This window comes from Neorhizobium sp. 05N33, from assembly GCF_056397445.1.
Genome location: NZ_JBFTNK010000006.1, coordinates 1 through 54662 on the forward strand (window position 1 = coordinate 1; position 54662 = coordinate 54662).

At 62.5% G+C, this 54662-nt stretch carries 57 protein-coding genes (1 of these 57 running past the window's edge); 28 read left to right on the plus strand and 29 right to left on the minus strand.

Going from position 1 to position 54662, the window contains the following annotated elements:
• Positions 1-486: 486 nt before the first annotated feature.
• A complete protein-coding gene (locus tag AC1DLT_RS16640; protein ID WP_477487457.1) occupies positions 487-927 on the minus strand; it encodes a DUF3828 domain-containing protein in 441 nt (146 codons plus the stop codon).
• A 178-nt stretch (positions 928-1105) separates the two neighbouring features.
• On the opposite strand from AC1DLT_RS16640, the gene AC1DLT_RS16645 reads away from it, so the two are divergent.
• Positions 1106-2581 (plus strand): hypothetical protein, encoded by a 1476-nt coding sequence (locus tag AC1DLT_RS16645; RefSeq protein ID WP_477487458.1) that lies wholly within the window; start codon positions 1106-1108, stop codon positions 2579-2581.
• 141 nt (positions 2582-2722) lie between these two features.
• On the opposite strand, the gene uvrB is transcribed toward AC1DLT_RS16645, so the two are convergent.
• Together uvrB and AC1DLT_RS16655 are read right to left on the minus strand one after the other, a co-directional pair.
• Positions 2723-5779 (minus strand): excinuclease ABC subunit UvrB, encoded by a 3057-nt coding sequence (uvrB, locus tag AC1DLT_RS16650; protein ID WP_477487459.1) that lies wholly within the window; start codon positions 5777-5779, stop codon positions 2723-2725.
• A 94-nt stretch (positions 5780-5873) separates the two neighbouring features.
• Positions 5874-7868 carry a putative bifunctional diguanylate cyclase/phosphodiesterase gene (locus AC1DLT_RS16655; protein WP_477487460.1) on the minus strand — a complete coding sequence of 665 codons (1995 nt, stop codon included), beginning with the start codon at positions 7866-7868 and terminating at the stop codon, positions 5874-5876.
• Positions 7869-8198: 330 nt separating this feature from the next.
• Here AC1DLT_RS16655 and AC1DLT_RS16660 point away from each other — a divergent pair, with 330 nt between their 5' ends.
• Positions 8199-9671 (plus strand): DUF1800 domain-containing protein, encoded by a 1473-nt coding sequence (locus tag AC1DLT_RS16660; protein ID WP_477487461.1) that lies wholly within the window; start codon positions 8199-8201, stop codon positions 9669-9671.
• Between the two features lie 3 nt (positions 9672-9674).
• Positions 9675-10853: a DUF1501 domain-containing protein gene (locus tag AC1DLT_RS16665; RefSeq protein ID WP_477487462.1), complete on the plus strand. Its 1179-nt coding sequence runs from the start codon at positions 9675-9677 to the stop codon at positions 10851-10853.
• A gap of 15 nt (positions 10854-10868) precedes the next feature.
• Here the strand turns inward: AC1DLT_RS16665 and AC1DLT_RS16670 are convergent, their stop codons facing one another.
• Both AC1DLT_RS16670 and AC1DLT_RS16675 read right to left on the minus strand, forming a co-directional pair.
• Entirely contained in the window at positions 10869-11456 is a 588-nt protein-coding gene (locus AC1DLT_RS16670) for a hypothetical protein (RefSeq protein ID WP_477487463.1), read from the minus strand.
• 14 nt (positions 11457-11470) lie between these two features.
• Positions 11471-11860 (minus strand): acyl-CoA thioesterase, encoded by a 390-nt coding sequence (locus AC1DLT_RS16675; RefSeq protein ID WP_038542698.1) that lies wholly within the window; start codon positions 11858-11860, stop codon positions 11471-11473.
• Between the two features lie 209 nt (positions 11861-12069).
• Here AC1DLT_RS16675 and AC1DLT_RS16680 point away from each other — a divergent pair, with 209 nt between their 5' ends.
• The 5 genes from AC1DLT_RS16680 (at position 12070) to AC1DLT_RS16700 (ending at position 18286) form a co-directional block, all read left to right on the plus strand.
• Complete coding sequence (locus tag AC1DLT_RS16680) at positions 12070-13908, plus strand: methyl-accepting chemotaxis protein (protein WP_477487464.1); 1839 nt, start codon at positions 12070-12072, stop codon at positions 13906-13908.
• Positions 13909-14157: 249 nt separating this feature from the next.
• A complete protein-coding gene (locus AC1DLT_RS16685) occupies positions 14158-15612 on the plus strand; it encodes an extensin-like domain-containing protein (RefSeq protein ID WP_477487465.1) in 1455 nt (484 codons plus the stop codon).
• A 9-nt stretch (positions 15613-15621) separates the two neighbouring features.
• Entirely contained in the window at positions 15622-15945 is a 324-nt protein-coding gene (locus AC1DLT_RS16690; RefSeq protein ID WP_038542704.1) for an MmcQ/YjbR family DNA-binding protein, read from the plus strand.
• Positions 15946-16601: 656 nt separating this feature from the next.
• The gene (locus AC1DLT_RS16695; RefSeq protein ID WP_477487466.1) at positions 16602-17528 is read left to right on the plus strand and encodes an ABC transporter ATP-binding protein; all 927 of its coding nucleotides are present in this window, start codon (positions 16602-16604) and stop codon (positions 17526-17528) included.
• Complete coding sequence (locus tag AC1DLT_RS16700; protein ID WP_038542707.1) at positions 17525-18286, plus strand: ABC transporter permease; 762 nt, start codon at positions 17525-17527, stop codon at positions 18284-18286. The genes AC1DLT_RS16695 and AC1DLT_RS16700 overlap by 4 nt, the downstream gene beginning before the upstream one ends.
• A 29-nt stretch (positions 18287-18315) precedes the next feature.
• Here the strand turns inward: AC1DLT_RS16700 and AC1DLT_RS16705 are convergent, their stop codons facing one another.
• Positions 18316-19539 (minus strand): MFS transporter, encoded by a 1224-nt coding sequence (locus AC1DLT_RS16705; RefSeq protein ID WP_477487467.1) that lies wholly within the window; start codon positions 19537-19539, stop codon positions 18316-18318.
• Between the two features lie 100 nt (positions 19540-19639).
• Between AC1DLT_RS16705 and AC1DLT_RS16710 the strand changes: the two genes are divergently transcribed.
• On the plus strand, positions 19640-20617 hold the full coding sequence (locus AC1DLT_RS16710) for an AraC family transcriptional regulator (RefSeq protein WP_477487468.1): 978 nt from the start codon (positions 19640-19642) through the stop codon (positions 20615-20617).
• 2 nt (positions 20618-20619) lie between these two features.
• Here AC1DLT_RS16710 and AC1DLT_RS16715 read toward each other — a convergent pair whose 3' ends face one another.
• From AC1DLT_RS16715 to AC1DLT_RS16725, 3 genes are read right to left on the minus strand one after another with little or no spacing between them, the layout of a single operon-like run.
• Positions 20620-21324, minus strand: a complete 705-nt coding sequence (locus tag AC1DLT_RS16715; protein ID WP_477487469.1) for a TIGR02281 family clan AA aspartic protease — start codon at positions 21322-21324, stop codon at positions 20620-20622.
• The gene (locus AC1DLT_RS16720) at positions 21321-21542 is read right to left on the minus strand and encodes a DUF1289 domain-containing protein (protein ID WP_038586489.1); all 222 of its coding nucleotides are present in this window, start codon (positions 21540-21542) and stop codon (positions 21321-21323) included. Before AC1DLT_RS16720 ends, AC1DLT_RS16715 begins: the two co-directional genes overlap by 4 nt.
• A gap of 19 nt (positions 21543-21561) precedes the next feature.
• Entirely contained in the window at positions 21562-22338 is a 777-nt protein-coding gene (locus tag AC1DLT_RS16725) for an adenosylcobinamide-GDP ribazoletransferase (protein ID WP_477487695.1), read from the minus strand.
• Between the two features lie 110 nt (positions 22339-22448).
• Between AC1DLT_RS16725 and cobT the strand changes: the two genes are divergently transcribed.
• Both cobT and AC1DLT_RS16735 read left to right on the plus strand, forming a co-directional pair.
• Complete coding sequence (cobT, locus tag AC1DLT_RS16730; protein WP_477487470.1) at positions 22449-23468, plus strand: nicotinate-nucleotide--dimethylbenzimidazole phosphoribosyltransferase; 1020 nt, start codon at positions 22449-22451, stop codon at positions 23466-23468.
• Between the two features lie 7 nt (positions 23469-23475).
• On the plus strand, positions 23476-23868 hold the full coding sequence (locus AC1DLT_RS16735) for a diacylglycerol kinase (protein WP_477487471.1): 393 nt from the start codon (positions 23476-23478) through the stop codon (positions 23866-23868).
• Between the two features lie 7 nt (positions 23869-23875).
• On the opposite strand, the gene AC1DLT_RS16740 is transcribed toward AC1DLT_RS16735, so the two are convergent.
• From AC1DLT_RS16740 to AC1DLT_RS16750, 3 genes are read right to left on the minus strand one after another with little or no spacing between them, the layout of a single operon-like run.
• Entirely contained in the window at positions 23876-24169 is a 294-nt protein-coding gene (locus tag AC1DLT_RS16740) for a type II toxin-antitoxin system RelE/ParE family toxin (RefSeq protein WP_477487472.1), read from the minus strand.
• Positions 24166-24393: a hypothetical protein gene (locus AC1DLT_RS16745; RefSeq protein WP_477487473.1), complete on the minus strand. Its 228-nt coding sequence runs from the start codon at positions 24391-24393 to the stop codon at positions 24166-24168. Before AC1DLT_RS16745 ends, AC1DLT_RS16740 begins: the two co-directional genes overlap by 4 nt.
• Positions 24394-24441: 48 nt before the next feature.
• On the minus strand, positions 24442-25977 hold the full coding sequence (locus AC1DLT_RS16750; RefSeq protein ID WP_038586504.1) for a sensor histidine kinase: 1536 nt from the start codon (positions 25975-25977) through the stop codon (positions 24442-24444).
• A 162-nt stretch (positions 25978-26139) separates the two neighbouring features.
• Here AC1DLT_RS16750 and AC1DLT_RS16755 point away from each other — a divergent pair, with 162 nt between their 5' ends.
• From AC1DLT_RS16755 to AC1DLT_RS16775, 5 genes are all read left to right on the plus strand, one after another.
• Entirely contained in the window at positions 26140-26664 is a 525-nt protein-coding gene (locus AC1DLT_RS16755) for a thermonuclease family protein (RefSeq protein ID WP_477487474.1), read from the plus strand.
• Positions 26665-26666: 2 nt separating this feature from the next.
• On the plus strand, positions 26667-27326 hold the full coding sequence (locus AC1DLT_RS16760) for a uracil-DNA glycosylase family protein (protein ID WP_477487475.1): 660 nt from the start codon (positions 26667-26669) through the stop codon (positions 27324-27326).
• Positions 27327-27374: 48 nt separating this feature from the next.
• The gene (locus AC1DLT_RS16765) at positions 27375-27863 is read left to right on the plus strand and encodes an Lrp/AsnC family transcriptional regulator (RefSeq protein WP_046637655.1); all 489 of its coding nucleotides are present in this window, start codon (positions 27375-27377) and stop codon (positions 27861-27863) included.
• Between the two features lie 102 nt (positions 27864-27965).
• A complete protein-coding gene (locus AC1DLT_RS16770; protein WP_477482518.1) occupies positions 27966-28382 on the plus strand; it encodes an ester cyclase in 417 nt (138 codons plus the stop codon).
• A 15-nt stretch (positions 28383-28397) separates the two neighbouring features.
• Positions 28398-29150, plus strand: a complete 753-nt coding sequence (locus tag AC1DLT_RS16775) for a helix-turn-helix domain-containing protein (RefSeq protein WP_477482517.1) — start codon at positions 28398-28400, stop codon at positions 29148-29150.
• Here AC1DLT_RS16775 and AC1DLT_RS16780 read toward each other — a convergent pair.
• The 5 genes from AC1DLT_RS16780 to AC1DLT_RS16800 all read right to left on the minus strand — a co-directional run bounded on the left by AC1DLT_RS16780 (position 29147) and on the right by AC1DLT_RS16800 (position 32782).
• Positions 29147-29836, minus strand: a complete 690-nt coding sequence (locus AC1DLT_RS16780) for a DNA alkylation repair protein (RefSeq protein WP_477482516.1) — start codon at positions 29834-29836, stop codon at positions 29147-29149. The genes AC1DLT_RS16775 and AC1DLT_RS16780 overlap by 4 nt on opposite strands.
• Positions 29837-29843: 7 nt before the next feature.
• Positions 29844-30749, minus strand: coding sequence for an NAD(P)-dependent oxidoreductase (locus AC1DLT_RS16785; protein ID WP_477487696.1), 906 nt, complete (start codon positions 30747-30749; stop codon positions 29844-29846).
• A 108-nt stretch (positions 30750-30857) separates the two neighbouring features.
• The gene (locus tag AC1DLT_RS16790) at positions 30858-31268 is read right to left on the minus strand and encodes a CopD family protein (RefSeq protein WP_247138506.1); all 411 of its coding nucleotides are present in this window, start codon (positions 31266-31268) and stop codon (positions 30858-30860) included.
• 2 nt (positions 31269-31270) lie between these two features.
• Positions 31271-31825 carry a DinB family protein gene (locus AC1DLT_RS16795; RefSeq protein ID WP_477487476.1) on the minus strand — a complete coding sequence of 185 codons (555 nt, stop codon included), beginning with the start codon at positions 31823-31825 and terminating at the stop codon, positions 31271-31273.
• A 135-nt stretch (positions 31826-31960) separates the two neighbouring features.
• Complete coding sequence (locus tag AC1DLT_RS16800) at positions 31961-32782, minus strand: class I SAM-dependent methyltransferase (RefSeq protein WP_477487477.1); 822 nt, start codon at positions 32780-32782, stop codon at positions 31961-31963.
• A gap of 135 nt (positions 32783-32917) precedes the next feature.
• Here AC1DLT_RS16800 and AC1DLT_RS16805 point away from each other — a divergent pair, with 135 nt between their 5' ends.
• Entirely contained in the window at positions 32918-33640 is a 723-nt protein-coding gene (locus tag AC1DLT_RS16805; RefSeq protein WP_477487478.1) for a DUF2270 domain-containing protein, read from the plus strand.
• A gap of 19 nt (positions 33641-33659) precedes the next feature.
• Here AC1DLT_RS16805 and AC1DLT_RS16810 read toward each other — a convergent pair whose 3' ends face one another.
• The 4 genes from AC1DLT_RS16810 to AC1DLT_RS16825 form a co-directional block, all read right to left on the minus strand.
• Positions 33660-33923, minus strand: a complete 264-nt coding sequence (locus AC1DLT_RS16810; RefSeq protein ID WP_105401308.1) for an usg protein — start codon at positions 33921-33923, stop codon at positions 33660-33662.
• A gap of 151 nt (positions 33924-34074) precedes the next feature.
• A complete protein-coding gene (locus tag AC1DLT_RS16815; protein WP_477487479.1) occupies positions 34075-34905 on the minus strand; it encodes an ABC transporter permease in 831 nt (276 codons plus the stop codon).
• The gene (locus AC1DLT_RS16820) at positions 34902-35684 is read right to left on the minus strand and encodes an ABC transporter permease (RefSeq protein ID WP_477487480.1); all 783 of its coding nucleotides are present in this window, start codon (positions 35682-35684) and stop codon (positions 34902-34904) included. The genes AC1DLT_RS16815 and AC1DLT_RS16820 overlap by 4 nt, the downstream gene beginning before the upstream one ends.
• Positions 35685-35804: 120 nt before the next feature.
• On the minus strand, positions 35805-36584 hold the full coding sequence (locus AC1DLT_RS16825; protein ID WP_038542752.1) for an ABC transporter substrate-binding protein: 780 nt from the start codon (positions 36582-36584) through the stop codon (positions 35805-35807).
• On the opposite strand from AC1DLT_RS16825, the gene AC1DLT_RS16830 reads away from it, so the two are divergent.
• The 4 genes from AC1DLT_RS16830 (at position 36583) to AC1DLT_RS16845 (ending at position 40114) form a co-directional block, all read left to right on the plus strand.
• Positions 36583-36816 carry a hypothetical protein gene (locus tag AC1DLT_RS16830; RefSeq protein WP_477487481.1) on the plus strand — a complete coding sequence of 78 codons (234 nt, stop codon included), beginning with the start codon at positions 36583-36585 and terminating at the stop codon, positions 36814-36816. The genes AC1DLT_RS16825 and AC1DLT_RS16830 overlap by 2 nt on opposite strands.
• Before the next feature lie 78 nt (positions 36817-36894).
• A complete protein-coding gene (locus tag AC1DLT_RS16835; protein ID WP_477487482.1) occupies positions 36895-39327 on the plus strand; it encodes an OmpA family protein in 2433 nt (810 codons plus the stop codon).
• A 108-nt stretch (positions 39328-39435) separates the two neighbouring features.
• Complete coding sequence (locus AC1DLT_RS16840) at positions 39436-39666, plus strand: DUF4160 domain-containing protein (RefSeq protein ID WP_477487483.1); 231 nt, start codon at positions 39436-39438, stop codon at positions 39664-39666.
• Positions 39656-40114 carry a DUF2442 domain-containing protein gene (locus AC1DLT_RS16845; protein ID WP_477487484.1) on the plus strand — a complete coding sequence of 153 codons (459 nt, stop codon included), beginning with the start codon at positions 39656-39658 and terminating at the stop codon, positions 40112-40114. The genes AC1DLT_RS16840 and AC1DLT_RS16845 overlap by 11 nt, the downstream gene beginning before the upstream one ends.
• Here AC1DLT_RS16845 and mobB read toward each other — a convergent pair.
• Genes mobB through AC1DLT_RS16865 form a run of 4 tightly spaced genes read right to left on the minus strand, consistent with a single transcriptional unit; the run spans position 40111 to position 43440 of the window.
• On the minus strand, positions 40111-40623 hold the full coding sequence (gene mobB, locus AC1DLT_RS16850) for a molybdopterin-guanine dinucleotide biosynthesis protein B (protein WP_038542760.1): 513 nt from the start codon (positions 40621-40623) through the stop codon (positions 40111-40113). The genes AC1DLT_RS16845 and mobB overlap by 4 nt on opposite strands.
• A complete protein-coding gene (gene mobA, locus AC1DLT_RS16855; protein WP_477487485.1) occupies positions 40620-41258 on the minus strand; it encodes a molybdenum cofactor guanylyltransferase MobA in 639 nt (212 codons plus the stop codon). Before mobA ends, mobB begins: the two co-directional genes overlap by 4 nt.
• Positions 41258-42484 carry a multidrug effflux MFS transporter gene (locus AC1DLT_RS16860; protein ID WP_477487697.1) on the minus strand — a complete coding sequence of 409 codons (1227 nt, stop codon included), beginning with the start codon at positions 42482-42484 and terminating at the stop codon, positions 41258-41260. Before AC1DLT_RS16860 ends, mobA begins: the two co-directional genes overlap by 1 nt.
• 50 nt (positions 42485-42534) lie before the next feature.
• Entirely contained in the window at positions 42535-43440 is a 906-nt protein-coding gene (locus AC1DLT_RS16865; RefSeq protein ID WP_477487486.1) for a DMT family transporter, read from the minus strand.
• 277 nt (positions 43441-43717) lie between these two features.
• On the opposite strand from AC1DLT_RS16865, the gene AC1DLT_RS16870 reads away from it, so the two are divergent.
• On the plus strand, positions 43718-46279 hold the full coding sequence (locus AC1DLT_RS16870) for a methyl-accepting chemotaxis protein (RefSeq protein ID WP_477487487.1): 2562 nt from the start codon (positions 43718-43720) through the stop codon (positions 46277-46279).
• 11 nt (positions 46280-46290) lie between these two features.
• On the opposite strand, the gene AC1DLT_RS16875 is transcribed toward AC1DLT_RS16870, so the two are convergent.
• Positions 46291-47169 carry a LysR family transcriptional regulator gene (locus AC1DLT_RS16875; protein WP_477487488.1) on the minus strand — a complete coding sequence of 293 codons (879 nt, stop codon included), beginning with the start codon at positions 47167-47169 and terminating at the stop codon, positions 46291-46293.
• A 129-nt stretch (positions 47170-47298) separates the two neighbouring features.
• On the opposite strand from AC1DLT_RS16875, the gene AC1DLT_RS16880 reads away from it, so the two are divergent.
• On the plus strand, positions 47299-48645 hold the full coding sequence (locus tag AC1DLT_RS16880) for a lactonase family protein (RefSeq protein ID WP_477487489.1): 1347 nt from the start codon (positions 47299-47301) through the stop codon (positions 48643-48645).
• Positions 48646-48708: 63 nt separating this feature from the next.
• Here AC1DLT_RS16880 and moaA read toward each other — a convergent pair whose 3' ends face one another.
• Positions 48709-49698 carry a GTP 3',8-cyclase MoaA gene (gene moaA, locus AC1DLT_RS16885; protein ID WP_477487698.1) on the minus strand — a complete coding sequence of 330 codons (990 nt, stop codon included), beginning with the start codon at positions 49696-49698 and terminating at the stop codon, positions 48709-48711.
• Between the two features lie 220 nt (positions 49699-49918).
• Between moaA and AC1DLT_RS16890 the strand changes: the two genes are divergently transcribed.
• Positions 49919-50293 (plus strand): gamma-butyrobetaine hydroxylase family protein, encoded by a 375-nt coding sequence (locus AC1DLT_RS16890; protein WP_038549149.1) that lies wholly within the window; start codon positions 49919-49921, stop codon positions 50291-50293.
• Here AC1DLT_RS16890 and AC1DLT_RS16895 read toward each other — a convergent pair whose 3' ends face one another.
• Entirely contained in the window at positions 50294-50773 is a 480-nt protein-coding gene (locus tag AC1DLT_RS16895) for a MarR family winged helix-turn-helix transcriptional regulator (RefSeq protein ID WP_247038430.1), read from the minus strand.
• 47 nt (positions 50774-50820) lie between these two features.
• Here AC1DLT_RS16895 and AC1DLT_RS16900 point away from each other — a divergent pair, with 47 nt between their 5' ends.
• The 4 genes from AC1DLT_RS16900 to AC1DLT_RS16915 all read left to right on the plus strand — a co-directional run bounded on the left by AC1DLT_RS16900 (position 50821) and on the right by AC1DLT_RS16915 (position 53743).
• The gene (locus AC1DLT_RS16900; protein WP_477487490.1) at positions 50821-51762 is read left to right on the plus strand and encodes an alpha/beta hydrolase; all 942 of its coding nucleotides are present in this window, start codon (positions 50821-50823) and stop codon (positions 51760-51762) included.
• Positions 51763-51832: 70 nt separating this feature from the next.
• Positions 51833-52441: a pyridoxamine 5'-phosphate oxidase family protein gene (locus tag AC1DLT_RS16905; protein WP_477487491.1), complete on the plus strand. Its 609-nt coding sequence runs from the start codon at positions 51833-51835 to the stop codon at positions 52439-52441.
• A 122-nt stretch (positions 52442-52563) separates the two neighbouring features.
• Entirely contained in the window at positions 52564-52953 is a 390-nt protein-coding gene (locus AC1DLT_RS16910; protein WP_038542779.1) for a hypothetical protein, read from the plus strand.
• Positions 52937-53743, plus strand: coding sequence for a M15 family metallopeptidase (locus AC1DLT_RS16915; RefSeq protein WP_477487492.1), 807 nt, complete (start codon positions 52937-52939; stop codon positions 53741-53743). Before AC1DLT_RS16910 ends, AC1DLT_RS16915 begins: the two co-directional genes overlap by 17 nt.
• A 7-nt stretch (positions 53744-53750) precedes the next feature.
• On the opposite strand, the gene AC1DLT_RS16920 is transcribed toward AC1DLT_RS16915, so the two are convergent.
• Positions 53751-54662 carry the 3' portion of a GGDEF domain-containing protein gene (locus AC1DLT_RS16920; RefSeq protein ID WP_038542783.1) on the minus strand. It continues 159 nt past the right edge of the window, so only the last 912 of its 1071 coding nucleotides appear in the window; its start codon lies off the right edge, out of view — the gene reads right to left on this strand; the stop codon is at positions 53751-53753.

A 54662-nucleotide genomic window follows, 5' to 3' on the forward strand; every position in this document is an offset into this window, starting at 1 on the left:
GTCGGTCCGACAGTCGGTCCGACAGCTTCTCATCCGTCCCGCGTCGCCGGAGGGAGACCATTTTCCGCGAACCCGAACGCCAAGGTTTTGCGTCTTGCCCTTGACGTCCGCGCCGGTCCCGCCTCGCCGGCACGCCTGCCGGTGTATCCGCGACGGAACGGAGGGATTTTAGGCATGGGCCGGGAGGGCGGGGATGAGAGAGGATGTGGATGGAGTTAAAGTGCTGAAAAGGTTGGAGGAGATGTTCGGCAGCATCCCCGTATCGGACAAGGCGAAATGCCAGCTCTCCTCCTCATCCCTGTGCTTGTCACAGGGATCCAGCCGCCGTGCGTCTGCACGGCGAGAGGATATTTTTCGGGTCGAGGGCGAGGGAAGTAGAGTCTTACGCGCCGCCGACGCGGCGCTGCTGGATTCCTGTGACAGGCACGGGAATGAGGGAGGAAAGGTACCGCCGAAAGGCCGCGGGGGAGAAGTCCGGGCCGGCCCCTACTGCCCCAAAAGGTCGCGAAGGCTCCAGGGGTCGTCGCCGGACTGGTCGGCGATGTCGTCCACCTTCCAGCCGCCGTTTTCGCGCACCAGCGTGTAGAAGAGCGTCGCCGAGCGCTTGCCGTTGCGGAAGGACACTTCCAGCTCGGCCGTGTTGCCGAGGACGATCGGCGGGGAAAGCTGGACATTGCTGGCGACGCCATCCTGTCCGGCAAGGATCGGATCGAAATCCACCGCCTCGCCATTCGCCGTCAGGCTCTCGTTGAGCGCCTCGGAGAAATAGGCGGAATAGGGCGAGGGCGCGTCGTCCTCGGCCGGGTCGATCGTGTCGGCATAAAGGGATTTGATCAGCGCCTGCGGCGACTTGTAGACCCGCGCCTCGGCGCCGGCCGCAGCCAGCAGGGAAAACAGCAGTCCGAAAACGATGGCCGGCATGCGCATGGATGAGTCGTTCCCCGTTTGGATGTGAGGAGATGTTTAGGGGAGGGAGGGGTGGAAGGATAGTGAGAACGTCCATGAGAGATGGCCTCAGAGCAGGGAAATCGTCGGAGCAGAAAATTTGGAAACAACTCAGAGGAGAATATAGTACGAGCAATCGTCATTTGATTCGGAGGTAGTGATGGCAAAGGGAGAGTTTTTCGTATCTTTTTTTGAAGATATGGAAAGAGGTTTTGGGTTCTCGTTTTCTGATAAAAACGACTTCAATGAGGCAGATTTTGATAACGGTGTACTTATTGAAAGTATAGGAAAAGAGATTGAGAACACGAAAACCGGGGAAACGTCGAAAATGGCGACCCGTTTTGTGGATTTTGCAGATACCATGAAGGGATATATTGAGTTTTTAAGATTTTTTGCGGGGCTTGGGTCACTTGTATCAGAAAATATTGGCAGGGAAGCATTAGGAGATTTTCTCAATAAAAATGGCGCTGTCGTTGAGGAGAGGCCGAATATTAAAATCTACCTTCTTCCAAACAATAAAAAGAATGAGCTACTAAAGATAAGGGATTTGCTGAAGTCCTCAAAGATTGTCGGTAGAGAAATACCGCAGATGCTGCTGATGGGGCTTGTAAGCAGCTATGAACATCAAATGTCTCTGCTTGCGAGGATAATAATCGAGATCAATCCAAAAATCATAGTTTCAAAAGATAAAACTGTATCTATCCTAGATATACTTGAAGCGGACTCTATAGATTCGATTAAGCAGAAATATATTGACAAGGAAGTCGAAAATATATTCAGGGAGGGGGTCGATAAACAGATTGAATGGTTCGAGAATAAGGTGAATATATCTGATATAAAATCCAATCATAAGAATATCGATAAATTTATGGAATTGTTTGAGCGGAGAAATTTATTCGCTCACAATAACGGGATAGTTAACGATATATACTTATCAAAGGTTTCAAAAAAGTACACCTCAGACAACAAGATATCAAAAGGTGACTATTTAAGAGCTGATCCGAGGTATTTCTATGAGTCTCTTGATTTGATTATCGAGTTCGGAGTTAAATTAATCCAAGTGTGTTGGAGAAAGTTGGTTCCGGCCGAATCTGAAATTGCTGATTCACTATTACTAAACCTTTGCTTTGAGCTGATCATGAGCGGGGAGTATCGCTTGGCAAAGTATCTTCTGGAGTTCGCGCGGGGGCTTCGCGGTGACCGATCAGAGATGATGACCAGAATGTTTATCGTAAATCACGCTAATTCCTGCAAGCTTCTTAAGGAAGAAAAAGAGGCTTTAACCATTTTGGATTCCGTAGATTGGTCTGCATCGTCAAACAATTTTCAATGTTGTGTAGCTGCTGTAAGAGGGGATGTGGGGGAGACAGTAAAATATATGCGGAAATTAGGAAAAAATGGGGAAATTTCAACTTTGGAGTACCAAAGTTGGCCCGTATTTTACCATGTCAGAGATGTTGATAGTTTTAAATCTGCTTTCAAGGCGTTGTTTGGTGTGGACTATATACCAACCCCTATCAGAAGGGGTGGGGTCGTAAACGCCCTTGGAGGACTGGCGTTTGGGATTTTGGGGGAGGATACGGGTGTCGCTAGATTACCAAAAGCTAGAAAGATATCTCTACGTAGCGTAAATTAGAATAAACAGGCGTTATGCTATGAGGTGTCACTAAATATAGTGATGACTGTACGGTTTTTGCGCGCTTAAGCTTCTCTTTATATCGGCCCTGCGTATGGGTACTTCGGCTCAACCTCGATCGAGATTTAACTGGGTCAGCGCTCACCGCCCCGGTCGCCCCGTCTTCCCCTTCGTCCGGCTCTTCCGCTTCTGCTCGCCAGCATCCTCATAACTTCCCGCGCCGACCTTGCCGCGCACGAGGGGGCGGGGGTCGTCGGTGGGTCCTCGGGTCAGGCCCGAGGATGACGACGGAGAGGTTGAGGTTGAGGTTGAGGATGACGGTTTCGGCGGCAGCTTGCCGGTGACCGGTTTTTCGGTGCGGCCGACGGTCATTTCGTCGAGGTCGTTCTTGCGGAACAGCGATGGCTTGGCGGGTTCGGCGATGTCGCGGCCCATGTCGTCGAGGCCGGGTTTGGCGAAGAGGGAGGTCGAGGGTGTGGAAGCACCCCCCTCTGTCCTGCCGGTTTGGGTCGAGCCACGGGTCTCGACCCGTCCTTCGGACCCCGCCTCAAGGGGGGAGATCGACTCGCGGCGGGGTTTTGCTCCGCCTTTGCCGTTTCCAGCCTTGCCGTTTGCCTTGCCATTGCCGCCTTCGACGGCGCGGGCTTCGTCGCGGGCGATCGGGTCGTCCATGACGGCGAGTTCGGCGGCCTTGAGGCGTTTGATTTCGTCGCGCAGGCGGGCGGCCTTTTCGAAGTCGAGGTCGGCGGCGGCGTCGCGCATCGATTTTTCGAGCGCGTTGAGATGGGCCTGCAGGTTGTTGCCGACCAGATGGCCGCCATCCGCAAAACCCTTGCCGGAGGTGCCGGAAATGTCGGCGCGGACGTGGTCGCGCTCGTAGACCGAGTCGAGGATGTCGGAAATGCGGGCTTTCACCGATTCCGGCGTGATGCCGTTGGCGGTGTTGTATTCCATCTGCTTTTCGCGGCGGCGGGCGGTTTCATCCATGGCGCGCTGCATCGAGCCGGTGATCTTGTCGGCATAAAGGATGACCTTGCCGTCGACGTTTCTGGCGGCTCGCCCGATGGTCTGGATCAGCGACGTTTCCGAGCGCAAAAAACCTTCCTTGTCGGCGTCGAGGATGGCGACGAAGGCGCATTCGGGAATGTCGAGGCCTTCGCGCAGGAGGTTGATGCCGACCAGCACGTCGAAAGCGCCAAGGCGCAGGTCGCGGATGATCTCGATACGCTCCAGCGTGTCGATGTCCGAGTGCATGTAGCGGACGCGCACACCCTGTTCGTGCAGGTATTCGGTCAAATCTTCGGCCATGCGCTTGGTGAGCACCGTACACAGCGTGCGATAACCCTTGGCGGCGGTCTCGCGGATTTCGCCGAGCACGTCGTCGACCTGGGAGCGGGCGGAACGGACTTCCACCGGCGGGTCGATCAGGCCGGTGGGGCGGATCACCTGTTCGGCGAACACGCCGCCGGACTGTTCCATCTCCCAGTTGCCGGGCGTCGCCGAGACGGCAACGGTGAGCGGGCGCATCGCATCCCATTCCTCGAAACGCAGGGGCCGGTTGTCCATGCAGGAGGGCAGGCGAAAGCCGTATTCGGCGAGCGTCGCTTTTCGGCGGAAGTCGCCCCGGTACATGCCGCCGATCTGGCTGACCGAGACATGGCTTTCGTCGATGAACAGCAGGGCGTTGTCGGGAATGTATTCGAACAGGGTCGGCGGCGGCTCGCCGGGATTGCGGCCGGTGAGGTAACGCGAATAGTTCTCGATGCCGGCGCAGGAGCCGGTCGCCTCCAGCATCTCGATATCGTAGCGGGTGCGCTGCTCCAGCCGCTGCGCTTCGAGCAGGCGGCCGCCCTTTTCGAGCTCGGCGAGCCGGTGCTTCAGCTCCTCCTTGATCGCCTTGATGGCGCCGTTGAGGGTGGGGCGCGGGGTGACGTAATGCGAATTGGCGTAGATCTTGACCGATTTCAGGTCGCCGACCTTGTGGCCGGTCAGCGGATCGAACTCGGTGATCGCGTCGATCTCGTCGCCGAACATCGAGATACGCCAGGCGGCATCTTCCAAGTGGGCCGGGAAGATTTCAATGGTGTCGCCGCGCACGCGAAACGAGCCGCGCACGAAATTGATGTCCTGGCGCTTGTATTGCTGGGCCACCAGGTCGGCCAGTAATTGACGTTGATCCAATCGGTCGCCGACCGACATCTGGAAGGTCATCGCCGTATAGGTCTCGACCGAGCCGATACCGTAGATGCAGGAGACCGAGGCGACGATGATGCAGTCGTCGCGCTCCAGCAGCGAGCGGGTGGCCGAGTGGCGCATCCGGTCGATCTGTTCGTTGATCGAGCTCTCCTTCTCGATGAACGTGTCGGAGCGCGGCACATAGGCTTCCGGCTGGTAATAGTCGTAATAGGAGACGAAATATTCGACCGCGTTGTCGGGGAAGAAGTTCTTGAACTCGGAATAGAGCTGCGCCGCCAGCGTCTTGTTGGGGGCGAGGATCACCGCCGGGCGCTGGGTCGCCTCGATCACCTTGGCCATGGTGAAGGTTTTGCCCGAACCGGTGACGCCGAGCAGGACCTGGGAACGCTCGTTGTCGTTGATGCCCGCCACGAGGTCGCGGATGGCGGTCGGCTGGTCGCCGGCCGGCTCGTAGTCGGACGACATGCGGATGGTGACGCCGCCCTCGGATTTTTCCGGCCGGGCGGGGCGGTGCGGCGTCCACAGCTTGCCGTCCTTGAACAGCGGATTGCCGCTCTCGATCAGCGCCGACAGTGCTTCGACGGTGGCGGTGACCGCGCCGGCGGCGAGGTTCTCGGCGTCCTCCAACGACGTATCCATGCCGGCGACCGGGTTGAGGCCGGCGCGGGCGCGCGTCTTCGGATCCGACGAGGCGCCGATCGACACGCCGCGGGCGGTCTTCGAGGCGGTGGTATTCTTGGCCGTGGTCGGGGCCGACTTGGCGGCCTTGATGGCTTCCTCGCGCGCCGCGATCTCTATTCTCTTGCGATGCTTGCCCGCCTTCGAAGCAATCTCACGCTGCGTCTCGACGCCCGACGCTTCCGCCTCGGCCTCGAGCTGCTTCACCCAGTCGGATACGCTGCCTTGCAGAGGCGCACCCTCGAACGACGATTGCGGGGCTTCCCCGAAACCGTCGTGATTGTCCGGGTTCGAGGCGGGCGATTTTTTCGGTGATCTGGCCATGCCGCGAATATGGAGAGACTCGTCGCGAAAGTGAAGAGGGGCAGGTCACAAAACGAGTACAAAAGGGAAACGGATTTTGGGGGGAGGCGGTGGGCTACGCCACCTGGCGCTCGGTGACGGCGCGGCGGCTTTCGATCCAGCCGGGGATGCGTTCGGCCGGCATCGGGCGGCCGAAGAAATAGCCCTGGGCGAACTGGCAGCCGAGCGCTTTCAGGGCGTTGGCCTCCTCGTCGCTCTCGACGCCTTCGACCACCACTTCCATCGACAGCGCCCGTCCGAGGCCGGCCATGGCGCCGACGATTTCCTGGTTCTGGCGGCTTTGATGCACGTTGGTGATAAAACGGCGGTCGAGCTTCAGCCGGTCGACCTTGAGCGCCACGAGATAGGCGAGCGAGGAATGGCCGGCGCCGAAATCGTCGACGGCGAGCTTGTAGCCGGATCGCTCGATGCGCTTCAGCTGCTCGCCGGCGACCAGCGTGTCGAGGATCGCCTCCTCGGTGATCTCGATCTCGAACAGCGCCGGATCGATGCAATGGGCCGAGGTGATGCAATCGAGCACGTCGGTGACCGAATAGAGGTCGAACTCGCGCGGCGAGACGTTAATGGCAACCGTCGCCCGCGGCAGGCCGAGCGAGGGCAGGCGGGTGAGCAGCCGACAGGCGGCTTCGGCAACCGTCGCGGTCAGCCGGTCGGCAAGGTTGGCTGCCTGTGCGGCGGCGACGATTTCCGGCGGCGCGATCGGCCCGAGATAGGGGTGGTGCCAGCGCACCAGCGCCTCGAAACCGGTGATCTGCTGGGAGGCGAGGTCGACCTGCGGCTGGAACCACGCTTCGAGGTCGCCGGCATCGAGCGCATCGGCGAGTTCGTGCTCGATCTGGTTCTGGCGGTCGGCCTGGGAGCGGAAGGCCGGCTCGAATTCGCGCCACTGGCGGCGCCCGCCGTCCTTGGCCCTGTAGAGGGCCATATCGGCGCTGATGAACAGATCCTCGGCCGTATCCGCATGCAGCGGGAAGAGCGCCAGGCCGATCGAGGTGCCGACCACGGTCGGCTGGCCCTCGAGCATGACCGGCTGCCGGCTGTGCTCGAGGATGCGCTTCGCCAGACCCCGGGCGGTTTCGGCGGCATCCGAGCCGCCGAGGATGATCGCGAACTCGTCGCCGCCGAGCCGGGCGATGACGCCGTTGCCGTCGACCGCCGAACGCAGCCGGTCGCTGACCTCGACGAGCAGCGCGTCGCCGGCGCTGTGGCCGAGCGTGTCGTTGACCGTCTTGAAGCGGTCGAGATCGAGGATGAGGAGGGCGAGTTGTTCCTCCTCCAGCCTTGCGGCGGAAATTCCCGTATCAAGGGCGTTATTGAAGGCGGTACGGTTGGCAAGCCCGGTCAGCGGATCGCAATTGGCGAGCACTTCCAGCCGGTAGTTGGCGCGCAGGATGTTCGAATTGGCACTGGAGAGAGAATCGGCAAGCGCCGTCGCCTTGAGTTTGCCGAGCACGTTGCCGACGAAGGTCGCCTCGCTGGTACGGCTGCTGCGGATCAGCACCATCGTCAGCGCTACGACGTCGATGGTGAGGAGCCAGCCGCTGGCGCTGCCGGTGACGGCAAGCGACACCATCACGGAAATGTTGGGCGGTATGGCGAAGGCGAGCGAAACCGGGTTGTGCCCGACACCCATCAGGACCGCGCCGGTCGCCATGCCACACATGATCAAATAGAGGCCGCTGTCTCCGTCGAGCGCGTTGAAATCGGGCACGGTCAGCGGAAGGGCCGCCCAGGCGAGCCCGCTCAAGAGTGCCCCGACGGTCAGCACGTCCAGCGCCTGTTGCGGGGCATGTTCCACGGTTTCCCAACGCTTCAGGATCGACGCCATGACGACGCGCAGGATGAGGCTGGCGATCACCGCCGTGAACCAGAGGCTGGCCGAAACGGTCAGGCCACGGTCGATTGTGGTGACGAAAAGCGCCGAAGCGGATATCGCGGCATTGGTCGCGAGCGTCGAGATCAGGCGTTCGAGCATGGTCGATGCCTGCGCTCGTTTCACGTCCAGGGCAAGGGCCGGGTCGATCTGACCTGTTCTAAATTCGGCTTCCATCGGTCCGCTTGAGCTGGAGTTCCTATGCCGACACTATCCAACGGCAGCGATAAGAAAGTCTTGCATTCGAGGGATCTTCTTCAACCCAGCCGGGTTATCCTGAATGAAAAGGTAATCGGCCGTTCGTGGCGCCTCAATATTGGGCGGATGCCGTTCGATTGTTCCGATAGCTGGTAGATCGTGCAGTCGATCCGATTTCTCCCGCACTGCTGGAACTTACCCCCGCGGTCACGAATTACAAATTGTCCATGTCACGAAATGGCCGCAATTCCTGTTGGTTTCCACCACATTTGTTCGGGACTCTAAGCGAGTCAAACGAGGAGTAATCCAATGGCTCTTCCCAACCCGACCCTGGCCGCCATCCGATACGGTTATGGCCTTCGTCCCGGCGAAGAGCCGCCCCGCGATGTCGAGGCGCTGCTGGCGCAGATCGAGGAAGGGGCTTCCGAAAAGCCTCGCTTTCCGCGCGAGGGTGTGAGTGGCCGGCTGGACACTGCAACCCGTGTCGTCTCGTTGCTCGCCGCCGAGGCGAAAGCCCGTCAGGCCGGCAATCCGAACGAGGACGTCCGCAAGGCGACCCGGACCGAGGCGCGGCGCATCTATCGGCAGGATGCCATGGCGCGGCTTGCCCAGGCGATCCATTCGCCGCTCGGATTTTATGAGCGCCTCGCGAGTTTCTGGGTCGACCATTTTTCGACCAGCGTGATGAAGTCGCTGCCGATGCGGATGATCGTGCCGCTCTATGAGGCGCAGGCGATTCGCCCCAATATCGGCGGTTCCTTCACGAAATTGCTGTCCGATGCGATTTTGCATCCGGCCATGCTGATCTATCTCGACCAGAACCAGAGTGTCGGGCCCGATTCCGCCGCTGCCCGCAAGAACGGCCGCGGTCTCAACGAAAACCTCGGACGCGAACTGCTGGAGCTGCACACATTGGGCGCCGGCAGCGGCTATACGCAGGACGACGTGCGTGCCGCAGCACTGATCCTCACCGGCCTGTCGGTAGACAACCGCGCCATGCAGGTCGTCTATCAGCCGCGCCTCGCCGAGGCGGGGCCTGTCAACCTGCTCGGCCGGACCTATCAGGACGACGAAGGCGATGGCCAGGACCACGTCCTGATGCTCGAGGACCTCGCCGCCAACCCCACGACCGCGCGGCATGTCTGCGGCAAGCTCGTCCGGCATTTCGTCGCCGACGAGGCGCCCGAAGACATGGTCGGCGTGATGGTCGCGGCATGGACGCAGAGTGAGGGCAATCTGACCGAGGTCTACCGCGCCATGCTCGCTCATCCGCGGGCCTGGTCGGATCCCGGCCAGAAGATCAAGCAGCCGTTCGAGTTCGTGGCGTCGGGTTTCCGCGCTCTCGATTTGCCGGAGAGGAATTTGGCCAACCTGCTGCGCGACATGGACGATGGCGACGAGGACGAGAGCCCGATGCAGAAGGCCATGGACCTGACTGGTATGGCGAAGAGGGAAGATATCAGGAAGAAGGCGGGGCGTGCCAATGCCCTGACGCTCGGAGCGCTGCAGCGCATGGGCCAGCCGATCTGGCAGCCGCCGAGCCCCGCGGGTTTCGCGGACGAAACGAGCGTGTGGCTGACCCCGAGCCAGCTGAGCGAACGGATTTCCTGGTCGCGCATGGTCGGCCGCATCTTTGCACAGAGGCTGGAGCCGTCCGAATTCCTACAGGCCGCACTTGCCGATGCCGCCCATCCGGAGACCCGAAGGGTGATCGCGCAGGCGCCCAACAAGGTGCACGGCATCACGATGGTGCTGGCATCCCCTGAATTCAACAGGAGATAAGAGATGAGCGTCCAGGACAGTTTCCCGTTGTCTCGCCGCGGTTTTCTGGCCGGCGCCTGCTGCGCGGCGGCGGTTCCGCTCCTGACGCCGGTGAGCTTTGCAGCGATGCCCGGCGACAACCGCTTCGTGACGATCATCCTGCGCGGCGCCATGGACGGACTCGACTTCGTCCAGCCTTACGGCGATCCGGCCTATGCGGCGCTGCGCCCGAAACTGGGCTTGAGGCCGGATACCGGGCTCATCGATCTCGACGGGTTCTTCGGGCTCAATCCGGCAGCTTCCGCGCTGGTGCCGCTGTGGCAGGCGCGCGAGCTCTCCTTCGTGCATGCCGTCTCGACGCCCTATCGCGACCAGCGCAGCCATTTCGACGGCCAGGACATGCTGGAGACCGGCGGCAACGCCAAGGGCCAGCGCACCGGCTGGCTGAACCGCACGCTCGCGATCATCCCGCGCTCGAACGGCCGCAAGGCGATCGACATCAATACGTCGATGGAACTGATCCTCAGTGGTCCGAACGAAGCGGATACATGGTCGTCGCAAAGCAATTTCGCGCTTGCCGAGGACGAGATCGCCTTTCTCGACCGCCTCTACGCCAGCGATCCGGCGTTTGCGAAAGCCATGGAGGAGGCGAAGAAGACCGATATGTCGGCGGACTCCCTTTACGCCGACAACAGGCGGGGCGCTGGCATTGCCGACATGGCGCGGCTTGCCGGCGGCATGCTGCGCGAGGACTATCGGATCGCCAGTTTCTCGATCAACGGCTGGGACACCCATGTGGGCCAGCTAGGGCAGTTCAGGAAAGCCGTCGGCGATCTCTCGACCGCGATTATCACGCTGAAGGATACGCTCGGCGAAGAGGCCTGGAAAAAGACCGTCGTGCTGGCAATGACCGAATTCGGCCGCACCGCCCGCGAAAACGGCACCAACGGGACCGACCACGGAACCGGCGGGCTTGCGGTGCTCGCTGGCGGGGCGATCCCGGGCGGCAGGGTCTTGGGCAAATGGCCGGGCCTTTCCGAAGACAAGCTGCTCGACCGCCGCGACCTGATGCCGACCGGCGACGTCCGCGAGGTCGCGGCCGCCATGCTTTACCGGCAGTTCGGGATCGAGCCCGACAATCTCACCGCCAAGGTTTTCCCCGGCCTGAGTTTCGACAGGTCCTCGGCCTATCTGAGGGGGTGATCCGGCCGGTTCCGTCTATGTCAGGAGGTCGTAAACCCGGAATACCCAGTAGAACTGGTAGGCGAGCGCAAAGACGACGAAGGCCGCGTGATAACGCCGGTCGGTGGTGATCGCGGCGATGATGCTGAGCACGATATAGACCGCGGTGCGGGCCGGATATTCGTAGCCGAGCGACAGGAAATAATCCCAACCCTTGAGAGCCGTATCGATGAGATCGGTGACGAGCATTCCCGCCAGGAAACCGAAGAACCAGGTTCGCCGCGACAGGAAATAATGTTCGTAACCGTCATAATCCTGCATCGAAGTCGGAAAGAGCAGGGCGCAGAGGAAGAAGAACAGCGCGCAGAAGGCGATCAGGAAAAGATAAGCCGCAAAACCGATCACCGGCAGGGCGTGTAGCCGGTATTCCCACCACCAGAAATGCGCCAGGAACAGAAACATGAACACCACCCAGCCGAGGTGGACGGGGTAGATGCGCGCCGCGCCGGGATGCTGAACGATGCCAGCGAGGCCGTTCAGCAGCCGCGCCAGGCTGAGGCTCACCACCATGCCCATGACCACGCGGATATGCGTATAGGTTTCGGCGGCGGTGGCGACGTCCATGGCTGTTCCTCGATCTATTGCTCGGCGGGCACCGGCACGGGGCGGCCATCCTCGTCGAGCGCGACCATGATGAAAGTCCCTGCCGTGACCTTCTCGATCATCCGGTGACGCGCCCTCTGCGCCCAGGCTTCGACGGTCAGCGTGATCGACGAACGGCCGACGCGGGTGATTTCCGTATAGATGTTCAGCGTATCGCCGATCTTGACCGGCAGTTCGAAGGCCATTTCCTTGACCGCCGCCGTCACCACGCGGCCGCGGGCGCGTTCGGCGGCGCGGATGCCGCTCGCCAGGTCCATCTGCGCCATCACCCAGCCGCCGAAGATATCGCCGGCCGCGTTGGCATCCGCCGGCATGGCGAGCGTCCGGAGCGTCAGTTCGCCGGTCGGCTTGGGATTTTCGGTCATGTCGTCTCTCTTTCGAAGCGGTTTTCGGGCGACTCCTCCCGCCGCGAGACTAACCGCACATGAAGGAGAAGGAAACTCCGCCAAAAAGCGTTTCAACATCAATTATTTAGGCTGAACTAATTCGCGTTCGCCGCGATTTGTCAAGGCTTCACTACCTGGTAACCATCGACCATTAGAATTTAAGGCGAATTGCACATAAGGGGGGTCCCATGCAACGTCTCGCCATTTCCTGGCGCCTTTATAGTCTTGTGCTCCTGTCGCTCGTCATCCTCGGCGGCGCCATGGTCTTCAGCCTGTTCCAGAGTTACGCTTCGTCGGAACGGGAGCGGAAGGCGGGCCTTGCCCAGATGAACGATGTGGCGCTGACCGTGCTCAAGAAATACCAGGCCCTCGAAGCCTCCGGCGCGATGACCCGCGAGCAGGCCCAGACCGAGGCCAAGGCGGTCATCTCGGTGATGCGCTACGGCGACGGCAGCGGCTATTTCTGGCTCAACGACATGCTGCCGCGGATGATCATGCATCCGATCAAGGCGGAGCTGAACGGCAAGGACCTGTCGAACGACAAGGACCCGAACGGCAAGTTCCTGTTCGTCGAGTTCGTCAATGCCGTCAAGGCAAGCCCGACGGGCAAGGGCTTCGTCGACTACTACTGGCCGAAGCCGGGCGCCGAGCAGCCGGTCGAGAAATATTCGCATGTCGCCGGTTTCGCGCCCTGGGGCTGGATCGTCGGCACCGGCGTCTATGTCGATGACCTGCACGCCATGTTCCGGCGCGATGCGATTAACTTCGCCTCGATGTTCGGCATCGGCGCGCTGGTGCTGATCGCCGGCGCCACCTTCGTGGTCAAGACGGTGACCGGCCCGATCGGCAAGATCAGGCAGGCGCTGCAGTCGATCGCATCGGGCGAGGCGCGCGTCACCGTGCCCTGCACCGAACAGAAGAACGAGATCGGGGAAATGGCCCGCGCGCTGTCCGTGTTGCGCGATTCGGTCGACGAACGGGCCCAGCTGCAGGCGCGCGAGGCCGAACAGGCCCGCATGATCGCCAGCGAGCGCTCCGACAACGAGCGCACGATGACGGCCGCTGCGGAACGCCAGGGGCGCGCGATCAGCGAGCTCGGCCGGGCGCTCGAGGCGCTGGCCGGGGGCGACCTTTCCGTGGCACTTGTCGATATCGGCGAGGACTATGCCAAACTCCGCCACGATTTCAACGCGGCGGTCGGTTCGCTGCACCAGGCGATCGCGGCGATCTCCGAGACCAGCCTTGTGGTGCGCGACAGCGCCTCGGACATTTCCGGGGCGACGGGCCACCTGTCCAAGCGCACCGAACAGCAGGCGGCGGCGCTCGAAGAGACCGCGGCAGCACTTGACGAGATCACCGCAACCGTCCGCACCGCGTCGGAACGGGCCGTCGAGGCCCGCACCATGGTCAGCGAGACCAAGGACAGCGCCGGCCGTTCGGGCGAGATCGTCCGCAATGCGATCGACGCCATGGGCCGGATCGAGGAGAGCTCCAACCGCATCAACCAGATCATCTCGGTGATCGACGAGATCGCCTTCCAGACCAACCTCCTGGCGCTGAATGCCGGCGTCGAGGCGGCACGGGCAGGCGAGGCGGGCCGCGGTTTTGCGGTCGTGGCGCAGGAAGTGCGCGAACTGGCGCAGCGCTCCGCCAATGCCGCCAAGGAGATCAAGACGCTGATCAGCAACTCCGCCCGCGAAGTGGAAGGCGGCGTGGCGCTGGTGCGTTCCACCGGCGATGCGCTGGTCGAGATCGCCACCCTGGTCGAGCGGGTCAACGCCCATGTGGACACGATTGCGACGGCCGCCCGCGAGCAGGCGACCGGGCTCCAGGAGATCAATTCCTCCGTCAACCATATGGACCAGATGACCCAGCAGAACGCGGCGATGGTCGAGGAGACCACCGCGGCAAGCCAGACGCTTGCCGAACAGAGCCTGCACCTGCAGGGCCTCCTTTCGGCCTTCAGGCTCGGCAACGGAGGCCGCGCGGCGACCTCGGGTCAGGCATCCCGCGCTCGCGCCGCCTGATCGACCGATCTATCGATCTACCGCTGAAAAACACAAGGCCGCCGGCGCAACAAGCCGGCGGCCTTTTGCTGTCGGCCGCATCGAAATGGATCGCCAGAATGGAAGCAATGGGACGGCGGGCGTCCCGAAACGACCTTGAATTGCACCGAAAGGTCACGAAAGAGCCTTGATTTCTCAAAGGTTCATTTACCGACTTTGCCTAAACTCTCAGCGTGTGTCATTTCGGCACCGGAAGAGTGGCAAACTTGTATGGCGTATGCTTCCCTTTCTCGGCGGGTGATCGGCTCGCTGATGATCCCGACAATGCTGGCTGCCTGCTCCGCCGGGGATCTCGTTCCGCCGGCGTCGATCGATAACGGCCGCGTCGGGGCGATCCAGCCGATGCGCGACATACCGCGCGAGCCCGCCTCGCAGCAGGCTTATCCGACGAACCCCGCGCCGGTCTCCGGGGCCCGCGCCGTCGATTACGCGAATACGCCGAACCTTGCGGGCGCCGGCTATCAAAATTCAGCCTATCCCAATTCGGGCGCCAATAACGACGGCCACTATCTGCGGGCGCCGGAGCCGGTGCAGTCGGCGCCGCTTGGCGCGCCGATGTCGCAGCAGGCACCCGGCGCGCGCCAGGGCCGCCTGCCGATGATCGACAGCGACGAGGCGATGCAAAACCAGGCCTCGGCCCGACAGCGCAACACGACCCGCAATGCCGGGCCGACGACCATTCCCGAAGACGGCGTCAACATCGATGCGGAGCTCGGTTTCGGACCTGACGAGAGCGACGTCACGGGGCTTGCCGCGGAAGAGGATTCCGATATCGCCGAAGGTGTCGGCGACCAGCCCGTCGTCGACGGCATCGGCACCGACAATCCCCGCGCGCTGCAGTCGCGCCGCCAGCCGATCTCCCAACCCATGAACGACGACCGCGTACTGGTGCCGCCGAAGCGCCAGGGCGCCGGTCTCCAGGGCGATCTTTCGAACGGCAACCCGGCCAATCGCGACATGGCCTGGGGCAATGAGCGGAGCATAGCACCTCCCGGCAGCAGATCGGCGGCCGGCACGCAGCAGGTAGCAATGCTGCGGCCCAACAATCCGATGAGCGACAGCGGGCCGATGAGCCAGCGCGACATGCCCTGGCAGCGTGATGTGATGCCGCAGTCGGAAGTCAGCTGCCGGGCGGAACTGAGGCGCCTCGGCGTCGAATTCGACGATCGACCGCCCATCGACGCAGGCTCGAGCTGCAGGGTGCCTTATCCGGTGAAACTCTCCGGCCTGTCCGGCAATATCGACGTCAAGCCGGCCGTCACGCTGAACTGCCAGACGACGCTCGCCTTTGCCAAATGGGTGAAGAACGAGCTCGCGCCTTCCGCCCGTTACCGCTATCTGACCGGCATCCAGAAGATCGTGCCGATGGGCGGTTATTCCTGCCGGCGGATGAACAACAGCAACCAGCGCAACAATCCGATGTCCGAGCATGCCAAGGGCAACGCCATCGACATCGGCCAGATCGTGCTGAAGGATGGCCACGAGATCGACGTGCGCAAGAAGGGCCTGTTCTCGATGCGCGAGGGCGGTCTCCTGAAGGCGGTGCGCAGCGACAGCTGCAAGTATTTCAGCACCGTGCTCGGCCCCGGCAGCAATGCGGAACACTGGAACCATTTTCACTTCGACCTGCGCTCCCGCAGGGGCGGCAAGCGCTATTGCGACTGAGGTCTGACGATGGCCGATGCCGACATGCTCCGCAACCTGGCCCTCTCGCTCGAAGGAACGTCCGAGGCGCCGCATTTCGACCGGTCGGCGTTCAAGGTCAGGCGCATCTACGCGACGCTTGCGGCCGATGGCCTGACCGCGAATTTCAGGTTCACGCCCGACGAGCAGCAGTTCAAATGCGAGATGCTGCCGAATGCTTTTTCGCCCGTTCAGAACGCCTGGGGCCGTCAAGGCTGGACGACGGCGGTTCTTTCCGAACTCGAAGAGGCGGACCTCCGCGACGCCCTGGAAACGGCATGGCGGCATGCGCTGCCCGGCAGACGCAGGACCTGAGCTTCCGCTTCGGATATGGCGATTGCGGCGAGCCTGTGGACATTAACGCTCCTTAAACCATATGCGGAAACCAAACTGGAACCATAAGCAGCGGCGACGCAAGAGTGGTGGTGCCGCAGTCCGCCCCCCCCAGGCTTTACCCCTACTGCGGCACGAGACCCGACGCGCAGACCATGCCCATCGCGCGTCGGGTCTCACCCGGCCTCCCGAACGGAATTGGCTTGAACCCACAAAAAAGAAAGCCGGCTCAGGGAGCCGGCGAGAGTGGAGGTCGGGCTCGCGGGGAGGAGCCGTGCTTCCGGTTACTGAAGAACTCATACTTGAAAACAGTACGCATGCGGCAAGCGGAAAACGAGAAAGACTAAAACACTATGGTCATGACGGTCGCGCGAGGGGTTACGTGCGGCGTAAAGGGCGGGACCGTTGCTTGCCTGGTGGGACAATGCTGTAGGAACGTCACGGAAAAATGACAGCGGCGGTTTCTTCGGTCGAGACATCGCGGTCGAGACCGGATCGTCATTCCGGAGCGGCTCTGCCCGTCGATTATCCTCCGAAACCGTCAGCAATATTCTTCCACAAGGGATGGTTTCGAAGGTTGGGGTGCCTATATTCGCGGCGCATCCCGCAAATAGAATCCTTGGGAAGAACCGTTCCGCATGGCCTCAGTCGTTTCCATAGATAAACTTACCAAGACCTACGAGAACGGGTTCCAGGCGCTGAAAGGCATCGACCTGGAAATCGAGGAAGGCGAGATTCTCGCGCTGCTCGGCCCGAACGGCGCCGGCAAGACGACGCTGATCTCGATCATCTGCGGCCTCGTCAATCCATCGACCGGCAAGGTGATGGTCGGCGGCCACGATGTCATCCGGGATTTCCGCCAGACGCGGTCGCTGATCGGCCTGGTGCCGCAGGAATTGACGACCGACATGTTCGAAACCGTGTGGAATACGGTCAGCTTTTCCCGCGGCGTCTATGGCAAGAAGCCTGATCCGGCGCTGGTCGAGAGGGTGCTGAAGGAATTGTCGCTCTGGAGCAAGAAGGACAACATGCTGCGCGAACTTTCGGGCGGCATGAAGCGGCGGGTGATGATCGCCAAGGCGCTCGCCCATGAACCGAAAATCCTGTTCCTCGACGAACCGACCGCCGGCGTCGACGTCAACCTGCGCCGCGAGATGTGGCAGCTGGTCGAGAAGCTGCGTGAAAGCGGCGTCACCATCATCCTCACCACCCACTATATCGAGGAGGCGGAAGAGATCGCCGACCGGGTGGGCGTCATCAACGGCGGCAAGCTGCTGCTGATCGAGGAAAAGGCGGCGCTGATGAAGAAGCTCGGCCGCAAGCAACTCCGGCTCGAACTGTCCGAGCCGCTGAAGGTATTGCCGGAAAGCCTCGCTGCCTACAACCTGACGCTTTCCGAAGACGGCACGGCACTGATCCACGAATACCAGGGAGAGGAAGGGCAGGGCACGATCGCATCGCTGCTGTCGACGCTCGCTTCCCAGGACATTCATTTCCGCGATCTTTCCACGCGACAGAGCTCGCTTGAGGATATTTTCGTGGCACTGGTGGGAGAAGACGCATGAATTTCGAAGCGATCAAGTCGATCTATGTCTTCGAGATGGCCCGGCTGCGGCGCACGCTGCTGCAGAGCGTCATTTCGCCGGTCATCACCACCTCGCTCTATTTCATCGTCTTCGGCACCGCGATCGGTTCGCGCATCCAGACGGTCGAGGGCGTTTCCTACGGGTCGTTCATCACGCCCGGCCTGATCATGCTGACGCTGCTGACGCAATGCATCAGCAACGGCTCGATCGGCATCTATTTCCCGAAATTCACCGGCACGATCTACGAAATCCTGTCGGCGCCGGTGGCGATGACCGAGATCATCGTCGGTTATGTCGGTGCTGCGGCGACCAAGGGGCTGATCATCGGCCTGATCATCCTCGCCACCGCCTCGTTCTTCGTCGACATTCACATCGCCCATCCGTTCATGATGGTGCTTTTCCTGGTGCTGACGGCGGTCACCTTCAGCATGTTCGGTTTCATTATCGGCATCTGGGCGAAGAATTTCGAGCAGCTCAACGTCATTCCGATGCTGGTCGTGCCGCCTTTGACATTCCTCGGCGGCAGCTTCTATTCGATCAACATGCTGCCGCCCTTCTGGCAGACGGTCAGCCATTTCAATCCGGTCCTTTATCTCGTCTCCGGCTTCCGCTGGAGTTTCTACGAGATCGCCGACGTCAACCCGATGGTGAGCCTCGGGATGATCACCCTCTTCCTGGTCATCTGCCTGTCGATCCTGGGCTGGATCTTCAAGACGGGTTATCGGCTGCGCAACTGACTGCAGCCGATAACGTTTTGAGGGTACGTTCAGCCTTGGCTGAGCTGGACCTGGCGTCCGCCGCGTGCGACCATCACCGACGCACCGAGAATGGCTGCGATGCCAAGGAAGGTCATGACGCCGAGCGGTCCCTGAGCGTCGATCAGCAGGCCGCCGAGTACGGCGCCGCTGGATATGGCGATCTGGAAGGTCGTCAGCAGCAACGCGCCGGCGCTTTCCGCCTCGTCAGGGGCGGCCCGGGTGATGTAGCTCTGGATGCTGACCGGCAGCGCGCCGAAGGCAAAACCCCAGAGCGTGATGGCGACCGCCGCGGCCGTCGTCGAAGCCCCGAGGGAGACGAGGAGCACGGCGGAAACGGCGATCAGGCCGGAGGCGAAGACGACGCCGAGCGTCGAGCTGCGTTCGGTGATCATGCCGCCAACGATATTGCCGAAGAAGCCGCCGACGCCATAGGCGAGCAGGAGGAGCGAGACCATCTCGACGTTAAGCCGCGGAGCGTCTTCCAGATAGGGGCGGATATAGGTGAAGCCCGCAAAATGGCCGGCGACGATGAGAAGGGTGGCGATCAGGCCGATACGGATCTTCGGCCGCTTGAGGACTTCCGCCAGCGTGCCGAGCCCGGCATGTCCGGCAGGCGGCAGCGAGGGTACGGTGACGAGCTGCGCGACGAGCGCCAGCACGCCGACAGCGCCGGCGAGCACGAAGGCCGCCCGCCAGCCGAGCGTGGAGCCGATATAGGCGCCGAGCGGTGCCGCCATGACAGTCGCCACCGAGACGCCGGTGAAGATCATCGCCATGGCGCGCGGCAGGTGGTTCATGGGCACGAGCCGCATGGCAAGCGCCCCGGCCATGGCCCAGAAGCCGCCAAGCCCGACGCCGAGCAGGACGCGCGACACGAGGAGCAGGGTCAGGCCGTTGGCAAGGGCCGCCAGCGCGCAGGAGAGGATGAGCAGGGCGGTCAGCCCGAACAGCGTCCAGCGCCGGTTGAAGCTGCGGGTGCCGATGACGACGCCGGGGCCGGCAAAAGCTGCGACGACCGCCGTCACCGTCACGGTCTGGCCCGCAACGCCGGAACTGATGCCGAGATCGGCGGAGATCGGGGTGAGCAGGCTCGCCGGCAGGAACTCTGCCGTCACGAGGCCGAAGACGCCGAGGGTGAGCGCGATGACCGCGTCCCACCGGGCCTTGGCCGATGTGTTCGGGGACGACGTGTCGCGCACGACATCGTCCTCTTCGAAAGTGCTGTCAGTCATGGTCATGTCCTGTCTTGGGAGGTGGCACGGAGGACCGGGCCGGGAATGTAGACCAGACTTAGGCGTGACAGCCTGTACTTTCCATGCTAGAAAATCCGATATGCTTGACCATTCGTCCAAAGAAACCCCATTAGACGTCGCCGATCCGCTCACCGAGATGCTGCGGGGGTTAAGGCTCGACGGCGTCGAATACGGACGCTGCCGGCTCGCCGAGCCCTGGGCGACCTCCTTTCCGGCCCAGGAGGCGGCCCGGTTCCATTTCATTTCGTCTGGCAACGCATGGCTGCAGACGCCGTCTGGCGAATGGCTGCAACTGCGGCCTGGCGATGCGGCGCTTCTGCCGCGCGGCGATGCACATGTGATCGCAAGCCTTCCGGGCCTGGCGCCGCTCCCCTTCGACCGGTTCGGCCGCAAGGAGGTCTGCCAGGGCGTCTTCGACGTGCAATGTGCCGATGCCTGCGGCGGCACGGTGGCGCTGACGGCCTCGATGCGCTTCAACATCGACAAGCTGCATCCGCTGCTGCAACTGATGCCCGAGGCGATGCTGACCAGCGATCTCGCCAGGAACGAGCCGTCGATCCCGCATCTTCTCGATGCCATGGCGCGCGAGGTGGACATGGACCGGGTCGGCGCCGGCGGTATTCTGGCGCGGCTCGCCGACGTCCTGACCGCCACGCTGATCCGCACCTGGGTCGAACACGGCTGCGGCGACACGACCGGCTGGATCGCCGCGGTGCGCAATCCCGACGTCGGCCGGGTGCTGGCCGCCATTCATCTTCAGCCGGAACGCGACTGGAACATCGCCTCGCTTGCCCGGCTGATGGGTGCTTCTCGGTCGGGCTTCGCCGAACGGTTTCTGCGCGTGGTCGGCGAAACGCCGGCCCGCTACGTGGCACGGGTGCGCATGCATCAGGCCCGACAATGGCTGCGCGACGGCGAACGCGTCGCGACCGTCGCCGAACGGCTCGGCTACGATGCCGAAGCCTCCTTCAGCCGCGCCTTCAAACGCATCATCGGCACGCCGCCGAGTCATTTCCGCAGCAAGGGCGATGGCGTAGCCATCCAGGATTTCGGCTGACCTCAGTCCCGCAATCTCAGCTCGTCGGTCTGCATCTGCAGGGAGCCTAGGGTGGAGAGGAAGCTCATGCCGAGCAGGCTCTCGCCGAGCCTTCCGTCTTCCGCAACCATCGCCCGGACGTTTTTCCGCACGATCGGGCCGATGGCGATTTCGTCCAGCCGCACCCCCGCGGCCATTGCTCGGCCGTTGGCGGTCATCACCGAGACCGAATAATTTAGGCTCTGCGGATTGAGGCCGATCGCGCGGGCATCGTCATAGGAGAGAACCACGGTGCTGGCGCCGGTATCGACTAGCATCGGCAGGACCTTGCCCTGGACCCTGACATTGGTCTGGAAATGGCTGCCCTGGGTCTTGTGGATGATCACCTCGTTGCCGCCTTCGCTGGTCGTCACCACCACGGCGGTACCGGGCAGCAGGCCAGCAGTCACCCTTGCGGCGACATTGCTGGCGTCGTCACGATAGAGATAGGCGGTGACCAGCCCGAGGATGATCAGCAGCCAGATGGCGATATTGCGCAGCACCTCACCGGCATTGCCGCGCCGGCCGGCGAGAATGCCGGCAGCGAGCAGGCCGGCGATCGGCAGGAGGTAGATGATCTGGCCGAAACGGTCGTTGTCGATGCCGAAAGTCTGCCCGGTATCGTGGTTGAAGATCAGCAGCGCCAGGCCGATGCCGAGGACGATGAGAATGCCGGTGAGCGCGTTCATGCGGTGTCGCGTTCCCGGATCATGCGCTGCCGGCGGGTTTCCCGCCGCGGCCGGCGCTCGACGGTTTCAAGCCGTGCGGGGAGAGTTTCCATCAGCGCGCGGCGCTCCGCATCGGTATAATCCATCCAGGCGGCGATCTCTTCGCGCGTGCGTCCGCAGCCGAAACAATAGCCGGTCTTGAGGTCGATCGAACAGACGAGGGTGCAAGGCGAAATCATGCGTCAGTATATCGGGGTTTCAAGCGGCAAGAGCAAGAGTGGCGAGCATGGCGATCTCGCTCAATTGTTGAGTAGCGCCGATCGTATCTCCCGTATGGCCGCCGAGTTTTTTGCGCACGAAACGGGTGAAACCGAAGCCGGCAAGTGCCGCCATGATCAGCGACAGCAGCACTTTCGGCAGGCCTAGGACCGGAACGAGAAGGACAAGCGCGATGGCGGCGCCGGAAAACAGCGCGATATTGCGGGCGCCATCCTCCGGAAATCCGGCGCTTGCCGCGACACCATTTTCCCGGGCTGACGGCAAGGCGCGCCAATGGGCGACCAGGATCGCGCGGCTGACGGCTGCAACGGCAAGCACGGCGAGCGCCGCGGTAACAGCATCGTCGCGGAACAGTGCGGAAAGCGCCGAGGCCCGCAGGCCAAAAGACAGGACCAGCGCCACGACGCCATAGGCGCCGATGCGGCTGTCCTTCATGATCATGAGCGCATGGTCTTTGTCCCGTCCACCGCCGAGACCGTCCGCCGTGTCCGCAAGGCCGTCCTCGTGGAGCGCGCCGGTCAGAAGCGTCAGCAATGCAAGCGCAATCAGGCTGACAAGCAGCGGATCACCGGATTGCAGGAGGAGAAGAACGAGCGCCGGCAGGGCCGCGATGACCAGCCCCGCGACGGGAAAGGCCCGCACCGCCCGCGAGATCGTGCCGTCATGGCCGCGGAAGAAACGGTCCGGCACCGGCAGACGGCTGAGGAACCCGACCGAGCGGGCGAGGTCCGCGATGAATTCCGTTGCGTTTGGCAGTTGTTCCTCCGATCCGACCCGACTATGAGTTTGCGCACACAAGCGCGATTTACGGGAAAAGACAAGTTTTCCCGCCGCGAGATGAGACCGAGACACAAGAGAGACTTTCCATGAGCGTGAGCGGCCTGCCTTTCGACGATTTCCGTGTCCTGCTGCAGAACCTTCCCGGACCGGACCCGCGGGCCTTGGTGGCGGCGCGCGAGCGCGATGCGCAGCTGACCAAGCCGCCGGGTGCGCTCGGTCGGCTTGAGGAAATCGCCTTCTGGCTGGCCGCCTGGACAGGCCGAGCGCCGGCCGTCAACCGCCCGCTTGTAGCGATCTTTGCCGGCAATCATGGCGTTACTCGCCACGGCGTGACACCGTTCCCGTCATCGGTGACCCAGCAGATGGTGGAAAATTTTGCAGCCGGCGGTGCGGCGATCAACCAGATCTGCGTCACCCATGATCTCGGCCTGAAAATCTTCGACCTGGCGCTTGACTACCCGACCGGCGACATCACAATCGAAGCGGCACTTTCGGAACGCGACTGCGCCGCGACCATGGCCTTCGGCATGGAGGCGATCGCCGGTGGCACCGATCTTCTCTGCATCGGCGAAATGGGCATCGGCAACACGACGATCGCGGCTGCCATCAACCTCGCGCTTTATGGTGGCGAGGCGGAGGACTGGGTCGGTCCCGGCACCGGTTCGCATGGCGAATTCATGGAGCGCAAGATCGCCGCGGTGAAGGCTGCCGTCGAATTCCACAAGGACCACCTGAGCGATCCGCTGGAGATCATGCGCCGTCTCGGCGGCCGCGAGATCGCCGCGATCGCCGGCGCGATCCTTGCTGCACGCGTCGAAAAGATCCCGGTCCTGCTCGACGGTTACGTGGTGACGGCTGCGGCCTCCATCCTCAAGGCCGCCAATCCGGCGGCGCTCGACCATTGCCTGATCGGCCATGTCTCAGGTGAACCGGGACACCTGCGTGCGATCGAACAGCTCGGCAAGACGCCGCTGCTCGCGCTCGGCATGCGGCTCGGCGAGGGGACCGGTGCGGCACTTGCAGCCGGCATCGTCAAGGCTGCCGCCGCCTGCCATTCCGGCATGGCGACATTCGAGCAGGCCGGCGTCAGCAACAAGAGCCACTGAGCCCCGGATGGAAAAGACGCCGCTCGACAGCAATATCGAAAGGGCGACCGGCATCCACCGGGTAATTGCGGCCTTCCGTTATTCGATGCAGGGGCTGGTGCGCCTGTGGCAGGAAGAAGCCTTCCGCCACGAGGTGATCGCCTGTGCGGCGGCTATCGTGCTGTTTGCGATCGTCGGCGCCGGTGCTTTCGACTATTTTGTCTTGGCCATCCTGATGCTGGTGCTGTTTGCGGTGGAATCGCTGAATACCGCGATCGAGGAACTGGTCGACCGCATATCCCCGGAAATCTCCACCGTCGGCCGCCACGCCAAGGACCTCGGCTCCTTCGCGGTGTTCTGCCTGCTGTGTGCCAACGGGTTTTTCGTGGTTTATGTGGTGGTTCGGAGCTTGTGGGGATAATCGCCCGTTACAGTTGGTCCGGCATCGAAGATGGGTCGCGTGCAGCGTGGCGTATGCCAACCACAATGATCTCATCATCGCTGGGCAGATAAAATATGAGATACGAATAAGGCGTCACCGCCACCCGCCGCATCGGTTGAAGGCTGGTGCGCATACCGGTCAGCGGATATTCCAAGAGATTGCTCAAAACCTGCTGGATCCGCGTGCCCACATTGCGTGCGCCTTCCGGTGAATGAGCGGTCAGATAGCTGAGGACATCCTCAAGTTCGACGGCGGCTTCAGGGGTGAAGCGAATCGTCACCGGGCGTATTTCGACCAGATGGCCTGAACCTGCTCGGTTGGCGCAAATTCACGCCGAGCGGCCTGGTCCAGCGACTTGGCGAAACTGGCTTCCTCCTCGGGAGTGAGCTGATGGACCGGCTCGTCTTTGCCCACGAGCCTAAACATGACACGGGCGATCTCATCCTGCATTTCGGCAGGGAGTTCCTTGGCTGCTTCGATGGCGCGGTCGAGAAGTTTGGTCATGGCTACATTATGCACCGAAACCAGCCGGTGCAAAAGAGCCTGTTCGGCTCAGGCGAAGCTCTTGCGACGGCGGGCGACCGTCTGGGCGTCGGCAACCGCGGGCACGCTCTGCAGCACGCGCGTCGCGGGAAGGATGGCGATCGCCTCGGTGCCTTCGCGCAGCTTGGAGCGCAGGATGAACTGCCCGTCGTGCTTGGCAAGGATCGCCTGGACGATCGGCAGACCGAGGCCGGTGCCCTGTTCGGCGCTTTTGATGGCGATCGAGCCCTGGCCGAAGGCCGACAGCACCACCGGAATTTCTTCTTCCGGAATACCGGGGCCGTTGTCCTTGATCGCCACATACTGGCCGCCGCCGGCTGTCCAGCCGACCTTGACGGTAACCTCGCCGCCCTGGGGCGTGAACTTGACCGCATTCGAGAGCAGGTTCAGGAGGACCTGCCGCATCGATTTTTCATCCACCCAGACCTGCGGCAGCTGTGATTCGAACTGCTGGCTGATCGAGATGTTCTTGGCGCTGGCGCGCAGCTGCACCATGCCGATGCAATCCTCGGCGATCTCCAGCAGCGACAACGATTCCTCGGCGAGGTCGTAGCGGCCGGCCTCGATGCGCGACAGGTCGAGGATCTCGTTGATGAGGTTGAGCAGGTGCTGGCCGGAACGGTGGATGTCGCCGGCGTATTCCTTGTAGGTCGGGTTGGCGAGCGGGCCGAGGACCTCGGAACTCATGACTTCGGAGAAACCGAGGATGGCGTTGAGCGGCGTGCGCAGCTCGTGCGACATCGAGGCGAGGAACCGGGATTTGGCAAGGTTCGCCTCTTCGGCGCGGCGGCGGGCTTCGTCCGACATGGATTTCGCCACTTCCAGCTCGGCGATCAGGTCGTCCTTTTCCGACTGATAGGACATCAGCGTCAGGTTGGAGCGGTAGAGCCGATCGGCGATATAGTGGAAGAAGACGACCGCGATGGCGCAGATCGCGATCATGCCGATATCAAGCACATTGCGCGTCAGGATGGCCGTGGCAAGCAGCGCCAGGATCATCGGCAGGAAGCCGAACAACACGCCGAGCCGCAGCATGAAACTGCTCATCGCGGTGATCGAGATCGCGAAAAGGAGAACGGCGCCCTTGTAGAAATAATAGTTGTCGCCCGAACAGGCATTGCAGTTCTGCAGCGCAAAGAGCGCCCAGCCGGTGCCGACGATCAACTGTGCCGCGAGCAGCCTGCGACGCCATTTCTGGACGTCGCCCGAGCCGATGTCCTTGCGGCTCGCGCGGCGGGCGATCAGCACGTTGATCGCATGGACGCTGAACATCAGCAGCGCCCAGGCAAAAAGATTGGCGTTCGGATTGAGGTAGACGCCGATCGCCGTCACCACGACGATGAAGATCGGCATGACCGATGCGCCCTGCAGCACGGAATTGACGTGCATGGCGATCATGTCGCGGTCGAAGATCTGATTGCCCTGGGAGCTGGACTGCAGGCGTTCACGCGTGGCGCGCACGGCTTTAGAGACGGCCTTGTTACGGTGGCCGCGCGAGCGATCAACGATGTTCTTGTCGGTCGATGTGCTGACGCCGCTACTCATGGCCACTGAACTGATACCCCGGGTGTTGAGAGAGTATGTCCAAATCCTTAAGAGAGTACTGCCGGGAAAGGTTTTGTTTGCCATTTTCCTGAAGCTTCCGTTTTCCAATAAGGCTGGATTGTGGCTCGAACGTTCAGGGTTTTTCGCGACGGCGCGTTTCTCGTGGCCTTCTTCATCCTTCTGGTGCTGATTGCCGCCAAGCTGGACGAGGCAGCCGACAGCGTCCTCCGCGGCCCGTTCTACGTGATCGACGGCGATACGCTGGCGATGGGCGGCGAGCGCCTGCGGCTGCAGGGTATGGATGCGCCGGAACTCGACCAGACCTGCGAAGACGGCCGCGGCAAACCATGGGCCTGCGGGGAGGAGGCGAGACGGCTGCTGATGCGCCTCGTTGCCGACGGTAAGACGGAATGTCTCGGCCGCGAGCGCGACAAATATCGTCGGCTTCTCGTCCGCTGCCATTCGGATACGACGAGCATCAACGGCACGCTGGTGCGGCAGGGTCTCGCCGTCGCCTCGGGACGTTATGCGCAGGAACAGGTGGCGGCGCGGCACGAACGGCAGGGACTGTGGGCCGGCCGGTTCGAAAGCCCGCGTGACTGGCGCGCCAGCCGCGGCACGATGGACGATGTCAGCCTGGTGGAGGCATTTTGGGATTGGATGAAGCGAGTGACGGCCTGGCAATGAGCATGGATGACATCGCCGACGGCGAGGAGGATATCGGCGGGCTGGCCGGCGCGATCGCGGCCTGCCGCATCTGTCGCGACGCGCCGGCAAAAGGCGAAAGCGACCGTCTGCCGCATGAGCCGCGGCCGGTCGCCGTGCTATCGAAGACGGCGAGGGTGCTGATCGCCGGTCAGGCGCCGGGGCTTCGGGTGCATGAAAGCGGGCTACCGTTCAACGATGCTTCGGGAAATCGGCTGCGCGACTGGATGGCCGTCACCCGCGACGAATTCTATGATCCGGAAAAGTTCGCGATCGTGCCGATGGGCTTCTGTTTTCCAGGCTACGATGCCAAGGGCAGCGATCTGCCGCCGCGGCTCGAATGTGCGCCGTTCTGGCGGTCCCGGGTGATCGCCGCGATGCCGCAGATCGAACTGGTGATCGCCGTCGGCGGTTACGCGCAGGCCTGGCATCTGGGGAGCCGGCGCCGCAAGGGCATGACGGAAACGGTGGAAAACTGGCGAGACTATGTTTTCGCCAACCAGGGGCCGAGGATACTGCCGCTGCCGCATCCGAGCTGGCGCAATACCGGCTGGCTCAAAAAGAATCCATGGTTCGAGGCGGATCTGCTGCCGGTCCTGCGACAGCATGTGGATAGCTTGATACGGGAAACAAATTTCGGTTAACTGCCACGAATTCGGTGTATAACGAAAAATCATTTCGAAAGGACTCTGATGGACCGCCTCGACCGTAAGATACTCCGCATTCTGCAGGAAGATTCCACTCTCGCCGTCGCGGACCTCGCGAAGAAGGTCGGCCTGTCGACCACGCCTTGCTGGCGCCGCATCCAGAAGATGGAAGAGGACGGCGTCATCCGTCGCCGTGTGGCGCTGCTCGACCCGGTCAAGGTCAATACCAAGGTCACGGTGTTCGTCTCGATCCGCACCGCCAGCCACTCGATCGAATGGCTGAAGCGATTCTCGGAAGTCGTCGTCGATTTCCCGGAAGTGGTCGAATTCTACCGGATGAGCGGCGATGTCGACTACCTGCTGCGCGTCGTCGTGCCGGACATCGGCGCCTATGATGCCTTCTACAAGCGCCTAATCGCCAAGATCGAGATCCGCGACGTCTCCTCGGTGTTTGCGATGGAGCAGATCAAGTACACGACCGAGCTGCCGCTCGACTACATGACGCTGGACAACCAGAAGTCCGGCGAGGAGTGATCGGCCGATTGGCGGATCGGGATCATTTTCTGGCGGGACGGGCCGAGTTCAAACGGCCCGTTTGATTTTATCTGGGCTTCATCGAAACAGATGGAGCTCGCCATGCAGGATCAGGCCAAGACCAACAAGACGATCGTCCGCGGATATATCGAAGAGATCTGGAACCGCGGTCTGATCGAGCGCTTCGAAAATTTTTTCGCTGCCAACTATCAGGAGGCCACCTATTCGCCGGCCAATTCCGAAGGACACTGCGCCATGGTGGCGGTGCAGAAGCGGATCATGCCGGATGCCGTCTGGTCGATCGAGCGGATGACTGCCGAAGACGATAGCGTCATGTGCGAGCTGACATTGCGCGGCACGCACCAGGCGGCTTTCAAGGGCGTCGAACCCTCCGGCAATCCCATCCGCGTGCGCGCCTACCGGAGCTTCGTCCTGAAGGACGGAAAGATTGTCCATCATTCCGCATTGCTCGACACCGCCGAACTGCTAAAGCAGATGCGGGGACAGCAGGCGGTATAGGTAAGCCCGGCAGCGATGGCGACGATTTCTCATGCCTATCATCGGGTGTTTGACGAGCCGTTCGAGATCGAACGGGCCTTCGATGCCGATTACCTGCTTTACGCCTCGGCCGGCACCTTCATTCTCGATATCGGCGACCGCCGCTGGATGCTACCGCCGCAAAGGGCGGCGCTGATCGCGCGGGGAACAGTGATTGCGGTGCGCAGCAATGGGTCGGCCACGGCGTCCTCGGTTCTGTTCGGCGATCGCGAATTCGAAGCGCCGCTACCGGCCTGCCGGGTCTTCGGTCTTTCCGATCTGGCGCGGCAAATGATCCTGCATGTCATGCGTTGGGATACGGGGCGCCCCTCATGCGACGAAACCGCGAATGCCTTCTTCAAGGCGCTCGCATCCGTGGCGAAGGAACTGGCGGCGGACGAGGACGAGACGTGGTTGCCGAAACCGCAGTCGCCGGGCATGGCGGTCGCCGTCGGGCGGATGCTGGAATATCTCGACCGGGACCTCGATTTCGGCTCCCTTGCGGAGGCGTCACGTCTTTCGGAACGGACGCTGGCGCGGCGGTTCGATGCGGAACTCGGCATGAGCTTTCGCGATTTCCGGCATCGGGCGCGGATGGTGAGGGCCAAGGAGATGCTGCTGGCCGGCCGGGAGCCGATAACGGAAATCGGGCTTGCCTGCGGGTTCGAAAGCACGAGTTCCTTCATCAAGGCGTTCCGGACGTTTGCGGGCGCGACGCCGCGGCAATACCGTGTGGGTAAAGCCGGCTAAGCCTTCAGTCGCGCCAGAAGCTTCTCGCCCGACAATTCCTTCACTGCATCCTTGCCGATCCAGCGGGCGGTCCTGTCCGATGAGGCGGCAAGCTTTTCGGAGACTTCAAGAGCCGGGGCGTGGCAGGTCCGGTTGCGTTTGCCGATATTGCGGAGCGCCCAGTTGACCGCCTTCCTAACGAAATTGCGCGGGTCGGCGGAATGCGCCTCGATCAGCGGCAGATAGGCGACGAAGGTTTCATCCGGCTCCTGTTTGCAGTGCACGGCGGCGCCGGCAATCATCGCAAACGCGGTCCGGCGGACGAATTCGCGGTCGTCCGCGGCGAAATCCGCAACGAGTTCCTGCCAGTAGGGCGTTTCGGTCAAAAGGTCGGCGGCGGTGTCGACGATTTCCCAGGAGGCAAAGTCCTCGGCCCATCCGCGCGCCTCGGCCGGCGTCAGCGCGGCGGGATCGGCGGTATAGATCGCAAGCATGCGGGCTTCGCGGATGCCGGTGCGCCAGAGGTCCAGCGCCCGGCCGTGATCGCGTTTGATGGTCCGCGCGATCTTCTGCAGGTCGGGATTGGAAATGCCGATGGCCTTGTCGGTGACGATGCCGAAACGGGCCATCCCCAGGATATTCTCCTCCGATCGCAGCGTTTCGAGATGCGCGATGATCCCGGCGACGTCGGAGGAGGGGCCGATCATGGCCGGCCTATTTCTTTTCGAGCCGGGCGAGCAGGGAGGACGTATCCCAGCGCTTGCCGCCCATCGCCTGCACGTCGCCATAGAACTGGTCGACGAGGGCCGTGACCGGCAGCTTGGCGCCGTTGCGGCGGGCTTCGGTCAGCACGATATCGAGATCCTTGCGCATCCAGTCGACCGCAAAGCCGAAATCGTATTTGCCGGCATTCATGGTCTTGTAGCGGTTCTCCATCTGCCAGGAGCCGGCCGCACCCTTGGAGATCACCTCGATCACCTTCTCGATGTCGAGGCCGGCCTGCTTGCCGAAATGGATCGATTCCGCGAGCCCCTGGACGAGGCCGGCGATGCAGATCTGGTTCATCATCTTGGTGAGCTGGCCAGCACCCGCCGGACCCATGAGGCCCACCATGCGGGCATAGGCGTCGATCACCGGCCTGGCCTTCTCGAAGGTCGCCTCGTCGCCGCCGCACATGACGGTGAGCACGCCGTTTTCGGCACCCGCCTGGCCACCCGAAACCGGTGCGTCGATAAAGCCGACACCCTTTTCCCGGGCCGCGGCATCGAGCTCGCGGGCGACTTCGGCGCTGGCGGTGGTGTTGTCGATCAGGATCGCGCCCGGTTTCATGCCGGCGAGAACGCCGGTCTCGGTGGTTGTCACCGAGCGGAGATCGTCGTCGTTGCCGACGCAGACGAACACGAAATCGGCATCCCTGGCCGCTTCGGCCGGCGTCGCTGCGGCATTGCCGCCGAACTTCTTCGCCCAATCCTCGGCCTTGGCAGCCGTGCGGTTATAGACGGTGACGTCATGGCCGCCCTTGACCTTGAGATGCCCGGCGATGGGATAACCCATCACCCCGAGACCGATGAATGCCACTTTCGCCATGCTGAACCTCCAGAATTTTGTTGGGCAGAGGATTAGAGCAAAGAGGACCTCCGGAAAAGCGCAGTTCGGTGAAAAGCGCAGATTTCGATTTCGGAGGGGTGCACTCCTCGAGGCAGCTGCGTTCCCCTGGTTGCGCTTGACTCAGAACGGCTTGATGACCGCGAGCGCGACGATGACGACGACCGAGCCGAGGACGATCGGCAGGCCGGCGCGCACGAAGGCCGGCGGGTCGAGATGCGGATCGGCTTCCATGCGGCGCATCCAGGCGCCCTGCATGCCGTGCAGCGCCGACAGCATGATGACGATCAGAAACTTGAAGCCGAACCAGCCGGAAGTGTAAAAACCGTAGCCGAAGGCGAGCCACAGGCCGAAAAGCCAGGCACCGCCGAGTGCGGCCGTGGTGACGGTGCGGTCGTATCTTCTGAGCGCCGAGATGACGCCGGTGCGGATCGTCGGCGGCACCATGCCGATGACGAAGGCGTTGATCAGCATGCCGCCGATCAGCAGGAAGTCGGACAGAATGTGCAGGGCCTTGATGATGAAATACAGCATGGTCAACTCCAGATCATGGCTTCGGTGAAGCCCAGTTCGGCAAAATCTTGTTGTCTCAATTGGTCTTCGCCCGTGCAGAAGAACTCGTCGAGCTGCGGCGGTTGAACGGTGGTTCCCGACAGCATGGCGTGAACCTGGCCGCGATGATGGATCTGGTGCTGGAAGAGATGCATCAGCAGCCGGTCGGCAGGCTCGACCTGCACGAAAGTGTTCCGGGGAATCCGGATCTCCTCGGCGATCGTTTTCTCATCCGAGCGTCGACAGTGATCGATGAGGCGGCGGTCGGCGGCGCGCTGTTCGCGATCGAGATCGGCAAAGACGGGACAGGGGATTTCCGGCTCGAAGGCGGCGGGACCGAGGCAATTGCCTTCGAGCGCGCTGATATAGAGCCAGTCGACGGTCAGGATATGGTTGAGGGTATGGATGATCGACGGGAAGAAGCTGACCCGCGTCGCATCCAGCTCTTCGCGCGAAAGCTCTCCGCAGGCTTTCAGCAGCCGGTGGTTGGCCCATGCGTTGTTATAGGCCTGGGCAAGAAGATAGCGCTGCGGCGTCATCCGAATCCCTCCGTTGCGGAGGGCAAACTATCGGTGAAGCGAAGAGATGAGAAGATGGTTTCGAGGGCTTCTGGTGTCGCGGTAGAGTTGCCTCCAGTTGCACGCGCTCAAAGATTGATCCTGCAACCTCGATGATCATGATCTTGTCGTCAGCTTCGCGATCACCAGATGGCCCGGCGTCGGGTTGCCGTCCTGCATCCGCACATTGATGTCGGAGATTTCAAGAAGTTCGAAGCCGGTGGCCGTTAGGCGTTCGCGGATATAGGTTTCCGAATGGGCGAAACGCTGGTGCGGGCCGACGATATAGGACCGGCCGGCAAAAGCTTCCGGGGAGAGGGTCTCGGAAGAAAAGACGAACAAGCCGCCGGGAGCCATGTTTTCTGCCGCGCCGAAGAACAGCGGTTCCAGCGCGCCAAGATAGGGCAGCACGTCGGTGGCGGTCACCAGGTCAAAGGGCTCGTCGTCGTTGTCTTCGAGGAAATCCTCGACTTCGGCCACGTAAAGCGTCTCGTAGAGATCCTTTTCGTGGGCGATTTCAACCATGTTTTCGGAAATGTCGATGCCGGTGATGTCGTCGACCATGTCGCGCAGCGTGCCGCCGGTAAGCCCGGTGCCGCAGCCGAGATCGAGCATCCGTTTGAACGGCCCGAGCTTCAGCTCCTGCAGACGCTGGCGCACGATCACCGGCACCGCATAACCGAGCTGCTCGACGAGAATGTCCTCGAAGCTTTCGGCGTGCTGGTCGAACAGGGTTTCCACATAGGCGTCCGGCGCCTTGGGGGGTGTCTCGCCGCGGCCCATGGCCGCGATGCGGACGGCGGCACCGCCGTGGTCCTCGGGATCGAGCTCGAGCACCTGCTCGTAGGCCTTGACGGCTGCGTCGATATCGCCCGCCTTCTCCAGCGCCAGCGCGCGGTTATAGGCCTCTGCCAGGGCTTCCTCGTCGATCTTCTTCATAGCCAGCGTCCTTCTTTCGCAGGCGGCTTTAAGCCGATAGCCGGCATTTGTCCATCAGGGGGAACGCGGCGGGTGCTCATTCGTTGAGAGGTCAAAGCAGAACGGCTTTTTGAGAACCACCTCCGGGAGAAGGTCATGCCAGCCGATGAGGGCAAAAGCGTGCTGGAGCAGAATGTCGAGCGGCGCGCGCCGTCGCTGCCGATGACCTCCGCCGAAAAGGCCAATGTGATCATCCACTATTACCGCGGCGAACTCGGGCGGATGACCAGTTGGCGCGACCGCATCGACCGCACCTCGAACTGGTCGATCACGGTGGTGGCGGCGCTGCTGTCGGTCTCGCTGTCGACGCCGACATCGCATCACGGCGTGGTTCTGTTTGCGATGCTGCTGATCTCGCTGCTTCTCCTGATCGAAGCACGGCGATACCGCTTCTTCGACGTCTACCGCGCAAGGGTCCGCAAGCTGGAACGCCATTACTTCGCGCAGGCGCTTTATCCGCAGGCGGACCTCAAGCCCGACTGGGCGCAGGCGATCGCCAGCAGCCTGCGCAATCCCTGTTTCCTGATCAGCTACCGCGAAGCATTGTTTCGCCGGGTAAGGCGCAATTACGTCTGGATGTACGTCATCCTGCTGATGGCGTGGCTTTTGAAGATCTCGACGCCCAAGCTCCTGCCCAACGATACTGAGGCAGATGTCGTGTTCTCATGGTCGGAGGCGGTCAACAACGCCGCGCTCGGTCCGCTGCCAGGGTGGAGCGTGATTGCGCTGGTCGCGCTGCTTTATGCCGCCGTGATTTTCTCAGCCCTGCATCGCGAGCCGGACGAAGGCGAATTCGCCCATGGCGAAGTGCACGTCTGAAACGCGGAGCTGCTGTTTCTTAGTGCAGGATGATCTCGCCCTTGACGGCCCGCCATTCGCTTGCCGAGATCAGCTTGCGATGGACATAGCGGACGGAATGCAGCGGGCCGTCGAGCTTTTCCTGCCAGAACTTGAGAAATCCGTTCATCTCGGGAAAATCCGGGGCGAGGTCGTAGTTCTGCCAGACATAGCTTTGCAGCAGGGCGGGATGGTCCGGCAGGTGGTAGAAGATCTGGGCGGTCGTCAGCCCGTAGCCTTTCAGCATCATTTCCATTTCAGACATGCAAGCAGTTCCCGTTTGTTGTTTCGAGGTGACGTCGTTGCGTCACCTGATAGGAGAACATGCCATGTTTAACCGAAGCTTTACAATTCCACCTTAAGAGCACATTCGTGATAATTTACAGTATGTTAGCAGCTGTTTCGCCTGAGTGCTGCTAGCGCTTCAGATGGCGCGTCAGGCGCGCCTCGATGAAGGCCCAGAGATGCCGCAGCGCTTCGACGATGGCGAGGTAGAAAATCGCCGCCCAGAGATAGGTCTGATAGTCGAACGTGCGTGAGAAGGCGTAGCGTGTCTCGCCCATCAGATCGAAGACGGTGACGATCGCGACGACGGCCGATCCCTTGATCAGAAGCACAATCTCGTTGCCATAAGGGCGCAGTGCGACGATCAGCGCCTGGGGCAGGATGACCTTGCGGAAGGCATTGCGTTTCGAAAGGCCGAGCGCGGCCGCGCCCTCGTGCTGGCCGCGCGGCACGCTTTCGATCGCGCCGCGCAGGATTTCCGCCTGGTAGGCGGCGGTGTTGAGCGTCAGCGAGAAAAGGCCGCAATACCAGGCTTCGCGAAAGAACCACCAGAGGTCGACGGATTCGAGTTGCGGCTTGAAGCTGCCGAGCCCGTAATAGATCATGAACAGCTGGGCGAGCAGCGGTGTGCTGCGAAACACGTAGACATAGGCATAGGCGAGGCCGTTCAACGCCTTGTTTCTCGACATCCGGGCGAAGGCGATCGGTGCCGACAGCACGGCCCCGAGGATGACGGCGAGGCCGACCAGCGAAATGGTGGTCCAGAGGCCATGGAGATAGCGCGGGCCGTAACGCAGGAATTTATCCTCGTTCCAGCCGCTGATCATCATGAAGACGAGTGCGATCGCAAGGGCTGCCCAGACGAGCAGGACCAGGATGCCGGCAATACGCGCCGGCGCCAGCTGCCTGCCAATCATGGCTGGAGGCGCACGCGGCGGGATCAGTTCCTTGACGTAGCTCATCGACGGCCCTCCGAGCGTTTCGCCCAGCGCTCGATGAAGCCGAGCCCGACGGACGAGACCATCGCGAGGATCAGATAGAGCAGGCAGGCGATGCCGTAGAAGAAGAAGGCTTCCTTGCTGACGCGCGCCGCAATGCCGGTCTGGCGCAGGATATCGGCGAGCCCGATGACCGAGACATAGGACGTGTCCTTCAAGAGGATCAGCCACAGATTGGTGAGGCCGGGCAGCGCGATGCGGATGAGCTGCGGCAGGATGACGAGAAGCATGGTGCGCGAGCGGTGAAGACCGAGCGCGTCGCCCGCCTCGTACTGGCCGCGCGGGATCGCCCTGAAGGCCGACAGCAGGACCTCGGAGGAATAGGAGGAGAAGACGACGGCGAGCGCCGCCATGCCGGCGAAAAAGGCGTTGATTTCGACGCGCCCAGCGTAGCCGAAGGAGGCGAGCACAGCCTGGATGAGGATCTGCAAGCCGTAATAGACGATGAACAGGGTCAGCAGTTCGGGCAGGCCGCGGAAGATCGTCGTGTAGATGCCGGCGGCAAGCCTCAGCAGTTTGTCCTTCGATTGCGCCGCAAGTGCGATCAGGAAGCCGATGACCAGCCCGACAGGCAGTGTGGCGAGCGCGAGCGTGATCGTCACCTTGACGCCGAAGGCGATCTCGTCGCCCCAGCCGGCCTCGCCGCAGGCAACGATGCTACCGGAACCGAACAATGAAAAAAGCCCGACGGGCCCGCAAAGCGGATCCAGCGCCGAAAGGAGGGCGGAAAAGAATCCGCTCATAAGGTCGTTTTCCCCTGCGGCCTTTTTGTGTGCCGCTTTTGTCTTGTATTGATGCCATTAAAAAGAAAAACGGCGGAAGGGCAAGCCTCCCGCCGGGCGTTAACCGGGTTCTCCGGTCGATTACTTGCCGTAGGCGTCGAAATCGAAATACTTGTCGTTGATGGCCTTGTATTTGCCGTTGGCGCGGATCGCGAGGATCGCGGCCGAGAACTTGTCGGCCAACGCGGTTTCGCCCTTGCGGACCGCAATGCCCGCACCTTCGCCATTGATGTCGACGTCGATCGGCAGGGGGCTGAGGATCTTGCAGCACTTGCCGGCGTCCGACTTGATCCACTGCGACAGCACGACGATATCGTCGATGACGGCGTCGATGCGGCCGTTGGTGATGTCGAGCTTGTATTCGTCGGCAGTCGGATAAAGCTTCAGCTCCGAATCGGGCATATGCTTTTCGGCATAGTTCGAATGGGTGGTGGAGCCTTGCGCGCCGATCGTCTTGCCCTTGAGGCCGGCGGCGGTCGCTTCCTTGATCGGCGAATCCTTCGGGACGGCGATGGCCGGCGGGGTGTTGTAATATTTCTTCGAGAAGGTGACCTGCTCCTTCCGCTCCGGTGTAATCGACATGGAAGCGATGATGGCATCGAATTTCTTCGACTGCAGCGCCGGGATGATGCCGTCCCAGTCATTGGTGACGAAGGTGCAGGTGACCTTCATTTCGTCGCAGAGCGCCTTGGCGATATCGATGTCGAAACCGGTGAGCTGGCCGTTGGCTTCCAGGTTGTTGAAAGGCGGGTAGGCGCCTTCGGTGCCGATCACGAGTTTCTCCTGGGCCATCGCCGAACCGGCGAAAAGCGACAGGGCGGCGATCGAGGCGGCAGCAAGGAATCGGGTGGAAATGTTCATGTTGATCCTCTCTGTTGGCAACCCTGCGGTGTTGGTCTTTTTCGGCCGCAGGAAGACGGGGCACGCGTGCGGGCGCGCCCCGAATGGATTTTTAGATACCCGCTCGCAGAAAATTGCAACGGCATTTTACGTGCACGTCTGCCTGGGTTTTGCCGATGAACAATACATTCATGCGAGGTTCAGGCCGTCGGCAACAGGCTGCAACGGAACCATTTTGGTGCAATACAGTTGAGCCGCCGCGTAAGTCCGCCGAAAAAGGCAATAAAGGACGCGCATGAAAGGGATGACACCCCTAGAAGAGGAAATGTCCATGTCGAAAAAATTCAGACTGTTCGCCAGCGTCGCAGCACCTCTCGTATCGCTGCCGCTGATGCTTCAGCCGGCCGGTGCCGCCCCCTTGAGACCCGCTTTGGAGATGAGACCCGCCATCGAGGCCGGCCGGATGCCGGGCGTCATCGAGGTGCAGCAACAGGTCATCATTCCTCCGGATGCGCAGGAAGGCGAGGGACAGCAGCGCCGCCGCAAGCCTCAGGAGGGGCAGCAGCAGGCTCCGGCCGAACGGCCGCAGGCGCCGCCTCAGGCCCAGCAGCAGGAACAGCCGCAGCGCCAGCGCAAGGCTGAGCCGGAAGCCGCCCCCCGTGAGGCTGCGCCTCGCGAAGCTGCTCCGCGGGAAGCCACGCCGCGCGAAGCTGCCCCCCGCGAAGCAGCACCACGCCAGGCGCCGCAGGCCGAGCGTCCGGCAGCCGAGGCGCCCGCGCAGGAACGTCCGCGCCGTCAGCAGCAGGAGACCGGCCAGGGGCAGGGCGGAAACGATGCTCAGCCGCGCCGCCCGCACGAGCTGCCGACCCCTCCGGCCGAGCCGCCGGCCGCAAGGGAAGCCCAGCAGCCGAAGGCAGCTCCCGCTGAAAAGCAGGCCGAAACGCCGAAGCCGGAGCGGCCGGCAACCAATCGCGCCGCGACGCCGGAAGCCGCACCCGAGGCTCCCCCTCGCCGCGATGCCCAACAGCCGAAGGAAGCGCCGGCCGGGAAGCAGGCAGAAACCCCGAAGCCGCAGCCACCTGCCACCAATCGTGCGGCGACGCCGGAAGCAACACCCGAAAAGCCGGCCAGCGGCAATGCCCAGCAGCCCAAGGCAGCTCCCGCTGAAAAGCAGGCCGAAACACCAAAGCCGACACAGCCGCCGGCTACCGATCGCGCCACGGCTCCGGGAGCAGCACCCGAAAATCCGGCTCGCGGCAACGCAACGAGCCAGGCGCCGGCTCAGGTCCCTGGACAGGCTCCGGGCACCGGAACCGCGCAGGACAGGCGCAACCAGCAGCCGCCGGCAAATGGCCAGGCCGCGCCGGGTCAGCCGCCTGCCGGCGAAACGCCGCGCCGTCAGACGACCGAAGGACAGCCAGTGGTGCCTCAGGGTCAGCAGGTGCCGGGCCAGCCGCAGGGCCAGCAGGCGACTGGCGCTCAGCCGGGCGCCCAGCCGACCGCGCCCCAGACGGCAACCACGCCTCAGCAGGTCGAGCGCGCCAAGGAGCTTGCCAAGGATCCGGCTGCGGCCAAGAGCGGTGAACAGGTCGTATTGCCCGTTCAGAATGGTGCCGCCGTGCTCGACAGCGCCAAGGAGGCGCCTTCCGCACGTCCGCCACGAGACGGAGAACGTCCGCGCCGTCAAGCTCCGCAACAGGCCGACCAGCAGCAGCTTGCACCGCCGAAAACCGATGCAGAGGCTCAAGGCAGCACGCGTGCTACCCGCGAGCAGCTGCAGGAATTTCGTCAGCTGTCGGAAGAGCGCGGTCAGCGCCTTGACCAGCGTCCGCAGTTCGAACGGCCCCGCGGTTGGGATTTCCGCGACGCAGCCGGCCTCGGCGGCAGCCGTGACCGCAACGGCGATCGCGACCGCGATGGCAGCCGTGTGATCATCTCGATCGACAACCAGACCGTCGTTCGCCATGACGACAGCCGTCGTTTCTACAACGATCGCGATCGGGCGCCGCAATACGAGCAGCTCCGCGATGGCCGGGTGCGCGAAGTCATCGTGCGCGACGACGGGACGCGGATCGTCACCGTCCGCAACAGCTATGGCGAGATCGTCCAGCGCTCGCGAATCGTCAGGGGCGGCGAGGAATACGTGCTCTATTATTCGCCGGAGCTGATGGATAACCGCCGCGGCCGCGACTACGTCTGGCGCGATCCGGGCGACGACCTGCCGCCGATGCGGCTGAGCGTGCCGCTCGACGACTACATCATCGATACCTCGACCGAGCCGGACCGGGATTATTACGAGTTCCTGGAACAGCCGCCGGTCGAGCGGGTCGAGCGGGTCTATTCGCTGGACGAGGTGCGCTACTCCGCCCGCATCCGCGATAAGGTGCCGCGTATCGACCTCGATACGATCACCTTTGCGACCGGCAGTGCCGAAATCCCGATGAACCAGGCGAGCTCGCTGCGCAAGGTTGCCGACGCGATCAGCAAGGTTCTGAAGCGGGATCCTTCCGAAACCTTCCTGATCGAAGGTCATACGGATGCGGTCGGTACAGAGGACAGCAATCTCGTCCTCTCCGACGAGCGCGCCGAGAGCGTTGCCCGGGTGCTGACGGACGCATTCGGCATCCCGCCGGAAAATCTGGCGACCCAAGGTTACGGCGAACGTTACCTGAAGGTGCGCACCGACGGTCCCGAACAGGAAAACCGCCGCGTGACCGTGCGCCGCATCACCCCGCTGGTCAAACCGGTCGCTTCGAATCGGTAACGGTCTCGGACACCTCAAACCAAGCCGCCGGAGCGATCCGGCGGCTTTTTTGCACCTTGAAATAGTGCGCATAATGCACTATTTTTGATGGCGCCGCGGGGATGGGTGATGCCGACTATCGTAAAACTCGGAAATCTGAAGATCCAGATTTTTGCCGGCGATCACCATCCACCTCATTTTCATATCGTTACGCCGGATCACGAAGTCCTGGTCCGTCTATCCGACTTGGAAATTCTTGCGGGCTCCATCGATCGGCGAAGCCTGGAACGCGCATTGGTTTGGGTACGGGAAAACAGGAAGGTGTTGAATGAAGCCTGGGAGAGCCTCAATGAAAGGTGAAGAGATCGTCACCGTTGGTGGACCTTTGCCGAGGATAGCGGACGCCGATGCGCTCGACGGGCGTAAGGTGAGAATTGTCTGGGAAGATGGAGAGACGAAGGTCGTCGATCTGGCGCCCGCACTGGAAAACCGCCGCATCTACATTCCGCTTCGACACGACGATGATCTCTTCCGGCAGATGCGGGTCAGCGAATATCGCAACGCATTGGAATGGCCGGGGGAGGACCTTGAATTCTCGGCGGTATGGCTCGCCGCGTTACCGCCGGTCACATTCGACAACGATGATTTTCGCACCGCTATGGATAAGCTCGGCATGACATTGGACGGCATGGCGTCGGCCTTGGAGATCTCGCGCCGGCTCGTTGCCGACTACCGCAAGAACAAGCCTATTCCTCGCCATGTCGCGCTTGCGACGCGCTATCTTGTAGAACACCAGGGCAAGGCTTAGGGGCTAAGTCCCGTCACCTGGGCGATGAAATCGGCAATCGCGTTCGTGTCGTCGAGATCGAAGACGGGGAGGGTGGCGTCGGTCACCGGGTGGTCGGCGGCGATGGCGACGATGTGGGGATCGCTGGGCGCCAGCGGTTCGCGGTTGTTCGCCTCGAGGCGGCGGGCTTCGATCTTCGGGACAGGTTCGCGTTTGTAGCCCTCGATCAGCACCAGATCGCAGGGGGCGAGGCGGGAGAGGATTTCCTCGAAGCTCGGTTCCGGCGCGCCGCGCAGTTCGTGCATGATCGCAAAACGCGTACCGGAAACGATCGCCACTTCGTGGGCGCCGGCGGCGCGGTGGCGGAAGGAATCGGCACCCACCTTGTCGATGTCGAAATCGTGGTGGGCGTGCTTGATCGTCGAGATCGCATAGCCGCGGCGGGTAAATTCCGCCACCAGCCGCACCGCCAGGCCCGTCTTGCCGGAATTTTTCCAGCCGGAAATGCCAAAGACGCGGGGAGAGGTCATGAAAGCTCCTCGGCGAAACGACGCGCCTCTTGAAGATCCTCGGGCGTGTTGATGTTGAAGAAGGGATCGAGCAGCCCCTGGCGCGTCTCGACCATCGGGAATTCGACGGTCGCCATGCGGTGACGTTCGAGGAAAGCCTTTATCCGCCGATTGTCGGGATCGGAGAGCCAGGTTTCCAGATCACTGGTGATGGAAACCGGCCAAAGCCCGAAGACCGGATGATCGCGGCCGTCCGAAGCAGCGATGACGATCGCGTTCGGATCGCCCGCCTCAGCTTCGAGCCGGGGCACGAGATCGGCGGGTACGAAGGGGCTGTCCGAGGGGACGGTAAGGAGATGGGTCGTTGGAACGCCGCGCGTCCGGATGTCACGCAGGCCGGCGAGCACGCCGGCGAGCGGGCCTATCTGCCCCGGAACCGGGTCCGGCAGTAGGCGTAAACCGAGCGGATTGGGGAAACTTGTCGGCGCGTTGAGGGTGATTTCCGAGATCTGGGGTAGGAGCCGCCGCACCATATGGGCGAGGATCGTGTCGTGGCCTATCGTGAGAAAAGCCTTGTCGATGCCCATGCGGCTCGATTTGCCGCCGGCAACAATCAGGCCGGGAGGTTTGTCGGGAGGAGCGGCGGGCGCGGTCATCAGTCGTCGTCCTTGGTCGGGATCGCGCCGTCACGGCGGTCGATATGCCGGACATAGACGGTGGCGACGAGCGCAAGAATGGTCGTGACGCCCATGACGACGAGAAGCGGCATGGCGCCGCCCTCGTCCTTCAGCACCGTTGCGGCAAGGGTCGATAGTGCGGCACCGCCACCGACGGTGATCGCGCCGCCGAGCCCGGAAGCCGAGCCCGCGAGATGCGGCCGGACGCTGACGATGCCGGCATTCGAGCTTGGCAGGGTGAGGCCGTTGCCAACGCCGGTGAGCGCCAGCGGTGCGAAAAAGGCAAGGGGCCAAGGCGCTTCTGCGGCGAGGAATACGGCGGTGATAAGGACGCCGAGCAGGCTGACCACGCTGCCGGAGATCATCATCGCCATCGTGCCGAAATGGCGGGTGTAGCGACCGGAAATAAAGTTGCCGATCATGTAACCGGCGGCGATCAGGAAGAACTGCGCGCCGAGCATGGTCGGAGAGAGGTGATAGATCGCCGTGCCGACGAAGGGTGCGCCGCCGAGGAACGAGAAGAACACGCCTGACGAGAAGGTCGAGGTGAACGTATAACCCCAGAACCGGCGCGAGCGGAAAAGGTCCGGCCAGCTGCGGAACTGGGCGATGAAGCTGGTGGCCGGCAGGCGGTTCGTTTCGCCGAGATCGGTGAAGACGAGCGTCAGGGTCAACAGGCCGAGGCCGAGCATCAAGGCGAAATTCGCTTCCCAGCCGAACATGTCGTTGAGCGCCCCGCCGATCGTCGGGCTGATCATCGGCACCAGCGACATGCCCATGGTGACGTAGGCGATCATCGAGGCGGCGCTCTCCATCGGCACCGTATCGCGGATGATCGCTCGCGGCAGGACGAAACCTGCGACGACCGCCGTCTGCAGCAGCCTTCCGATCATGAACACGGTGACGTTTGCGGCTACCAGGCAGATTACGGTGCCGACCAGCATGATCAGGATGCTGCCGATCATCACGCGGCGGCGGCCGAAGAGGTCGGAAAGCGGACCAAGCACCAGCTGCAGCACGGCGGTGCCGGCGATATAACCGGATACGGCCAGCTGCATGACGGCATATTCGGTACCGAAATGGGTCGCCATGGCGGAAAGCGACGGCAGGAAGACGTTGAGCGAGAGGGCGGCAAGTCCGGCGCAGACGACGAGCGTCACGATATGGGGCGGGGTTCGTCTGTCCAGAAATCGGCTTTGCTGCACGTCGTCTTGTCCTTTCACGCTGCCTTTCGGCTCTTTCGTCCGGCCGGTCGTCAGGCAGGCGGGGCGGCGGCTGCCTTGCCGGTGGCGATGCCCTGCCGCTTGCGTTCGCGATAGAAGGTATAGAGGCCGGAACCGATAACGACGGCCGCGCCCACCAGCATATAGGCGTTCGGACGTTCGCCGAAGGCGAAAATGCCGATGGCCAATGCCCAGAGCAGGCCGGTATAGCGGAACGGCGCTATGAAGGAGATCTCGCCTGTCCGCATCGATTGGATGACGGCCTGATAGCCTGCGAACACCATCACCGAGGCAATCGCCAGATGCCCGAGCGCATAGGTGCTGACCGGCTGCCAGCCGCCCATCGGCACGACCAGGATCGCCCCGAGAATAGTGTTGGCGAGCGACGTGAAGAGCGTCACCGTCAGCGAAGGAATGTCGGCCTTTATGCGCTTGGTGGTGAGATCGCGGCATGCCGTGCAGCAGCAGGCGATGACGGCAAGCACCGCGGCCGGCGTGAAGCCTTCCGGACCCGGGCGGATGATGATCAGCACGCCAAGGAAGCCGATGCCGATCGCCGTCCAGCGCCGCCAGCCGACAGGCTCGCCCAGGAAGAGGGCAGCACCTAACGTCACGGCAAGCGGCAGCGCCTGCATGATCGACGAAATGGCGGCGAATTCGATATGGGCAAGTGCCGAGAGGAAGGACAGGGTGGCGCCAAGCTCGAACAGGGTGCGCAGCAGCACCAGTGGATGCATGACCGCCTTGGCCGAAAGGGTCACGCCCATGTAGCGCGCCACACAGTAGATCAGAACCGTCGCCATGACGCCGCGCACGGCCATGATCTGGGGGATGCTAAGCTCCGAGGTGACCGACTTGACCAGCGCATCGTTGCAGGTGAAAGCCGCCATGGCGAGCGACATGAATAACGCGCCCCGCGAATTTTCAGACCATGCCATCTGCGAGATTCCTCCGGTATCCGGTCTCTTAAAGCAACGACTTACGCATCGCCAGCCTGATTGCCTCCCGGGCGGTACTCTTTTGGATAGCGGCGGGAAATTCCGATATCCGACACAGTGTAATAATATGATTTGTAAGGGTCCCGAATTAACCGTTGTTCAACCGAATTTGACGATTGTGAAAGCCATTCATTCCCGCATGACGCTGGGATCGTGCCGTTGCTGTTTCGCGAATGCGCTGACGCGAAGCTGCTTCTGGTTTGCAGTTGGGGGAAAAATGTCTTTCATCGATCGTCTTCTTCAGAGCCGTAGGATCGTCACCAAGGTCCTTCTTTTTGTCATCCCGCTGGTCCTTTTGATCGCCGGGGTAGGCCTTGCGGGTTATTATACGGCCAGCATGCTGAACGGTCATATGACGGTGACGCGTGCGACGATCGAGAACATCGGCGATTTCGAAAATCTCCAGGCGGTTCTCCAGGAATTCAACGGCAAGCCCGACAATGCATCGCTTGCAGCCCTGAAGGCGGCCATCGACAAACAGGAGAGCGGCGTCCGCGTGCTCGGCGGGCTGCTCGTGACAGCCGGGGACCGCGAGCGTATCGCCGTCGTGACCGGGCTTGCGCCCAGGATGCGCGCCGATACGGACATGCTCTGGAAGATAAAGCAGAGGCGCGACGAAAACGCCGCAGCGCTCGACGACAGCATCGACAATGTCCGCACCGTCGCGACAGGGGTTTCCGATCAGGTCGCCAACGTCCGAAAGCAGTTCGAAGGCAAGGAAAAGTTCGCCAAGGGCATGGTGCTGGAAGCCTATGCCTACAAGGCGATCGCCGAACAGATCGGCGAGCTTCGCAATTCCGTCAAGGAGACCGGTACCGACGACGGCGCGATCAGCACCGCCGACATGTATCTCGGCATTCTGGACAAGACCTTCCAGGAAGTTCAGGCCTTCCTCACCCCGAACGGTATCAAGCAGCTGAAGCCGATCAACGATGCGATCGCTGCTCTTGCTGCCACCATCAAGGGCAGTCAGGACGTTCCGGAAAAGGCAAAGGCGATACGCGACACCGTCGCCGGCATGGAGAAATTCCAGGCTAAGATGGAAGCGGAAGTCACCAGCAAGGCCGGCAACGCGGCCAGCCGTTTCGCCAGCATCGAGGGAGAGGTCGCGAGCCTGCGCACGCTTCTCGACCGCAGCGCTGAATCACTGCGCCTGATCGACGCCATGCAGCTTTATGTCGAGCGGCTGCGCGCCACCCAGACGGAGGACGCGCGCAAGGTCGTCCTCGACGTTATGGCAAAGCTGAAGGATGCCAGCGCGGAAGTTTCCGAGCTCGCCAGAAACCCGGCCATGCGCGAGTTCTCGACCACGCTTCAGCCCCGCCTGAAATCGATCGAGGAGGATACCGCCAAGCTTCTGTCCATCGCCGCCGACTGGAAAAAGGCCCGCGCCGCCGCCGGCGAGACGCTGACGGGCGGCATGGCCKGCCTCAAGAATTTCGTGGCCCAGGCCCAGGAGGTCGGCAAGGAGGACAGCGAGCGTTCCGCCCAGCTGTCGCTGATCGCCATGGTGGTCGGCACGCTGCTCGCCATTGCCGGCGGCCTGATGCTGGTGGAAACGCTGCGCGGCCCGCTGCGTCGCGTTACCGAAGTGATGAAGCGGCTCGCGGACGGCGATCTCGAGGTCAAGATCGAAGGCCGCGAACGTGGCGACGAGATCGGCGACATGGTTCGCTCGGTCACCGTCTTCCGCGATGCAGCCGTCGAAAATGTCCGCCTCGAGCAGGATGCCGCTGCAGCCCGCGAGCTCTCGACCGCCGAGTCCGAGCGCCGCGCCTCAGAGCGTGCCCGCATTGCCGGCGAACAGCGCCAGGCGCTGACCGCGCTCAACGACATGCTCGGCAAGCTTGCCGAGGGCGACCTCGAGCGCAGCATGGACGAAAACCTGCCGGAAGACTTCATCGAGATGGCACGCACCTACAACCAGGCCGTCGAGGCGCTCCGTGCCACGCTCGCCGACGTGCGCTCGACCGCTGAAGAAATCGACGGCGGCACCGGCAATCTCGCCGCTTCGGCGGACGATCTTGCCCGCCGCACGGAACAGCAGGCGGCAGCGCTCGAACAGAGCTCGCGTGCATTGCGCCATCTGAGCGAAATCGTCCGCTCGACGGCCGAAAGCGCCAAGCAGACATCCGTCTCGGTCAACGAGACGGAAGATTTCGCGGTTCGCTCCGGCGAGGTCGTATCCCGCGCGGTCGATGCCATGGGCGAGATCAGCCGTTCCTCCGAGAAGATCGCGACGATCATCGGGGTTATCGACGAGATCGCCTTCCAGACCAACCTGCTGGCGCTGAATGCCGGCGTCGAGGCGGCCCGTGCCGGCGAGGCAGGCCGCGGCTTTGCGGTCGTCGCCCAGGAAGTCCGCGAACTGGCACAGCGCTGCGCCGGTGCTGCCCGCGAGATCAAGGGCCTCATTTCGGCAAGCTCGACCCAGGTGAGTAACGGCGTGCATCTCGTCGAGGAGACCGGTACGGCGCTCACGGAGATCATCACGCACATCACCGACGTCCGCAAACTGGTGTCCCAGATTTCGGCGGCCACCGGCGAGCAGTCGACCGGCATCAACGAAGTCACCAAGGCGGTTCAGGAGGTCGAGCTGATCACCCAGCGCAACGCGGCGATGGTCGAGGAAAACAACGCCGAGATCCACGGCCTGCGCCAACGTGTGGAGACGCTGTCAGAGAAGATCGAGCGCTTCAAGACGCGCGACCCGAACATCAGCTTCCATGCCGGCGCCAACGAACGCCGCTCGGGCTTCCGCCGCAGCGACGCTGCCTGAAGTCCGGACAGTCAGGCAAGCGCCGAGACCGTTTCGAGGAAGCGCTGCCCGATTGCGGAAAGCTGCGGTTTCAACCAGGACGCCGCCATCGGCAACGATGGCGGCGTCGGCGTGACCGGCCGGAAAACGACGCCGGGACGCGGCAGGCGGGACAGGCCGCCTGTGACGAACCCCATTCCGACCCCCGCCGCCACCAGGCCTGCAAGTGTGGTCATGGGTGTAACCTCCTGCACGACGCGCGGGCTGATGCCCTGGTCCCGGAAGAGAGCGATGACCCTGTCGTAGATGCTCGGTCCGATGGAGCGGGGTGCGAGAAGAAAAGGTTCGCCCGCTAGGTCGGAGAGCCGGATCTCGGTTCGCACTGCAAGCGGGTGGCTTTCCGGCAATGCCAGGACGAGATGCTCGGCCGGCAGTTCATGGATCGCGAGTTCCGGATTGGCGAGCGGCGGATGCAGGACCGCCAGATCGATCGTTCCCGTCATCAATGCGGTTTCGAGTGATGGGGAATTGAGTTCGACAAGCTCTATCTCGACCTGCGGATAGCGTTTCCGGAATGCCTGCACCGCTTCCGGCAGAATGCCGTAGAAGGCGATGACCGTGAAACCCAGCCGCAGCCGGCCGACTTCGCCCCGAAACGCCCGTAGAGCCTGCTGCCGGGCGACCTCGGCATTTTCGATCGCCCGGCGGGCGGGTTCGAGGAACGCCTGGCCGGCCGGCGTCAGCGCGACGCTGCGGCGATCGCGCGCAAAGAGGTCCGTGCCGATCTCCAGCTCGAGGGCGCGGATGCGCTGGCTGAGCGAGGGCTGGGTGAGGTGCATCCTCTCGGCCGCCCGGCGGAAATGCAATTCTTCGGCGACCGCCACGAAGCAAGCCATGGAGCGAATATCCATCGACATTCCTGATGTATTTTGCCTATCACAGATAATGGAATTCCGATTGGAACTCTATCAGACTGGACCCTATTCTCCCTTCAGGCAATAGGCGGCAGGTGACGCCGCTTCTCGGAAGGAGAATGGATCATGAAGGCATTGGCTTTTCTCGCGGGCACGGCCCTTTCGTTGGTTACCGTGGCGTCTGGTACTGCTGCTGCACAATCGGCCGATATCCTCGGCGCGATATCGGCCGGTCGCGTCGCCGTCATCTCCGACGGCGACTATCTGGCGCGCACCTATGCCGATTCCGTACTGGCTCCGAAGGAGGCCGGGCACAGGGACGTGCTCACCATTCTTTCGATAGCCAATGGCCGCGTGACGAGAGGTTCACTCCCCGTCTCGAACTCGGTGACGGCGGCGCCTGAAATCCTGGAACTGACGCCAGACGGGCGCACGACATTCGTGACCGAACGATTGGGCGAGCGGCCGGATGGCGGCGGAACGGTCAGGGATCTGCCGCCCGGCAGACGGCTGTTTGCCGTCGATCTCTCCGACCCATCGATGCCGAAGCTTGCCGATACGGTGGAGATCGGCATCAATCCGGAGGCATTGGCCGTCAGCCCGGACGGGCAGCGGGTGGCGGTCGTCTCCAACACCGCCGATGCGGCCCTGCTTCAGATCGTCGAATTTGCCGATGGCCAATTCGGTGAGGTCGCCCGCTTCGATCTGGCCGAACTCGGCATAACCGGATCGCTGGACGCTCCGCGGGGTGGTGTGACGGCGACCAATGTTCAATGGCATCCTTCCGGGCGGTTTCTGGCGGCCAATATCAACACGCAGAACCGTGTCGCGTTCTTCGAATTTTCCGATAGCGATCAGAAGCCTGCCTTGCAGCCCTGGGGAAACACCGTGGAGGTGGGTAGGGATCCCTTTGTCGGCCGCTTCACGCCGGATGGCCGCCATTATCTGACATCGAACTGGGGGCGCGATTTCACTGCGACCAGCCTCGACGGCCGCATCCCGAATGCGTTCTCCACCATGACCGTCGTCCGGCTGGCGGATCCCGAGGCGTCCGAAGCCCGGCACGAGCGGTTGATGACTGTCGACACCGGCGTCTCGGCCGAGGGAATGGCGGTGAGCCCGGATGGCCGGCTTGTCGCGACGATCAACATGCGCGGCACGTCCTTCCCGCCCGGTTCTCCGCGTCATGGCCGCGAGGCGGCCGTATCGCTTCTGACGTTCGATCCGGGCCCGGGCAGGCTGCACAAGGTTGGCGACTATACGTTCGAGGGCGTATTGCCCGAAGGCGGTACCTTCGACCTGACGGGCGATCACCTTCTCGCAACCGTTTTCGAGGGACATCAGGGCGCAGGCCCTGAGACCGGGGCAGGGCTTGAAGTCTTGAGGGTGATCAAGGGCGATACACCGTCGCTGCAACGGATCGGGCGGGTGGCCTTGCCGCACGGAGTGCATCATGTTGATGTTTCGCGATGATCGCTGAGTGATCGCTGGACGGCGGCAGCGGTCGCCGCTGCGATGCTTGCCGCCCGAGCGTTGTCACCCGCCGGTGACGCTCATGTGGCGGGCGACGGCGGGGCGTTTGTGGGTGCGGTCGATGATGAAGTCGTGGCCCTTGGGCTTGCGGGTAATCGCTTCGTCGATCGCGGCCGACAGGTAGTCGTCGTTCTCGGAAGCGCGCAGCGCCGTGCGCAGGTCGGCCGCGTCGTTCTGGCCGAGGCACATGTAGAGCGTGCCGGTGCAGGTGAGGCGCACGCGGTTGCAGCTCTCGCAGAAATTATGGGTCATCGGCGTGATGAACCCTAAGCGTCCGCCGGTTTCCTGAACTTCGACATAGCGGGCAGGGCCGCCGGTCTTGTAGGGGATTTCGGTCAGCGTGAACTGTTCTTCGAGATCGGCGCGCAGCTTGGAGAGCGGCAGATATTGGTGGGTGCGGTCCTCGTCAATCTCGCCCATCGGCATGGTCTCGATGACCGTCATGTCCATGCCGCGGCCATGCGCAAAACGCAGCATGTCGGCGATCTCGAATTCGTTGAAATCCTTCAGCGCCACGGCGTTCAGCTTGATCTTCAGCCCGGCCTTCTGGGCGGCGTCGATGCCTTCCATGACCTTGTGATAATCGCCCCAGCGGGTGATCGCCTTGAATTTTTCCGGGTTCAGCGTGTCGAGCGAAACATTGATGCGGCGCACGCCGCTGTCGTAAAGTTCGTCGGCGTATTTTGCCAGCTGCGAGCCGTTGGTCGTCAGCGTCAGCTCATCGAGAGTGCCGGCCTTGACGTGCTGGCCGAGCTCACGCACCAGAAACATGATGTTCTTGCGCACCAGCGGCTCGCCGCCGGTCAGCCGGATCTTGCGGACGCCCTTGGAAATGAAGGCGGAACAGAGCCGGTTGAGCTCCTCCAGCGTCAGCAGGTCCTTTTTCGGCAGGAAGGTCATATTTTCCGCCATGCAATAGGTGCAGCGGAAATCGCAGCGGTCGGTGACCGAGACACGCAGATACGTGACCGCGCGACCGAACGGATCGATCATCGGCGCCTTGTCGGCGATGATCGGCGCTGCTCCTCCGACCGGTCCTGCGAAACTGTTCACGTGGCATTCTCCCTTACCCTGAAAGTGGGCGTTTCGAGCCGTCGCGTCAAGTGTACGACATCGATCAGATAGAACGATGCTGGACGCAAAACAGCTTGCGGCGAAGCGCCGTAGCTCCTAATCCTCCGCCAGGCATATGACAATCGGGAGCCTGAAAAGCATGAGCGACATTTGGCCGACGGAACTGCGGGTCTCCAAGGACCGCCACACGCTGAACGTCACCTTCAGCGACGGCGCGGCCTATCCCTTGTCGGCGGAAACGATGCGCGTACTGTCGCCTTCGGCGGAAGTGCAGGGTCATGGTCCCGGCCAGCAGGTGACCGTGCCCGGTAAGCGCAACGTCGGCATTGCGGCGATCACTCCGGCCGGCAATTATGCTGTGCGGATCCGTTTCGACGACGGCCACGACAGCGGCATCTTCACCTGGCCTTACCTGCGCGAACTCGGCGAGCGAGGCGCCGAGCTGTTTGCCGACTATGAGCGCAATCTGGCCGAAAAGGGTCTGTCGCGCGATCCGCCGCAACGGACGCGGTGATCACACCGGTTCGCGGCTGTCCTCACGGACCTCCGACTGCAGGGTGACGATCAGCCGCTCCATCGATTCGGCCATCGCCATGCATTGATCCAGCGGCTCGGAGGAGAGCGTACGCTCGATCAGCGCCGTCTGGATGCCCATCGCAGCTTCCGTCACCGCGCGGCCCTCCTCCGTCAGGTAGAGGCGCAGGACGCGCTTGTCCTTGCTGTCACCGCGTCGCTCGATCAGCCCGCGCTTTTCCATCTGCGGCAACGCCATGCTCATGTTGGAACGTCCCACCAGCAGCTTGCGGGCAAGCTCCTGCTGCGAAATCCCTTCGAACCGGTAGAGATTGATCAGGATGTCGAGATGCGGCGGCTTGATGTCGAGTTCGGCGAGCTCGCGGGTCAGCACGGTTTGCATCAACTGGCAGGCGCGGGCGACGGCAATCCAACTGCGAAAACGCGGATGATCCCAAGGGAGGGATTGATTTTTGTTCATCGTTGTACTTTATTGTTCAATATTGAACATTATCGGGTTTTCTCACTATGTCATCCTTTGCACTCAAGGTCACCCGTTTCGCGTTTGCCGTCCCGGGACGGCTTTTCCCCGATACCGCGGCCAAGCTCGCCTTTCGGCTCTTCTGCCTGACACCCTCGCGCCGTCCTAGAGGCGGCAAGGCTCTGGCGATGGAGAACGAGGGACGCGAACGGCTCGCGGCCACCCAGAAAATCCCGCTCACTGTCGGAAAATCGACGGTGATGGCCTATCGCTTCAACGGCGACGGCAAGCCCGGCCGGCCCCGTTACCTGGTCGTGCACGGCTGGGGTTCCAATGCCGCCTATATCGCCGCCCTGCCTGCGGGCCTGGCCGAAAACGGCGCCGAGGTCGTGGTGCTCGATTTTCCTGGTCACGGGCTTTCCAGCGGCCGCAGCCTCAACATGCGACAGGCCGTCGAGGCGATCGTTGCGGCGGAGAACCGGTTTGGCCATTTCGACGCAGCAGTCGGTCATTCGTTCGGCGGTGCGAGCATGATGCTCGCTGCTGGCGGGGTGATGAAAGACGTCGGCATGATCTCGCCCTCGAAACTGGTGGTTATCGGCGCGCCGAGCCATATCCATTGGCTGTTCGACGACTTTTCGCGGATGGTCGGCCTGCCGCCGCGCGTCAAGGCGCTGCTGATTAGGCGGGCGGAAAAGGTAGCCGGTGCCTCGCTCGACGACTTCGATACGGTTGCGAGCGCCGCTCGGTTGGGGACGCCCCTGCTGGTGGTGCATGCCGAGGAGGACAAGGAGGTCGCCGCCGACCACGCCCGCCGCTTCGAAGGGCTTGCCACGGCGCGGCTCGAATGGGCGAACGGGCTCGGACATCGCCGTATCGTCAGCGATCGCGGGGTGGTCGAGACCATCGCCGCCTTCCTGACGGGCGATGGCCGGCCGTTGCGCGAAACCTCCATCGTCGACAAGCCCGGCAACGACGCCGCTGCTTGATCCACAGGAGACGTCATCATAGTGTCGCCCGCGCGGGCTAAGGCCCGCCGATACCGGAAGGGGGCGAGCCATGACCATCATCACATCCGTCGAGGAACTGAAGGCGATCTATGACGGCGTCTCGGAAGCTTCGCTCGCCAAGGTGACGAAGACGCTGACCACGGAATACCGGCAGATGATCGAGGCTTCGCCCTTTGTCGCCTTCTCGACCGTGGGGCCGGAAGGGCTCGACTGCTCTCCGCGCGGCGATCTTGGCGGGGCGGTGCGTATCCAGGACGATGCAACCCTGCTTCTGCCCGACTGGCGCGGCAACAACCGCATCGATTCGCTGATCAACATCGTGCGCGACCCGCGCGTGGCGTTGATGTTTCTCGTCCCCGGTTCGAACACTGCGATGCGCGTCAACGGCCGCGCCGTGATCTCGGTGGAGCCTGCGCTGCTCGAAAGCTTCGAAATGGACGGCCGGCATCCGCGCAGCGTCACGGTCATCACCATAAACGAGGTCTATTTCCAGTGCGCCCGCGCTCTGATGCGCGCCGAACTCTGGAACCCGGAGCATTTCGTCGACCCGAAGAGCCTGCCGACGCCCGGAACGCTCCTGAAGGCGGCCAAGGCGGATTTCGACAAGGAGACCTACGACCGGGAATGGCCGGAGCGCGCCGCCAAGACGATGTGGTAGATACCGCGCCGGCGTTTTCTTCGTGAAGAAGGCGTCCATCGTCGGTGTCCTCATGGACATTTTCAGCGCTCGAGGCAACAATCGAATCGACCCGCCACAGGGGACGGGGCACGGGGGACTTTATGAAGTTTGGAACCGGCTTTGCGGCGGTGATCCTGGCTGCGACGATGTTCGGCGCCCAAGCGGCGCGGGCCGACCAGTTGATCGAGGAATATACGGCCTTCATCGGCGAGGCCGACCTGTACAATTCCAACAATGTGCGCCTGCAGGAGCCGTGGCAGATCATCCGCCAGGACCGCGCGAATTTTCATCGCTTCGGCGTCTCGCAACGCGGTGACCAGAGCGACAGCTTCTTCGCCGATGCCGGCAATCGGGAACTCGTCGAGCGCATGATCAGCCGCGGCACCATCGACCGGGCCGCCCGCAACGCCGTCGTTCGCGGGAATGTCATGATCAACGTGCAGATCTTTCGAGGGCCCCGCGGCGATTACGTCAATGTCCTGGTCTACTGACAGGCCGTTCCTCCGGTCGGCAGCCCTGATGCTGTCGATCCTCGTCTGTGGCCCAGGCGAGGCGCGCGAATTGCGCCTGGAGGAGAAGATCGCGGCCCTCGTGAAGGCCTATCCCGACATGATCGTGGCCAGCCGCGACGGCAGGCTGATCATGAAGGAGGGCGCGCCGATTCCGATCGACGACGGGATCAGGCGCAGCCATGCGCAAATGCTGGCAGAGGGCGATGTCGAGGACAGCCTGTCTCAGGCATATCGGCCCGGCTCCTGCGAATACCGCCCGCCGGTCGATTCCGATCCGGGACGCATCCGCAGCGACGACTTGATGAAGCGCCTTTATGGCGCGAGTGCCAATGCCGTGCAGTCGAGCCTTGTGCCGGTCGCATGGTTCGGAGAGACGTTGCGGGTCACCAGCCGTAACGGGGTCGACAAGGCGCTCGCCGCCGTCCGGGATGAGCTTGCCACCGACCCGGGCCTGAAAACCTACCTGACGCCGTCGGCCGGCGTCTTCAACTGGCGCAAGGTTGCGGGACAGACCAATCTCTCCGTCCACGGTTTTGGCGCGGCGATCGATCTCAACACGAAACACGCCGATTACTGGCTGTGGTCGGGAGGCAAGCCCGGCAATGTCCCGAACTACAAAAACCGCTTTCCGATGAAGATCGTCGCGGCATTCGAGCGCCATGGCTTTATCTGGGGCGGTCGCTGGTATCACTACGACACCATGCATTTCGAATACCGCCCGGAACTGCTGGTCATCGCCGCTGCCGCCGGCGTCTCGGCCTGCGACTGAGGGAAATCTACTTCCTGTAGATCAGCCAGCTCTTGCCGACATAGTCCTTCTTCATGCTGTCATCGAAGAAGACTGAGCGGTTCCGGCCGGCGTTCTTGGCATTGTAGAGCGCCGTATCGGCATTGGCGTAGAGCTCGCCGGGATCACTCGCCTGCGAACCCATTGCAAAGCCGAGCGAGATGGTGACCGGGCCGTAATCGATGCCGGAGCGTGAATTGCGGAAGATCCGGGTTTCCAGCGCGCGGCGGACCCGCTCGCAGATGATCATAACTTCTTCCGGCGTGTTGCCTTCGACGATGATCGCGAATTCCTCGCCGCCGGAGCGGGCGACGAAGACATCCTTGCGGACGTTCGAGCGGATCACGGAAGCAACCGTCGCAAGGATCTTGTCGCCGACCGGATGGCCGTAGCTGTCGTTGATCTTCTTGAAGTTGTCGATATCGGCCAACACCAGTGCGGTGACCGGCAGCAGGGCCATATTGTCGTAAGTCGCCGCAAGGCGCTCGTCGAAGGCCCGGCGGTTGGCGATGCGGGTCAAAGAATCGGTGTTGGCGATACGCTTGTATTCGTCGAGTTCGCGGCGGACCTGGTCCATTTCCTGCGAGCGCTGGACGACGCCGCCGACGGTCTTTTCACCGTGCGCCATGGTGCTGCCCGTCGCTTCGCTCAGCAGCGCCAGCGCGCTGGTCAGCAGGTCGTTGGAAAAACTGCTCTTGGAGTTGATCCGCTGAGCGGTTTCACCAAGCAGCTTGCCGTAGCTTTCGAGCGAGCTCTGCTCCTGGCGCAACAGTTTCAGGAGGGCGTCCAGTTCGCCAAGAATCCTGGTATGGGCGTCTTCGATGACCGCCACCTGGCCCGTTCCAAGGTAGCGATGCGAAAGTGCGTCCAGTTCCTCCTGCGTGGCACGGCTTCCGAGCGC

Excerpts from the sequence above, each read along its gene's own strand:
- AC1DLT_RS16800 (WP_477487477.1), bottom strand. The coding sequence starts at position 32,782 with ATGAAGAAGATCGACGAGGAAGCCCTGGCAGAGGCCTATAACCGCGCG.
- AC1DLT_RS16830 (WP_477487481.1), top strand. The coding sequence starts at position 36,583 with ATGTTGATCCTCTCTGTTGGCAACCCTGCGGTGTTGGTCTTTTTCGGC.
- AC1DLT_RS16910 (WP_038542779.1), top strand. The coding sequence starts at position 52,564 with ATGAAGTTTGGAACCGGCTTTGCGGCGGTGATCCTGGCTGCGACGATG.
- AC1DLT_RS16915 (WP_477487492.1), top strand. The coding sequence starts at position 52,937 with ATGTCCTGGTCTACTGACAGGCCGTTCCTCCGGTCGGCAGCCCTGATG.
- AC1DLT_RS16840 (WP_477487483.1), top strand. The coding sequence starts at position 39,436 with ATGCCGACTATCGTAAAACTCGGAAATCTGAAGATCCAGATTTTTGCC.
- AC1DLT_RS16710 (WP_477487468.1), top strand. The coding sequence starts at position 19,640 with ATGCTTGACCATTCGTCCAAAGAAACCCCATTAGACGTCGCCGATCCG.
- AC1DLT_RS16690 (WP_038542704.1), top strand. The coding sequence starts at position 15,622 with ATGGCCGATGCCGACATGCTCCGCAACCTGGCCCTCTCGCTCGAAGGA.
- AC1DLT_RS16640 (WP_477487457.1), bottom strand. The coding sequence starts at position 927 with ATGCGCATGCCGGCCATCGTTTTCGGACTGCTGTTTTCCCTGCTGGCT.
- uvrB (WP_477487459.1), bottom strand. The coding sequence starts at position 5,779 with ATGGCCAGATCACCGAAAAAATCGCCCGCCTCGAACCCGGACAATCAC.
- AC1DLT_RS16645 (WP_477487458.1), top strand. The coding sequence starts at position 1,106 with ATGGCAAAGGGAGAGTTTTTCGTATCTTTTTTTGAAGATATGGAAAGA.
- AC1DLT_RS16670 (WP_477487463.1), bottom strand. The coding sequence starts at position 11,456 with ATGGACGTCGCCACCGCCGCCGAAACCTATACGCATATCCGCGTGGTC.
- AC1DLT_RS16745 (WP_477487473.1), bottom strand. The coding sequence starts at position 24,393 with ATGACCAAACTTCTCGACCGCGCCATCGAAGCAGCCAAGGAACTCCCT.
- AC1DLT_RS16835 (WP_477487482.1), top strand. The coding sequence starts at position 36,895 with ATGTCGAAAAAATTCAGACTGTTCGCCAGCGTCGCAGCACCTCTCGTA.
- AC1DLT_RS16765 (WP_046637655.1), top strand. The coding sequence starts at position 27,375 with ATGGACCGCCTCGACCGTAAGATACTCCGCATTCTGCAGGAAGATTCC.
- AC1DLT_RS16795 (WP_477487476.1), bottom strand. The coding sequence starts at position 31,825 with ATGACGCCGCAGCGCTATCTTCTTGCCCAGGCCTATAACAACGCATGG.
- AC1DLT_RS16890 (WP_038549149.1), top strand. The coding sequence starts at position 49,919 with ATGAGCGACATTTGGCCGACGGAACTGCGGGTCTCCAAGGACCGCCAC.
- AC1DLT_RS16685 (WP_477487465.1), top strand. The coding sequence starts at position 14,158 with ATGGCGTATGCTTCCCTTTCTCGGCGGGTGATCGGCTCGCTGATGATC.
- AC1DLT_RS16705 (WP_477487467.1), bottom strand. The coding sequence starts at position 19,539 with ATGACTGACAGCACTTTCGAAGAGGACGATGTCGTGCGCGACACGTCG.
- AC1DLT_RS16665 (WP_477487462.1), top strand. The coding sequence starts at position 9,675 with ATGAGCGTCCAGGACAGTTTCCCGTTGTCTCGCCGCGGTTTTCTGGCC.
- AC1DLT_RS16750 (WP_038586504.1), bottom strand. The coding sequence starts at position 25,977 with ATGAGTAGCGGCGTCAGCACATCGACCGACAAGAACATCGTTGATCGC.
- AC1DLT_RS16880 (WP_477487489.1), top strand. The coding sequence starts at position 47,299 with ATGAAGGCATTGGCTTTTCTCGCGGGCACGGCCCTTTCGTTGGTTACC.
- AC1DLT_RS16875 (WP_477487488.1), bottom strand. The coding sequence starts at position 47,169 with ATGGATATTCGCTCCATGGCTTGCTTCGTGGCGGTCGCCGAAGAATTG.
- AC1DLT_RS16675 (WP_038542698.1), bottom strand. The coding sequence starts at position 11,860 with ATGACCGAAAATCCCAAGCCGACCGGCGAACTGACGCTCCGGACGCTC.
- AC1DLT_RS16715 (WP_477487469.1), bottom strand. The coding sequence starts at position 21,324 with ATGAACGCGCTCACCGGCATTCTCATCGTCCTCGGCATCGGCCTGGCG.
- AC1DLT_RS16810 (WP_105401308.1), bottom strand. The coding sequence starts at position 33,923 with ATGTCTGAAATGGAAATGATGCTGAAAGGCTACGGGCTGACGACCGCC.
- mobA (WP_477487485.1), bottom strand. The coding sequence starts at position 41,258 with ATGACCGCGCCCGCCGCTCCTCCCGACAAACCTCCCGGCCTGATTGTT.
- AC1DLT_RS16820 (WP_477487480.1), bottom strand. The coding sequence starts at position 35,684 with ATGAGCGGATTCTTTTCCGCCCTCCTTTCGGCGCTGGATCCGCTTTGC.
- AC1DLT_RS16720 (WP_038586489.1), bottom strand. The coding sequence starts at position 21,542 with ATGATTTCGCCTTGCACCCTCGTCTGTTCGATCGACCTCAAGACCGGC.
- AC1DLT_RS16660 (WP_477487461.1), top strand. The coding sequence starts at position 8,199 with ATGGCTCTTCCCAACCCGACCCTGGCCGCCATCCGATACGGTTATGGC.
- AC1DLT_RS16760 (WP_477487475.1), top strand. The coding sequence starts at position 26,667 with ATGGATGACATCGCCGACGGCGAGGAGGATATCGGCGGGCTGGCCGGC.
- AC1DLT_RS16805 (WP_477487478.1), top strand. The coding sequence starts at position 32,918 with ATGCCAGCCGATGAGGGCAAAAGCGTGCTGGAGCAGAATGTCGAGCGG.
- AC1DLT_RS16825 (WP_038542752.1), bottom strand. The coding sequence starts at position 36,584 with ATGAACATTTCCACCCGATTCCTTGCTGCCGCCTCGATCGCCGCCCTG.
- AC1DLT_RS16845 (WP_477487484.1), top strand. The coding sequence starts at position 39,656 with ATGAAAGGTGAAGAGATCGTCACCGTTGGTGGACCTTTGCCGAGGATA.
- mobB (WP_038542760.1), bottom strand. The coding sequence starts at position 40,623 with ATGACCTCTCCCCGCGTCTTTGGCATTTCCGGCTGGAAAAATTCCGGC.
- moaA (WP_477487698.1), bottom strand. The coding sequence starts at position 49,698 with ATGATCGATCCGTTCGGTCGCGCGGTCACGTATCTGCGTGTCTCGGTC.
- AC1DLT_RS16655 (WP_477487460.1), bottom strand. The coding sequence starts at position 7,868 with ATGGAAGCCGAATTTAGAACAGGTCAGATCGACCCGGCCCTTGCCCTG.
- AC1DLT_RS16775 (WP_477482517.1), top strand. The coding sequence starts at position 28,398 with ATGGCGACGATTTCTCATGCCTATCATCGGGTGTTTGACGAGCCGTTC.
- AC1DLT_RS16770 (WP_477482518.1), top strand. The coding sequence starts at position 27,966 with ATGCAGGATCAGGCCAAGACCAACAAGACGATCGTCCGCGGATATATC.
- AC1DLT_RS16865 (WP_477487486.1), bottom strand. The coding sequence starts at position 43,440 with ATGGCATGGTCTGAAAATTCGCGGGGCGCGTTATTCATGTCGCTCGCC.
- AC1DLT_RS16695 (WP_477487466.1), top strand. The coding sequence starts at position 16,602 with ATGGCCTCAGTCGTTTCCATAGATAAACTTACCAAGACCTACGAGAAC.
- AC1DLT_RS16780 (WP_477482516.1), bottom strand. The coding sequence starts at position 29,836 with ATGATCGGCCCCTCCTCCGACGTCGCCGGGATCATCGCGCATCTCGAA.
- cobT (WP_477487470.1), top strand. The coding sequence starts at position 22,449 with ATGAGCGTGAGCGGCCTGCCTTTCGACGATTTCCGTGTCCTGCTGCAG.
- AC1DLT_RS16905 (WP_477487491.1), top strand. The coding sequence starts at position 51,833 with ATGACCATCATCACATCCGTCGAGGAACTGAAGGCGATCTATGACGGC.
- AC1DLT_RS16790 (WP_247138506.1), bottom strand. The coding sequence starts at position 31,268 with ATGCTGTATTTCATCATCAAGGCCCTGCACATTCTGTCCGACTTCCTG.
- AC1DLT_RS16700 (WP_038542707.1), top strand. The coding sequence starts at position 17,525 with ATGAATTTCGAAGCGATCAAGTCGATCTATGTCTTCGAGATGGCCCGG.
- AC1DLT_RS16680 (WP_477487464.1), top strand. The coding sequence starts at position 12,070 with ATGCAACGTCTCGCCATTTCCTGGCGCCTTTATAGTCTTGTGCTCCTG.
- AC1DLT_RS16895 (WP_247038430.1), bottom strand. The coding sequence starts at position 50,773 with ATGAACAAAAATCAATCCCTCCCTTGGGATCATCCGCGTTTTCGCAGT.
- AC1DLT_RS16900 (WP_477487490.1), top strand. The coding sequence starts at position 50,821 with ATGTCATCCTTTGCACTCAAGGTCACCCGTTTCGCGTTTGCCGTCCCG.
- AC1DLT_RS16735 (WP_477487471.1), top strand. The coding sequence starts at position 23,476 with ATGGAAAAGACGCCGCTCGACAGCAATATCGAAAGGGCGACCGGCATC.
- AC1DLT_RS16815 (WP_477487479.1), bottom strand. The coding sequence starts at position 34,905 with ATGAGCTACGTCAAGGAACTGATCCCGCCGCGTGCGCCTCCAGCCATG.